General features: G+C 70.9%; 51 protein-coding genes and 1 pseudogene (1 of these 52 running past the window's edge). 29 read left to right on the top strand and 23 right to left on the bottom strand.

What is annotated here, in order from left to right:
- From ABZX12_RS28260 to ABZX12_RS28250, 3 genes are all read right to left on the bottom strand, one after another.
- Window positions 1–602, bottom strand: the 5' portion of a protein-coding gene (locus tag ABZX12_RS28260; RefSeq protein ID WP_355697959.1) for a 2Fe-2S iron-sulfur cluster binding domain-containing protein. Its footprint begins 436 nt before the window's first position; 602 of the gene's 1,038 nt are visible here — the first part of the coding sequence; the start codon lies at window positions 600–602; its stop codon lies off the left edge, out of view.
- 19 nt (window positions 603–621) lie between these two features.
- Window positions 622–2,274, bottom strand: coding sequence for a hypothetical protein (locus tag ABZX12_RS28255; RefSeq protein ID WP_355697957.1), 1,653 nt, complete (start codon window positions 2,272–2,274; stop codon window positions 622–624).
- A gap of 85 nt (window positions 2,275–2,359) precedes the next feature.
- On the bottom strand, window positions 2,360–2,605 hold the full coding sequence (locus tag ABZX12_RS28250; RefSeq protein ID WP_355697955.1) for a hypothetical protein: 246 nt from the start codon (window positions 2,603–2,605) through the stop codon (window positions 2,360–2,362).
- 161 nt (window positions 2,606–2,766) lie between these two features.
- Here ABZX12_RS28250 and ABZX12_RS28245 point away from each other — a divergent pair, with 161 nt between their 5' ends.
- A complete protein-coding gene (locus tag ABZX12_RS28245) occupies window positions 2,767–4,575 on the top strand; it encodes a GAF domain-containing protein (RefSeq protein WP_355697953.1) in 1,809 nt (602 codons plus the stop codon).
- Between the two features lie 11 nt (window positions 4,576–4,586).
- Here the strand turns inward: ABZX12_RS28245 and ABZX12_RS28240 are convergent, their stop codons facing one another.
- Window positions 4,587–5,084, bottom strand: coding sequence for a hypothetical protein (locus ABZX12_RS28240; protein ID WP_355697951.1), 498 nt, complete (start codon window positions 5,082–5,084; stop codon window positions 4,587–4,589).
- 138 nt (window positions 5,085–5,222) lie between these two features.
- On the opposite strand from ABZX12_RS28240, the gene ABZX12_RS28235 reads away from it, so the two are divergent.
- The 3 genes from ABZX12_RS28235 to ABZX12_RS28225 all read left to right on the top strand — a co-directional run bounded on the left by ABZX12_RS28235 (window position 5,223) and on the right by ABZX12_RS28225 (window position 9,364).
- Window positions 5,223–6,650, top strand: coding sequence for a PLP-dependent aminotransferase family protein (locus ABZX12_RS28235; RefSeq protein WP_355697950.1), 1,428 nt, complete (start codon window positions 5,223–5,225; stop codon window positions 6,648–6,650).
- Between the two features lie 147 nt (window positions 6,651–6,797).
- Window positions 6,798–8,468: a cytochrome bc complex cytochrome b subunit gene (locus ABZX12_RS28230; RefSeq protein ID WP_355697948.1), complete on the top strand. Its 1,671-nt coding sequence runs from the start codon at window positions 6,798–6,800 to the stop codon at window positions 8,466–8,468.
- Between the two features lie 26 nt (window positions 8,469–8,494).
- Window positions 8,495–9,364 carry a MerR family transcriptional regulator gene (locus ABZX12_RS28225; protein WP_355697946.1) on the top strand — a complete coding sequence of 290 codons (870 nt, stop codon included), beginning with the start codon at window positions 8,495–8,497 and terminating at the stop codon, window positions 9,362–9,364.
- Window positions 9,365–9,367: 3 nt separating this feature from the next.
- Here ABZX12_RS28225 and ABZX12_RS28220 read toward each other — a convergent pair whose 3' ends face one another.
- The 4 genes from ABZX12_RS28220 to ABZX12_RS28205 all read right to left on the bottom strand — a co-directional run bounded on the left by ABZX12_RS28220 (window position 9,368) and on the right by ABZX12_RS28205 (window position 12,356).
- Window positions 9,368–10,147 carry an anti-sigma factor gene (locus ABZX12_RS28220; RefSeq protein ID WP_355697945.1) on the bottom strand — a complete coding sequence of 260 codons (780 nt, stop codon included), beginning with the start codon at window positions 10,145–10,147 and terminating at the stop codon, window positions 9,368–9,370.
- A complete protein-coding gene (locus tag ABZX12_RS28215) occupies window positions 10,128–10,706 on the bottom strand; it encodes a sigma-70 family RNA polymerase sigma factor (protein ID WP_355697943.1) in 579 nt (192 codons plus the stop codon). The genes ABZX12_RS28220 and ABZX12_RS28215 overlap by 20 nt, the downstream gene beginning before the upstream one ends.
- Before the next feature lie 121 nt (window positions 10,707–10,827).
- Window positions 10,828–11,520, bottom strand: a complete 693-nt coding sequence (locus ABZX12_RS28210; protein ID WP_355697941.1) for a sortase — start codon at window positions 11,518–11,520, stop codon at window positions 10,828–10,830.
- On the bottom strand, window positions 11,517–12,356 hold the full coding sequence (locus ABZX12_RS28205; protein WP_355697939.1) for a DUF4397 domain-containing protein: 840 nt from the start codon (window positions 12,354–12,356) through the stop codon (window positions 11,517–11,519). Before ABZX12_RS28205 ends, ABZX12_RS28210 begins: the two co-directional genes overlap by 4 nt.
- Before the next feature lie 165 nt (window positions 12,357–12,521).
- Between ABZX12_RS28205 and ABZX12_RS28200 the strand changes: the two genes are divergently transcribed.
- Complete coding sequence (locus ABZX12_RS28200) at window positions 12,522–13,859, top strand: TIGR01777 family oxidoreductase (protein ID WP_355697937.1); 1,338 nt, start codon at window positions 12,522–12,524, stop codon at window positions 13,857–13,859.
- A 15-nt stretch (window positions 13,860–13,874) separates the two neighbouring features.
- On the opposite strand, the gene ABZX12_RS28195 is transcribed toward ABZX12_RS28200, so the two are convergent.
- From ABZX12_RS28195 to ABZX12_RS28185, 3 genes are all read right to left on the bottom strand, one after another.
- Window positions 13,875–15,095, bottom strand: coding sequence for an NAD(P)/FAD-dependent oxidoreductase (locus ABZX12_RS28195; protein WP_355697935.1), 1,221 nt, complete (start codon window positions 15,093–15,095; stop codon window positions 13,875–13,877).
- A gap of 25 nt (window positions 15,096–15,120) precedes the next feature.
- Window positions 15,121–16,632 carry a cryptochrome/photolyase family protein gene (locus ABZX12_RS28190; RefSeq protein ID WP_355697934.1) on the bottom strand — a complete coding sequence of 504 codons (1,512 nt, stop codon included), beginning with the start codon at window positions 16,630–16,632 and terminating at the stop codon, window positions 15,121–15,123.
- Between the two features lie 261 nt (window positions 16,633–16,893).
- Complete coding sequence (locus tag ABZX12_RS28185) at window positions 16,894–17,658, bottom strand: ANTAR domain-containing protein (RefSeq protein WP_355697933.1); 765 nt, start codon at window positions 17,656–17,658, stop codon at window positions 16,894–16,896.
- A gap of 70 nt (window positions 17,659–17,728) precedes the next feature.
- Here ABZX12_RS28185 and ABZX12_RS28180 point away from each other — a divergent pair, with 70 nt between their 5' ends.
- Window positions 17,729–18,361, top strand: coding sequence for a hypothetical protein (locus tag ABZX12_RS28180; protein WP_355697932.1), 633 nt, complete (start codon window positions 17,729–17,731; stop codon window positions 18,359–18,361).
- Window positions 18,358–18,849: an RDD family protein gene (locus ABZX12_RS28175; protein ID WP_355697930.1), complete on the top strand. Its 492-nt coding sequence runs from the start codon at window positions 18,358–18,360 to the stop codon at window positions 18,847–18,849. Before ABZX12_RS28180 ends, ABZX12_RS28175 begins: the two co-directional genes overlap by 4 nt.
- Here the strand turns inward: ABZX12_RS28175 and ABZX12_RS28170 are convergent.
- A complete protein-coding gene (locus tag ABZX12_RS28170; protein ID WP_355697928.1) occupies window positions 18,830–19,237 on the bottom strand; it encodes an SHOCT domain-containing protein in 408 nt (135 codons plus the stop codon). The genes ABZX12_RS28175 and ABZX12_RS28170 overlap by 20 nt on opposite strands.
- 193 nt (window positions 19,238–19,430) lie before the next feature.
- Between ABZX12_RS28170 and ABZX12_RS28165 the strand changes: the two genes are divergently transcribed.
- The gene (locus tag ABZX12_RS28165; RefSeq protein ID WP_355697926.1) at window positions 19,431–20,357 is read left to right on the top strand and encodes a YhjD/YihY/BrkB family envelope integrity protein; all 927 of its coding nucleotides are present in this window, start codon (window positions 19,431–19,433) and stop codon (window positions 20,355–20,357) included.
- On the opposite strand, the gene ABZX12_RS28160 is transcribed toward ABZX12_RS28165, so the two are convergent.
- Both ABZX12_RS28160 and ABZX12_RS28155 read right to left on the bottom strand, forming a co-directional pair.
- The gene (locus tag ABZX12_RS28160; protein WP_355697924.1) at window positions 20,286–20,693 is read right to left on the bottom strand and encodes a hypothetical protein; all 408 of its coding nucleotides are present in this window, start codon (window positions 20,691–20,693) and stop codon (window positions 20,286–20,288) included. The two genes, ABZX12_RS28165 and ABZX12_RS28160, sit on opposite strands and share 72 nt — an antisense overlap.
- An 84-nt stretch (window positions 20,694–20,777) precedes the next feature.
- Window positions 20,778–21,467: a neutral zinc metallopeptidase gene (locus tag ABZX12_RS28155; RefSeq protein WP_355697923.1), complete on the bottom strand. Its 690-nt coding sequence runs from the start codon at window positions 21,465–21,467 to the stop codon at window positions 20,778–20,780.
- Between the two features lie 162 nt (window positions 21,468–21,629).
- Between ABZX12_RS28155 and ABZX12_RS28150 the strand changes: the two genes are divergently transcribed.
- From ABZX12_RS28150 to ABZX12_RS28105, 10 genes are all read left to right on the top strand, one after another.
- Window positions 21,630–23,018 carry a serine hydrolase domain-containing protein gene (locus ABZX12_RS28150; protein WP_355697921.1) on the top strand — a complete coding sequence of 463 codons (1,389 nt, stop codon included), beginning with the start codon at window positions 21,630–21,632 and terminating at the stop codon, window positions 23,016–23,018.
- A gap of 26 nt (window positions 23,019–23,044) precedes the next feature.
- Window positions 23,045–24,583 (top strand): ABC transporter substrate-binding protein, encoded by a 1,539-nt coding sequence (locus ABZX12_RS28145; RefSeq protein ID WP_355697919.1) that lies wholly within the window; start codon window positions 23,045–23,047, stop codon window positions 24,581–24,583.
- A gap of 4 nt (window positions 24,584–24,587) precedes the next feature.
- On the top strand, window positions 24,588–25,586 hold the full coding sequence (locus ABZX12_RS28140; protein ID WP_355697915.1) for an ABC transporter permease: 999 nt from the start codon (window positions 24,588–24,590) through the stop codon (window positions 25,584–25,586).
- Entirely contained in the window at window positions 25,587–27,494 is a 1,908-nt protein-coding gene (locus tag ABZX12_RS28135) for a dipeptide/oligopeptide/nickel ABC transporter permease/ATP-binding protein (RefSeq protein ID WP_355697914.1), read from the top strand.
- Complete coding sequence (locus ABZX12_RS28130; RefSeq protein WP_355697912.1) at window positions 27,491–28,243, top strand: ATP-binding cassette domain-containing protein; 753 nt, start codon at window positions 27,491–27,493, stop codon at window positions 28,241–28,243. The genes ABZX12_RS28135 and ABZX12_RS28130 overlap by 4 nt, the downstream gene beginning before the upstream one ends.
- Complete coding sequence (locus ABZX12_RS28125) at window positions 28,240–31,515, top strand: serine hydrolase (RefSeq protein ID WP_355697910.1); 3,276 nt, start codon at window positions 28,240–28,242, stop codon at window positions 31,513–31,515. The genes ABZX12_RS28130 and ABZX12_RS28125 overlap by 4 nt, the downstream gene beginning before the upstream one ends.
- The gene (locus ABZX12_RS28120; RefSeq protein WP_355697909.1) at window positions 31,515–32,627 is read left to right on the top strand and encodes a M20 family metallopeptidase; all 1,113 of its coding nucleotides are present in this window, start codon (window positions 31,515–31,517) and stop codon (window positions 32,625–32,627) included. The genes ABZX12_RS28125 and ABZX12_RS28120 overlap by 1 nt, the downstream gene beginning before the upstream one ends.
- A complete protein-coding gene (locus tag ABZX12_RS28115) occupies window positions 32,624–33,499 on the top strand; it encodes a GNAT family N-acetyltransferase (protein WP_355697908.1) in 876 nt (291 codons plus the stop codon). The genes ABZX12_RS28120 and ABZX12_RS28115 overlap by 4 nt, the downstream gene beginning before the upstream one ends.
- Window positions 33,500–33,509: 10 nt before the next feature.
- Complete coding sequence (gene menC, locus ABZX12_RS28110) at window positions 33,510–34,616, top strand: o-succinylbenzoate synthase (RefSeq protein WP_355697906.1); 1,107 nt, start codon at window positions 33,510–33,512, stop codon at window positions 34,614–34,616.
- Window positions 34,617–34,710: 94 nt separating this feature from the next.
- Window positions 34,711–36,351 carry a helix-turn-helix domain-containing protein gene (locus tag ABZX12_RS28105; protein ID WP_355697904.1) on the top strand — a complete coding sequence of 547 codons (1,641 nt, stop codon included), beginning with the start codon at window positions 34,711–34,713 and terminating at the stop codon, window positions 36,349–36,351.
- Window positions 36,352–36,365: 14 nt separating this feature from the next.
- On the opposite strand, the gene ABZX12_RS28100 is transcribed toward ABZX12_RS28105, so the two are convergent.
- Entirely contained in the window at window positions 36,366–37,415 is a 1,050-nt protein-coding gene (locus ABZX12_RS28100; protein ID WP_355697902.1) for an aldo/keto reductase, read from the bottom strand.
- 79 nt (window positions 37,416–37,494) lie between these two features.
- Between ABZX12_RS28100 and ABZX12_RS28095 the strand changes: the two genes are divergently transcribed.
- The gene (locus ABZX12_RS28095) at window positions 37,495–38,028 is read left to right on the top strand and encodes a TetR/AcrR family transcriptional regulator (protein ID WP_355697900.1); all 534 of its coding nucleotides are present in this window, start codon (window positions 37,495–37,497) and stop codon (window positions 38,026–38,028) included.
- Window positions 38,029–38,067: 39 nt separating this feature from the next.
- Here the strand turns inward: ABZX12_RS28095 and ABZX12_RS28090 are convergent.
- Window positions 38,068–38,328, bottom strand: a pseudogene (locus tag ABZX12_RS28090) (DUF305 domain-containing protein); the annotation flags it as partial.
- A 41-nt stretch (window positions 38,329–38,369) separates the two neighbouring features.
- Here ABZX12_RS28090 and ABZX12_RS28085 point away from each other — a divergent pair.
- A complete protein-coding gene (locus ABZX12_RS28085) occupies window positions 38,370–38,891 on the top strand; it encodes a hypothetical protein (protein ID WP_355697898.1) in 522 nt (173 codons plus the stop codon).
- 150 nt (window positions 38,892–39,041) lie between these two features.
- Window positions 39,042–40,391 carry a serine/threonine-protein kinase gene (locus ABZX12_RS28080; protein ID WP_355697896.1) on the top strand — a complete coding sequence of 450 codons (1,350 nt, stop codon included), beginning with the start codon at window positions 39,042–39,044 and terminating at the stop codon, window positions 40,389–40,391.
- Window positions 40,392–40,394: 3 nt separating this feature from the next.
- Here the strand turns inward: ABZX12_RS28080 and ABZX12_RS28075 are convergent, their stop codons facing one another.
- Complete coding sequence (locus ABZX12_RS28075) at window positions 40,395–41,651, bottom strand: MFS transporter (RefSeq protein WP_355697894.1); 1,257 nt, start codon at window positions 41,649–41,651, stop codon at window positions 40,395–40,397.
- Between the two features lie 55 nt (window positions 41,652–41,706).
- On the opposite strand from ABZX12_RS28075, the gene ABZX12_RS28070 reads away from it, so the two are divergent.
- The 3 genes from ABZX12_RS28070 to ABZX12_RS28060 all read left to right on the top strand — a co-directional run bounded on the left by ABZX12_RS28070 (window position 41,707) and on the right by ABZX12_RS28060 (window position 46,501).
- Window positions 41,707–42,726, top strand: a complete 1,020-nt coding sequence (locus tag ABZX12_RS28070) for a DUF5937 family protein (protein WP_355697892.1) — start codon at window positions 41,707–41,709, stop codon at window positions 42,724–42,726.
- 9 nt (window positions 42,727–42,735) lie between these two features.
- Complete coding sequence (locus ABZX12_RS28065; protein ID WP_355697890.1) at window positions 42,736–44,085, top strand: beta-N-acetylglucosaminidase domain-containing protein; 1,350 nt, start codon at window positions 42,736–42,738, stop codon at window positions 44,083–44,085.
- A 106-nt stretch (window positions 44,086–44,191) separates the two neighbouring features.
- On the top strand, window positions 44,192–46,501 hold the full coding sequence (locus ABZX12_RS28060; protein WP_355697888.1) for a heavy metal translocating P-type ATPase: 2,310 nt from the start codon (window positions 44,192–44,194) through the stop codon (window positions 46,499–46,501).
- On the opposite strand, the gene ABZX12_RS28055 is transcribed toward ABZX12_RS28060, so the two are convergent.
- The gene (locus tag ABZX12_RS28055; protein ID WP_355697886.1) at window positions 46,492–48,225 is read right to left on the bottom strand and encodes a phosphatidylglycerol lysyltransferase domain-containing protein; all 1,734 of its coding nucleotides are present in this window, start codon (window positions 48,223–48,225) and stop codon (window positions 46,492–46,494) included. The two genes, ABZX12_RS28060 and ABZX12_RS28055, sit on opposite strands and share 10 nt — an antisense overlap.
- Before the next feature lie 10 nt (window positions 48,226–48,235).
- Window positions 48,236–48,736 carry a nitroreductase family deazaflavin-dependent oxidoreductase gene (locus ABZX12_RS28050; protein ID WP_355697884.1) on the bottom strand — a complete coding sequence of 167 codons (501 nt, stop codon included), beginning with the start codon at window positions 48,734–48,736 and terminating at the stop codon, window positions 48,236–48,238.
- Window positions 48,737–48,872: 136 nt separating this feature from the next.
- On the opposite strand from ABZX12_RS28050, the gene ABZX12_RS28045 reads away from it, so the two are divergent.
- Window positions 48,873–50,093: a low temperature requirement protein A gene (locus tag ABZX12_RS28045; RefSeq protein ID WP_355697882.1), complete on the top strand. Its 1,221-nt coding sequence runs from the start codon at window positions 48,873–48,875 to the stop codon at window positions 50,091–50,093.
- Between the two features lie 94 nt (window positions 50,094–50,187).
- Window positions 50,188–50,661 (top strand): GyrI-like domain-containing protein, encoded by a 474-nt coding sequence (locus ABZX12_RS28040; protein WP_355697880.1) that lies wholly within the window; start codon window positions 50,188–50,190, stop codon window positions 50,659–50,661.
- A gap of 13 nt (window positions 50,662–50,674) precedes the next feature.
- Here the strand turns inward: ABZX12_RS28040 and ABZX12_RS28035 are convergent, their stop codons facing one another.
- Window positions 50,675–51,187 (bottom strand): pyridoxamine 5'-phosphate oxidase family protein, encoded by a 513-nt coding sequence (locus ABZX12_RS28035; protein ID WP_355697878.1) that lies wholly within the window; start codon window positions 51,185–51,187, stop codon window positions 50,675–50,677.
- A 37-nt stretch (window positions 51,188–51,224) separates the two neighbouring features.
- Window positions 51,225–52,100 carry a universal stress protein gene (locus ABZX12_RS28030; protein WP_355697876.1) on the bottom strand — a complete coding sequence of 292 codons (876 nt, stop codon included), beginning with the start codon at window positions 52,098–52,100 and terminating at the stop codon, window positions 51,225–51,227.
- A gap of 228 nt (window positions 52,101–52,328) precedes the next feature.
- Here ABZX12_RS28030 and ABZX12_RS28025 point away from each other — a divergent pair, with 228 nt between their 5' ends.
- Window positions 52,329–52,949, top strand: coding sequence for a hypothetical protein (locus tag ABZX12_RS28025; RefSeq protein WP_355697874.1), 621 nt, complete (start codon window positions 52,329–52,331; stop codon window positions 52,947–52,949).
- A 19-nt stretch (window positions 52,950–52,968) separates the two neighbouring features.
- Here the strand turns inward: ABZX12_RS28025 and ABZX12_RS28020 are convergent, their stop codons facing one another.
- The gene (locus ABZX12_RS28020) at window positions 52,969–53,763 is read right to left on the bottom strand and encodes an inositol monophosphatase family protein (protein WP_355697873.1); all 795 of its coding nucleotides are present in this window, start codon (window positions 53,761–53,763) and stop codon (window positions 52,969–52,971) included.
- A 103-nt stretch (window positions 53,764–53,866) separates the two neighbouring features.
- Here ABZX12_RS28020 and ABZX12_RS28015 point away from each other — a divergent pair, with 103 nt between their 5' ends.
- Window positions 53,867–54,592 (top strand): hypothetical protein, encoded by a 726-nt coding sequence (locus ABZX12_RS28015; RefSeq protein ID WP_355697871.1) that lies wholly within the window; start codon window positions 53,867–53,869, stop codon window positions 54,590–54,592.
- Here the strand turns inward: ABZX12_RS28015 and ABZX12_RS28010 are convergent, their stop codons facing one another.
- Window positions 54,593–55,567, bottom strand: a complete 975-nt coding sequence (locus ABZX12_RS28010; protein WP_355697869.1) for an L-threonylcarbamoyladenylate synthase — start codon at window positions 55,565–55,567, stop codon at window positions 54,593–54,595. It lies immediately after the preceding gene.
- 130 nt (window positions 55,568–55,697) lie between these two features.
- Between ABZX12_RS28010 and aqpZ the strand changes: the two genes are divergently transcribed.
- The gene (gene aqpZ, locus ABZX12_RS28005) at window positions 55,698–56,462 is read left to right on the top strand and encodes an aquaporin Z (protein WP_355697867.1); all 765 of its coding nucleotides are present in this window, start codon (window positions 55,698–55,700) and stop codon (window positions 56,460–56,462) included.
- The last annotated feature ends 114 nt before the right edge of the window (window positions 56,463–56,576 follow it).

Here is a 56,576-nt window from a genome sequence, read left to right as displayed (position 1 = left end):
TCCCGGAGGGTGAACACCCCGAACGGCCCGGTCAGGTCCAGGCGGTCGCCGACCCGGAGACGCCGGTCGAGGAACTCCGAGAACAGACCGCCCGGGTACACCTTGATCACGAACTCGAGCAGGCCGCCCTCCCGGCTCGACGTGTTCGCCATCGAGAACGAGCGGCTCGCGCCGGTGCCGGGCACCGAGATGTCGACGTACTGCCCCGGGAAGAACTTCAGCTCGCCGGACACCCGCAGCACCAGGTGCCGCAGGTCGTGGGTCACCGGGGTGATCGACACGACCTCGGCGGTGCGCTCCTGGATCGGCAGCCCGGAACGGATCATCTCCTCGTCGTAGTTCAGCAGCTCGATCGTGAGGTCCTCGAAGGCGTGCGCGCGGCACAGCAGCGTGTAGCCCTCGTCCAGTTCGTACTCCGGCAGCGCGAAGGTGGAGTAGCGGTCCAGGTCGATGTCCTCACCGTCGAGGACGAACGACTTGCAGGACGCACACTGTCCCTCCTTGCAGCCGTGCATGAGCATCACGCCCTGCTCGGCCGCGGCGCGCAGGATCGTCTGCTCCTCGTCGACCTCGATCTCGATGCCGACCGGTTCGAACCTCACGACGTGCTTCATCAGGCCATCAGGCTTCGGCCGGGGCGGGACGGCCGGCGGGACCACCCTTCACGTAGCGGGCGGCGAACGCCGTACGCTCGTCGTCGCTCATCTCGTTGAGCAGCACGTTCGGGCTGGCCAGCGGCGGGCACTTGCGCAGGTGGTCCAGCGTCCACATCTTGTCCGGGTCCAGGTCGAGGTGCGGCTGCGCGACCATGGTCTTGCCGTCGTCGCGGACGAAGCCCATGTCCGACACCACGTCGGCCCAGTTCCAGCCGTGGTACAGCGTCTCCCACTCACGGTGACCGATCAGCTTGCCCATGTTCGGCGTCTGCCGACCCATGTACGTCGGGCGGAACGCGGTCTCGTCGGTCCACTTGCACATTTCGTGGCAGTACGTCCGCCACTGCCCGTCGACCTTCGCCATCACCATGTCCTCACGGACCAGGCACGGCACCATGCACGTCCAGCACCGGTGCGGGTACTCGTAGTCGACGTCCTCGAAGACGATCGGCTTGTGCCCGTTCGGCCGGGACAGCCGGTTGTAGTTCTCCCACCACTTGCCGTACTTGTCGTACCAGCCCGGGTACTTGTCCTCGAACCACTCGAAGTCCTTGTCCGTCATCGGGTCGATCCGCCAGTAGTTGGCGAGCCAGCCGGTGGCGAAGAACTGCGCGACCTCGTGCACGTAGCCCTTGTTCCAGATCTGGTTCCAGGCCTCCTCGATCAGGTCGTGCGGGATCTCCAGGCCGTACTTCTCCAGCGGCACCAGGTAGCTGCGGTAGTAGTCGTCGTAGATCCAGCGCCGCCACATCTCGGCGTACGACTCGCGGTCCTTGCGGCGGTCCTTGGTGCCGTACTCGATGAAGGTGCCGATCGCGGCGTCGACGACGCGGTGGTTGTTCCACCAGGCGTACCGCAGGTCGCGGGCGAGCAGTTGGTGGTTGTCCTCGTCGGCGAGCGCCATCAGCAGGGTCGCGTAGCCGTTGCTGATGTGCCGGGACTCGTCCGACTGCACAGAGTGGAACACGGTGGGCAGCAGGTAGTCGCCGTTGGCCGCGGCCTCGGCCGGCATCGCGACGAACAGCGTGTTGGTGAACGCGGTCTCGGCCACGATGGTCAGGTAGATGCTGGCCGCCGTGATCGCGTCACCGGTGATGAACCCCTCGGCGAACTGCCGGCCGATGGTGCCGCAGTAGTCGCTCTGGAAGTCCCGCAGGCTCGAGTTGAAGCCTGCCGGGTCGATGTAGTTGTTCATGTACAGGCGCTTGAGGTTCTGCTGGATCGTCGAGTGCCGGACCTCGTCGATCATCTGGATGGCCTGCCCGTTGTGCAGTTCGGGGTTGGGCACGTTCCGGAACAGCAGCGGCATCGCCCGGGCCGCCGAGATCTCCGGCAGCGGAATGATGCTGAGGAAAAGCTTCTGCCATTCCAGCCAGCGTTCCTGCACCTGGCGGAACATGTTTCCGCGGATCGCGCCGTCGGCGGCGCCGTACACCCGGTGGTCCTTCTCCTCCTGCATCGGGAAGTACGACCGCAGAACCTGCTTCAGCGGGTCCTTCTTCTGCGCCTTGCGGAACGTGTAGTCCGTCCCGTACTGGGAGACCGGCTCGTGGTACGCCGGCTCCCAGGACAACTCCTGGATCTTCTGGTGGGCCTTCGCCACACTCTGGCGACTCATGGCACTCCTCCCGCTCATGTGACCGGCTGTCTTTTGCAGTACAGCCCCGTCAGCGGCGGGACGAGGTCCTAAATTGAGACACCCGTCACGGTTCGTCCAGGTAGGCTGCGCGGAGCCTCGCCAGCTCCGCCTCCTTGCGTTCGGCGGTGCGATGGTCGCCCTGCGGATCGGGCCGGATACCGAAGCAGCGCAGGAGCTCGGCGGCCGGTTCGCCCGGGTGTCCGGTGCCACCGAGCACAGGGTGCAGACCGGCCGCGGCCAAGTGATCGAAGACCAGCCGGACCACAGTCCAAGGGTTGTACGACTCCTGCCGCGAGACATCGTTGTCCATCGGAACCTCCGTGGCCGCCTGTTGGCATCACAAGCCCGAGACGAGGCGATGGCTGTCTCATTCTGAGACGTCGCTGGTGGCCGACTGCACTATTCTCGGAAGGGGATGACCGGGCAGGGGCCGTGCGGATCGGCTGCAGCTGCCCGGCCTCGGGAGGTCCCGTGGACGAATTCGCGCCCTCGGAGGCGGACAACCGGCGAGCAGCTGCGGCCCGCCTGAACTTCCTGACTCTCGATCCGGTCAGTTCGCAGGACGTCCGGCCGCCGATCCTGGCCTCCTGGCAGCGGTCGCGGCGCTGGAACCTGTCGGCGGACCGGATCACCCTGCCGTACGTCGCGGATCCCGAGCTGGACCTCCCGCTGACGCGCAGCGCCCGGCCCGTGCTGGAGCGGCTGCACGAGAATCTCGACGGCCAGCCGATCAGCGTCATCCTCACCGACCGGACCGGCCTGGTCCTCCAGCGGCTGACCGCCGACACCAAGCTGGCGCAGCACCTCGACAGGGTCTTCCTGGCGCCGGGCTTCAGTTACGCCGAGCAGTTCGCGGGCACCAACGGTATCGGGACGGCGCTCGAGGGCGGCGGGCCGATGCACGTGTTCGGTCACGAGCACTACGCGGAGGATCTCGAGGAGCTCGCCTGTGCCGGCGTACCGATCAAGCATCCGGTGACCGGCAAGACGATCGGCGCGATCGACCTCACCTGCTGGCGCAAGGACGCCGGTTCGCTGCTGATGGCGCTCGCCAAGACGACCGCGGAGAGCATCCGGCGGGCGCTGCTCGACGACAGCTCCGCGCGGGAGCTGCGCCTGCTGCGCGCGTACCTGCAGAGTTCGCGCCGGCTCGGTGACATGGTGATCGCGGTCGACGACGATCTGTTGCTGATGAACGCCAAAGCCGGTCAGGCCCTCGACGCCGTCGACCAGCGTGCGGTGCTCGGGCACGCGGCCGAGATGATGACCCGCGGCGCCCCGGAGGCGATCGTGACCGAGTTGCCGACCGGTTCCCGGGTCCGGATCACCTGCCGGCCCGTCGTCCCCGGTGGTCGTGGCGGCGCGGGGATCGTCCAGGTCAGTCCGCACGCGTCCGCGACCGGCAGCGGCCCGGCGACCTCCGGTCATCGCCCGCCGCCGCGTCCCGCCCTCCCCGGACTCGTCGGCCACACCGCGCCGTGGCTCGGCAGCAGCCGCGACGTCGACAACGCGTGCCGGGCCGGGCAGTGGGTCGTGCTGACCGGGGAACGCGGTGTCGGCAAGGTCGCGCTGGCCCGGGCGGCGCACCGCCAGAACAGCCAGGCCGGCCGGTTCCACGTCGTCGACGCGGCCCGGCTCGGGGACGGCTACGCCGGTGAGCTGGAGGCCGAGCTCGAGGACGACGCGCTGCAGGCGCTGGTGATCCGGCACGCCGAGGCGCTCGACCAGGACCGGGCGCAGGCCACCGTCGAGGCGCTGTACGACGTCGTCGAACGCCGGCCGGCGGAGCCGCCGTGGATCGTGCTCACCCTGACGTGCGACGCGACCGACCCGCCCGATCTCGGCGAGCTGCTGACGATCTTCCCGCTGACCATCGAAGTACCGCCGCTGCGGCACCACATCGAGGACATCCGCGAGCTGGTGCCGCACTTCCTCGACCGCCTGAGCCACGGCGAACTGACCTGCGGGCCGGACACCATGCAGCAGCTGATGCGCTCGGCCTGGCCGGGCAACACCGCCGAGCTGGGCCAGATCCTGCGGCAGATCGTCGTCCGCCGCCGGCGCGCCGGTGTGATCACCCCCGCCGACCTCCCGGCCCGGCTGCAGGCGATCAGCCGTCGCAGCCTGAGCCAGTTGGAGGCACTCGAGCGCGACGCGATCATCCGCAGCCTGATCGCCAACGAGGGCCACAAGGGCCGCGCCGCCAAGTCACTCGGCATGTCCCGCGCCACCATCTACCGCAAGATCCACGACTACGGCATCCAGCCTCCACCGGTCTGACCCGCGGCACCTCACCCCGCGCGGCAGACCTCACCCCGGATTCGGGTGACGAAATGGTCGGTCTCGAAGTGCTGGGCGAGGTAGGCGAAGCCGGTCGCGCCTTCGTAGCGGTCGGTGCCGCCGGTGAACTGCTGGGTGCCGCCCGCGTGGCCCGTGCCGGTCTGGGTGTTGACGTTGCCGATGCTGGTCTCGAGTGCCGTCAGGGTCGAACCGTCCGCGAAGGTGTACGTGAGTGTGCCGCTGACCGGGCGCTGGTCCGGAGCCGTCGGCGGCGCTTCGCCACGCGACCCGAGCACGAACACAGTCGTCCCGTCGAAGTGATGCTTGCCGCTGACGGTTCCGGCCACGCAGACCGGAACGCCCGGCGGGCAGCCCTCGGTGACGACCTTGTCGGAGATCGTTGCGTCGACCACCTGGCAGCGGGGCTGCGCCACCGCCTGCGACGTACCGGCCAGGACGCCGGCCGCGGCGGTGACGGCGGCGATCGCGGTGATGCGGGACGATGTCATGAAGCCTCCTCGGGCTGGGTTCCCAGCAGGCTAGGCGGGGCGGTGGACCGGCGGTGGGGCCAATCCGGCGCGATCTGCACTGGTCCGGTGTCGACGAGATAACACCGCGGTCGCCCAGATAGGGCCTAGCATCGCCGAGTGGTGGACCTGCACCTGACCCTCGACGAGCAGAGCGGGCTCGCACGGCAGATCTACGACCAGATCCGCCGCGCGATCCTGACCGGCAGGCTCCCCGCCGGCACCAGGCTTCCGTCGAGCCGTGAGCTGGCCCAGTCGCTCGGGATCGCCCGCAACACGGTGACCGCGGCCCTCGATCACCTCGTCGCCGAGGGATACCTGCAGGCGCGAGCGGGAGTCGGGACGTTCGTCAGCCCGGACGCCGACCCGGCGGCGCGGTCCGCGCAGACATCACGGTCCTCGCCGCTGACGCCGGTGCCGCTGTGGCGAGGCGAGACGCCGCAGGTACCGGTGCTGGACGGCGAGCCACCGGCGTACGACTTCCGCACCGGGCTGCCGGACGACTCGCGATTCCCGTACCCGGCATGGCGCCGGCACGTGGACGTCGTGGTCCGCAGGAGCAGCCGGTACGCCGTGTATGCCGGCCCTGCCGGTCCGCCCGCGCTGCGCGCCGCCATCGCCCGGCACCTGGGCGTCTCACGCGGTCTGAGCGTGGGCCCGGACGACCTGCTCGTCACCGACGGCGTGCAGCAGGCCTTGTCCCTGCTCGCGCAGGTGCTGGTCGAGCCCGGTGATGTGGTCGCCGTCGAGGACCCCGGCTACCCACCGGCCCGCAGGGCCTTCGAGTTCGCGCGCGCCACCGTCGTGCCGGTGCCGGTGGACGAGCAGGGGATTGTCGTCGACCGACTTCCCGTCCGCGCGACCGCGGTCTACGTCACGCCCGCACACCAGTTCCCGTTAGGTGTCCGGATGAGCCTGGCCCGGCGTACCGCTCTGCTGGAGTGGGCCCGCGCCGCGGGCGCGGCGGTCATCGAGGACGACTACGACACCGACTTCCGGTACGGCGCCCGGCCGATCGACCCGTTGCACGTTCTCGACGACTCCGGCCGGGTGGTCTACGTCGGATCCTTCTCCAAGTCGATGCTGCCGGCTCTACGGGTGGGCTATTGCCTTGCTCCACCGGCTTTGCTCGACGCGCTGCTGCGCGCCCGGTTCGTCGCCGACTGGCACGGGTCGAGCCTGACCCAGCTGGCGTTGGCCGGGTTCATCGACGACGGGCACCTCGCGGCCCACGTGCGCCGGATGCGGCGCGAGTACGAGCAGCGGCGCGACCGGATCGCGATGCTGCTGGACGAGGGCTTCCGTCCCCACCTGCGACCGATTCCCACCGTGGCCGGGCTGCATCTGGCTGCCAGGTGCGAGGGTGCGGGGCACGACACGGTCGCCGCCTGGGTCGCGGCGTGCGCGAAGCAGGGGGTGGCCATCGGGTCGGTGGGCGACTACGCCCTCGGCGAGGTGGAGCCCGGCGTGGTGATCGGGTTCGGCGCTGTCCCGGTGGGGCGGATCGACGAAGGGCTCCGTCGGCTCCGGACGATCATCGAGTCCTGAGACTTCGGCTGGGCGAGGAGCACGCGGGTGTGACGTACCTGTGCTTGCGTGGCGGTGGCCGGCGTGCATCAATTGTGCATAAGTTTGGTGTGACGGGCCCCGGTACCGGCGACCCGGGACAACAACCGATACGGCGGGCGGCGGCTGATGGCAGACAAGCAGCTTCCGACGGCGGTCACCTGGGCTGACGACCGTCTCGGGATCGCGAAGATCGGCAAGAAGAACCTCCGGAAGATCTTTCCGGACCACTGGTCGTTCATGCTCGGCGAGATCGCGCTCTACAGTTTCCTGATCCTGGTGCTGACCGGTGTGTTCCTGACGCTGTGGTTCAAGCCGTCGATGGCCGAGGTCGAGTACCAGGGTTCGTACAGCATGCTCAAGGGCCTGCACATGTCGGAGGCGTACGAGTCGGCGCTGAACATCTCGTTCGACGTCCGCGGCGGCCTGCTGATGCGCCAGATCCACCACTGGGCAGCGGTGCTGTTCGTCGCCGCGATGAGCGTCCACCTGTTGCGGATCTTCTTCACCGGCGCGTTCCGCAAGCCGCGGGAGCTGAACTGGCTGATCGGCATCGTGATGCTGTTCCTGGGCGTCGTGGAAGGCTTCATCGGCTACGGCCTGCCCGACGATCTCCTGTCGGGCACCGGCCTGCGAATCACGCAGGGCCTGGTGCTGGCCGCTCCGGTGGTCGGCAGCTACCTGGCGTTCTTCATCTTCGGGGGAGAGTTCCCCGGTGACGACTTCGTGCCGCGGTTCTTCACCGTTCACGTGCTGCTGATCCCGGGGATCCTGCTGGCCTTGATCACGGTGCACCTGTTCCTGGTCGTGTATCACAAGCACACGCAGTACCGCGGACCCGGCCGGACCGAGAAGAATGTCGTCGGTTTCCCGCTGTTCCCGGTGTACGTCGCGAAGGCGGGCGGCTTCTTCTTCGTGGTCTTCGGCGTCACCGCGCTGATGGGCGCGCTGCTCCAGATCAACCCGATCTGGCTCTACGGGCCCTACAACCCGGCCGAGGTGACAGCGGGGTCGCAGCCCGACTGGTACATGGGATGGCTTGACGGCGCCGTCCGGCTGATGCCCGGTGCCGAGTCGCATTTCTGGGGAGTCACAGTCAGCTGGAACATCTTCCTGCCGGCGTTGCTGGTGCCGCCGCTGTTCATCGGGTTCGTTGCCCTCTACCCCTTCCTCGAGGCGTGGATCACCGGCGACCGGCGCGAACACCACCTGCTCGACCGGCCGCGCGACAACCCGACGCGGACCGGTGTCGGCGTCGCGATGATCACCTTCTACGGCGTCCTGTGGCTGAACAGCGGCAACGACCTGATCGCGACGCACTTCCACAGCTCGATCAACGCGATCACCTGGGCCTGCCGGGTGCTGATCGTCGTGGGGCCGGTCCTCGGGTTCTGGATCACCCGGCGCTGGGCGATCTCGCTCCAGCGGGCCGACCGGGAGCGGCTGCTGCACGGCCGGGAGAGCGGCGTCATCGTCCGCGCCCCCGACGGCGGGTACTCCGAACGGCACGAGGAGATCTCGGTGTACGAGGCGTACGCGCTGACCGCCCGCGACCGGGACACCGTGCTCGACGAGCCGCCGCCGGCCGACGAGAACGGCGTCGCGCGGCCGCACCGCCGCCGTGAGCGTCTCCGGTCCGTGCTGAGTCGCTTCTACTTCGCCGACGCCGTCCAGAAACCGACCGCCGCCGAGCTCGAAGCCGCCCAGGCCGACGAGGCCGACCACGCCGATCAAACGGACCGGACCGACGGCACTCGCGAGCTCGAGTCCGCCACGAGCCGGGAGCGCTCCAGGACCTAGCTCGCCAGCATGACTATCGTAGAAGGATGCCGAACCGTCCGAGTGCCGCCCGACCCGCCGTCCCGGAGGAGATGGTGTGGCCGGTGGGGCGGGTCGCGGAGATGCTGGGCGTCCCGACGGTGACGATCCGGAGCTGGGAGCGGCGCTACGGCATCGGCCCGTCGCAGCGCAGCACCGGGCAGCATCGGCGCTATTCGGCCGACGACGTGGCCAGGCTGCGCCGGATGATCGCCTTGATCGCGAAGGGCGCCGCGCCGGTGGACGCCGCGCGGCTGACCGCGGGGACCGGACAGGCCGTCACCGAACCCGATGCGCTGCTCGCGTCGGCGGAGTCGTACCGGGTCACCACGATGGCGGAGATCCTCGACAATCTGCTGCAGAAACGCGGCGTCGGGCCGGCCTGGAACGAGGTGATCGCGCCCGCGTTCCACGAGCTGGAGCGCCGGTTCAGCGACATCGGCGACTGCATCGATCTCACGTTCCTGCTGGCCAGGACGGTCGAGGACGCGATCGAGCGGTACGTCGCCGAGCGCGGCCTGCAGCGCACCGGGCGCCCGTGCCTGCTCGCCATCTGCCCCGGCGAGCGTCACACCTTGCCGATGACGGTCCTGCGTGGCTGTCTGCTCGAGCGGGGCATCCCGGCGATCGCCCTCGAGGCAGGTCTGAACGACGACGCCGTGGTCGCGGCGGCGGAGCGGACCGATCCCACGGTGGTGGTGCTGTGGACGACGCTGCGGCGCAGCGGCCAGACCGCCCTCAGCAGGCGCCTGCAGCGGCTGGGGCACCAGGTCCTGAAGGCAGGCCACGGCTGGCCCGGTCCCGATCGTGAGCTGGACGACCTGGACGGGGCCGTGACGCGGATCGTCGCAGCCTCCCGTCAGATGCAGCGCGCCTGACGGTCAGCTGGGCAGCGTGCCCCGGATGATGCTGTCGTGGGAGTGCTCCGGGTTCCCGTCGTCCGGTTCGAGGGAGACGTCGACGATGCGGTAGCCCTGGCCGGTCAGGTCGGACGGGATCTGGAAGGTGCCGCCCGTGCTCGGGTTCAGCACGCCGAGCGCGACCATCCGCTTGCCGTCCTCGTTGATCAGCCAGACCTCGTAGAAGCCCGGAGCTGCCGCCAGGCCCGTCGCGCTGACCTTCAACTCGATGCCGTTGGCTCCGCGGAGGAGGTCGGCGTTGCCGTCGCCGGACTTGCCGGCCAAGGGTTCCAGCTTGGCGACCGCCTCGGAGGTCGGCCCGCCCGCGTCGTCCGAGGTGACCAGGAGCGCGCCGATCGCGCCGACGCCGATGCCGACCACGGCAGCGATGCTCGCAGCGATCGCCACTGCGGTCCTGCCGACCTGGCGTCGCCGTGGCCTGAACTCGGCAACGGACGCGTCGGGCACGGACGACGGCACAGCCGACGGTCCTGACGGTGCCGACGGTGCTGACCGTACGGATGATCGCGCCTGCGTCGTGCCCGGCTCGAAGCCGAGCTCGGCGCCGATCCGGTCCCAGACGTCGGCAGGTGCCGTGTCCAGGCGCGGCAGCTCACCGAGGTGCCCCGCGACGACCCGCAGCTCCTGCAGGCTCTCGCGGCAGCGGCCGCACAGCCGCAGGTGATCGGCGGCGGCATCATCGGGCAACTCGCCGTCGATGACCCACTGGGCCAGCAGTTCCTCATCCAGATGTGTCGTCACCTTTCACCTCCTTCAGTCTGTCACGCAGGTGCAGCAGGCCGCGCCGGACATGGCTCTTCACGGTTCCGAGCGGCAGGTCGAGCTGCTCCGCGATCGCGGGGTACGTCTGGTCTTCGTAGAAGGCGAGGCGAAGGATGGTCCGGCGCGGGTCGTCGATCTTGGCCAGCTCGTCGGCCAGGACCACCTTGTCGACCGTGTCCTGGTCGACGCGGTCCGGCGACGCCTCCCGGTCCAGCAGGCCGCCGGCGGCCTCGGCGTTGCGGTGCTCCCGGGTCCGGGCGGCGAGCCGGTCCGCGATCCGGTGTCGGGTGATACCCGTCAGCCAGGCGCCGAGCTCGCCTTGCGACGGGTCGAAGTTCGCGCGCCCGCGCCAGGCGGACACGAAGACCTGCTGGGTCACGTCCTCGGCATCGGTCCGGTCGCCGAGAGCTCGCAATGCCAAGGTGAACACCAGGCCGGACCACTGCCGGTAGGCGTCCGCGAGGCTCTGCTCGCGGCCTTCCGCCAGACCTTTCGCAATGTCGGGCGGCGACGGTGCGCCGGCCTCGATGCTGGTCACAAACGGCACTGTAGCGAATCTCCCGTCGAGGAGCCGGTGTCGACGGCAGGCCCGAGCCGAAACGTCACCGCGCCCAGGCGTCCGGTCACGCTGTGCTGATCCCGGACTCGCCGGACGGCGCTCATGTGGGCGCTGCCGTGACGACGAGATTGTCCCGGTAGCCGCCGGCGTTGCGGTCGTACGGTCCGCCGCAGGTGATGATCCGCAGCAGTGGCGTGCCGTCGCGATCGAAGACCCGGTCGAGGGCCAGGCTGGACTTCGCGATGTCCTCGACGGTCCGGACCCGGTAGCTGGTCGTCGAGTTGTCGCTCAGCCGGACTGTCACGAGGTCCCCGGGCCGGAGTTTCCGGAGCCGGACGAGAGGGCCCACGCCGTACTGCTTGCTGTCGAGGTGGCCGCCGAGGACCACCGAGCCACGTTGGTCGGTCGTACTCGGCCCGAACCGGTACCAGCCGATGACGGCGGGATTGGGCGGCAGCTCCATCTGCCCGTCGGCCGCCACGCCCACGGCAACAACCGGAACGTCGACCCCGATGGCGTCGAGTCGCAAGCGGTTCGGCTGGACGACCTTGGGTGCGGTCGGCGGCTCGGCCGGCCGGACGCGAATCCCGTTGCCGGTCGTGGCCGGGGGAGCGGACGGAGCGGACGACCGTGCCGGTGAAGGAGCGGTGGGGGACACCGCTACGGTCTGCTCCGTCCGCTCGCTTCGGTCAGGGTCGGCCGGTGCTGCGCCGGAGGACGAGCAGCCGGCCGCCAGGCCGAAGACCGGGAGTGCGGCCGTCAGGACGACGGCCGCACCGCGGGTGATTCTCACGACCGGGCACGCTGCCGGATGGCCGCCGTGCCGAAGCCGATCATGCCGAGGGCAATCAGGCCGAGTACGCCGGTGAGCCACAGAAGGCCGGCGGACGTGTCCTGGGCCGCGGCCTGACCGCCGGTTCCGCCCGGGACGCCGGACGGGTTGCCGTGCAGGCCGTCGATCGTCTGGACGGCGAGCTTCAGGTTCTTGTCCGCGGCGCTGCCCCACGCGTACACGATCGTGTTGGTGCCTTCCTTCAGGGTGACGTCGGCCGGGCCGATCGCGACGGTCGACGTACCGGCGAGGACCACGTCGGCCTTGACCGTGCCGGCCGGCAGGTCGGCCTTGGCCTCGTTGGGGTTGGTCAGGCCCTTGAACACGGGCTTGCCGCCCGCGCGGACGTCGACGGCGGGCGCTGCCGCGTCGTGCCGCACGGTCAGACGCGCCTGACCGGCCGAGAGCTTCGAGACGTCGTTGACGTACGGCGTCAGGACCGGCTTGCCCGCCGCGGACAGGTGCGCGACGACGGTGATGTTCGCGCCGCCCGGGACCTTGACGTCGTTCGCCTGGATGACCGCCGCACCTCCGGCGCCCGCACCGGCCGCCGTGACCTTGAGGTCGTACGTGCCCTCCGGGAGCTTGACCGGGTCGGTCAGCGTTCCGGGCTTGAAGTTGGTCAGCAGTGCCTTGCCGTTGGCGTAGACATCGACCGTCGCACCGGGCACCGCGTGCAGCACGGACACGGACGAGGTAGCTGCCGGCTTCGCCTCGGCGCTGGCAGCCACGGCCACCGGCGTACCGGCAACGACGAGGCCGGTGGCGAGCAGTGCAGTGACTCGACGCACGGACATAGGAACCCTCCTAGGATCGGACTACTTACCCCCTCTTCCGACGAAGCCGTCGGCGCGGATGCGGTGATTCCAAAATTTATGCAGAAGTGAGGCAACGGCCCGCCGGTTCGTGAGATGCTGGCCGACGTGGGGAACCCAGTTGGTGCGATCCGGAGGTATCCGTTCATGGGACTCACCCGTTCGGCAGTCGTCGCCGCGCCGCGGTCGGAGGTCTTCGCCTGGCACGAGCGGCCGGGGGCGATCGTCCGGCTGACGCCGCCCTGGATGCCGGTCAGCATCGAGCAGGAGGCGACCGACCTGTCCGGCGGCACCGCGGTGCTCGGGTTCCCGCTGGGATTGCGCTGGATCGCGCGGCACAGCTCGGCGGAGGTGCCGAAGCGGTTCGTCGACGAGTTCGACACGCCGCTCGCGCGGCAGATCGTCCACTGGCGGCACACCCACGAGTTCGTGGCCGAGGACGACGATCACACCAGGGTCGTCGACGACATCCGCAGCAACGTCCCCGGATTCCTGCTGCGCTCGATGCTGGAGTACCGGCACCGGCAACTGGCCGACGACCTCGCCGCGCTGCAGCGGGCGCATGCCACGGGGATGCGCCCGCTGACGGTCGCGGTCACGGGGACGCACGGAACCGTCGGCCGCTCGCTCTGTGCGCTGCTGAGCACCTCCGGGCACACCGTCGTCAAGCTGGTGCGCGGCGAACCAGGAGGGCCCGACGAGCGTCGGTGGGACCCGGCGAGCCCGGATCGCTCACTGCTGGAGGGGATCGACGCCGTCGTCCATCTGGCCGGAGCCTCGATCGCCGGCCGCTTCACACCACAGCACAAGCAGCGGTTGCGGGATTCCCGCATCGGTCCGACCACAACCCTGGCAGAGCTCGCGGCTGCGACGGACGGAGGGCCGTCGGTGTTCGTTTCCGCCTCGGCGATCGGGTACTACGGCGCCGACCGCGGTGACGAGGAGCTGACGGAGGTCAGTGCCCGGGGCGAAGGTTTCCTTGCCGAGTTGGTGGGTGACTGGGAGCAGGCGACCGAGCCGGCCGCCGCGGGCGGCCTGCGGGTCGTGCAGGTGCGGACCGGCTTGGTGCAGACTCCGGCGGGCGGCACGCTGAAGGCCCTCTACCCGTTGTTCGCCGCCGGGCTCGGAGGCCGGCTCGGAAGCGGTGCGCAATGGCAGGCGTGGATCGGCATCGACGACCTGCTGGACATCTACCACCGGGCGCTGTACGACGATCAGCTCAGCGGCCCGGTGAACGCCGTCGCCCCGGCGCCGGTACGCAACCAGGACTACGCGGCCGTTCTGGCGCGGGTTCTGCATCGGCCCGCGCTGTTGCCGACTCCGTCGTTCGGCCCGCGGCTCCTCCTCGGAGCTGAGGGTGCCGGCGAGCTGGCGGAGGCCAGCCAGCGCGTAGTGCCGACCCGCCTCCTCGAGGCCGGGCACGTCTTCCGCTACCCGGAGCTCGAGCCAGCCCTGCGTCATCTCCTCGGTCGACCGCAGGGTTGATCGCTCGACCCGCAGTCACGGCCTGAGATCGCGGACGACGGCTTCCGCCACCCGTCGACCGGACACCAGCGCGCCCTGGATCGAGCTGGTGTCCCGGTGGTCACCGCTGACGTAGAGCTGCGGGCCGACCTTGGCAGGACTGGTGAAGACGTGGTTGGAGCTCATCCGGGGCAGAGCTCGCGGGATGCGGTACTCCGCGACGAGCTCCCATCCGCTGGTGGACGTACGGTAAAGCTCACCGAGCCGGGACCTGATCGCACTCTCCGCTGGGGTGTCGCCTGGGACCGACGCCGCGACCAGGGCCTTTCCAGCCGGTGCGTAGGTGTCCGCCACCTCGCTCATGACGACCGTGTTCATGAGCGAGCCTGAAACGCCGTCCAGCAGGAGCGTCGGCCGGCGGAGCGGCGGCTCGTCGACCGCGAAGTACCAGGTCGTGACGCCGCCCCACTCAGGAGCGCGGATCGCCGGTGCCAGCGCGGACGCCGCCGTACCGTCGGTCGCGATCACGACGGCCCGGGCTTTCAAGGGTGCACCTGCTCTGACCACACCGCCGTCGACCGAGTCGACGGTCGTCGACAGGCTGAGCGCATCGTCGGCCACGAGTTCGGCGAGGGCGCGCGGCAGCATCCGCATCCCGTCGGCGGGGACGGCGGCACCGCCCCGGACGAAGCATCTCCACAACAGGTGCAGCATCTTCGAGGTGGTGGTCAGCTCGGAATCCAGGAAGACACCGGCCAGGAACGGCCGGAAGACCTCCTCGATCGTGGGCCGCGAGATGCGCCACCTGGCCAGCTCGCGGCCGGTCTCGGTCGGTACCGCCGCGCGAAGGCGGGTCGCGTCGATCGTGGTGTCGCGGAGCGTGAGGGCGCCGACGGCCAGGGCGTCCAGCGGGCGCTTGGCCGCGAAGCGTGCCAACGAGACCAGGGTCTCCCGGCCGCGCGACGAGAAGTCGAGATCCCATCGCTCGTCGCGCCCCTCGGCGAGCACACCGCGGCTGAAGAACCTGAGGTCGAGGCTCTCCGGGGCGAGCAGTCGCCGGAGCTCCGGGTACGCCGGGAGCAGCACCTGGAAGCCTCGGTCCAGGAGGAAACCGTCAACCTCGTCCGTGCGAACCCGGCCACCGACCTCGTCAGCTTGTTCCAGCAGCTTCACCCGCAGGCCGGCGGCCTGCAGGTGGATCGTCGCGGCCAGACCGGCCAGCCCGGCTCCCACGACGATGACGTCGGCATCTTCCACGACCAGTTCCTTCCCGTCCGCTCGATCAGGGGGCCCGAGATCCCCGGTCGTCCTCCTGCAGGACGACCTCCTCGATGCCGTCGAGCGTCTCCAGTTGTTTCAGCGGGCGTGCCAGCCGATGGTTGTGGCGCAACCGCTCCTGGTTCCTGCTCAGGAACCACCAGTACCCGGCAGTGAACGGGCATGCGTCCGGGCCGACACGCACCTTCGGGTCGTAGACGCAGCTGCCGCAGTAGTCGCTCATCTTGTTGAGGTACGAACCGCCGGCCGCATACGGCTTGGTGGCGAGCAGACCTCCGTCGGCGTGCTGGGACATGCCGACGACGTTGGTCACCATGACCCAGTCGTAGCCGTCGACGAAGCTGCGGTGGAACCAGTCCGTCAGTTGGTCCGGCCGCCAGCCCCGTTGCAGGGCGTAGTTGCCCAGGACCATGAGGCGCTGGATGTGGTGCGCCCATCCGTTCTCCCGGACGCCCCGCAGCGTCTCGGACAGGCAGCGCGCCCGAACGTTGCCCTCAGCATCGAGATCCTGGAACCAGTTCGGTACGTCGCGGTGTGCGCGGAGCGCGTTGCGCTCGCGGTAGTCCCGGTCGAAGTGCCAGTACAGGTGCCAGGTCCAGTCGCGCCAGCCGATGATCTGGCGGACGAATCCCTCGACCGCGGCGATCGGTGCGTGCCCGGAGCGGTACGACGCCTCGGCCGCTTCGACGACCTCGAGCGGATCGAGCAGACCCAGGTTGAGCGGGACGGACAGCAGCGAATGCGCCATCCAGTCGTCGCCCGCGAGCATCGCGTCCTCGTGCGCCCCGAAGGCGGGCAGGCGGTGCTCGACGAAATGTTCCAGGGCGGACACGGCTTCGTCGCGGGTCACCGCGAACCGCCGGGGACCGTCCGATCCGACGGAGCGCAGCGAGCCGTCGCGCTCCCAGCGATCGAGGTCCTGCCGGACCTCGGCGTCGATCGCGTCCTCCTCCGGCCACCACGGAGCGGGCGCCCCGAGCCCGCTGCTGCCTCGCGGTGGCGGTTTGCGGTTGTCATGGTCGAAGTTCCAGCGTCCGCCGGCGGGCGTGCCCCCGTCCATCAGGATCTCCCGCCGGACGCGGACGTCGCGGTAGAAGTCCTCCAGCAGCAGCCGGCGGCGACCCCGGTTCGCGGCCCAGTGGGCGAAATCTTCGCGGCTGGTCACGAAACCTCTGGCCGGCAGGACGGTCACCGATTCCTGCCGCTGGACGAACCTCTCCGCGGCGTGCGTCGTCGGTCCGCAGATCGTCAACGGTTCGCCGACCTGGGCGAGCGCGGCGGCGTAGGTGTCCGCCTGGATGAACGTGGCCTGCCGATCAAGCTCCGCGGCGCGGTGGCGCAGCGCCGACAGCACCAGGTGCGCCTTCTGCCGGTGGAAGCGGCGCCGGGCGAACGCGTGGCGGGACTCGATCATCAGCACCGGTTGCTGCGGAGTGTCCAGGAAGTGCGGCCCGAGCTGGTCCGCGAACAGCCATCGGCGCCCGAGGTCGCCGGTCGCTCGGCTGCGCGGTCCCATCCGACTCCCTCGGCTTGCCGTTCCGTCTCGCGCCAAATCTATGCAAAGTCGATGCAGAGTGGGAACCCGCAACGCCGAGACCCGAGTGCGGCGAGCTGACAGTCGCCACGGGTGTGCGGCTCGTCACGTAGCGGAAGTACATGGCACCCAAGGCGTTGGGTACCGGTTGGTTGCGAAGTTGACCGGTCCGCCGTTCAGCAGAGAGCGCGGACCCGGCCCGCTGATTGCCTTCCCGGATCCGCGCCGGACCCGGGAAGGCAATCAGCCGCCTTCCGTCCGCAAGCCGTGCTTGCGCAGTGCCGCGTCGAGCCGGTTGTCGTGCTGTGCATCGACGAATTCCTTGGACAGCTCACGGAGCTTGACGTTGCCGTCCTGGGAGCAGCGTTTGAGGACGTCGAACGCCACGCTCGACGTGACCCCGTAGCGATGCATCAGCAGTCCTTGGGCCTGACCGATCAGGTTGCGCGTGGTGAGAGCCGTCCGGAGCTGCTCGATCAGTGTCCGGCTGTCGTCGAACAGCTGGACGTTGTCGAACGCGACGCCGGCGTTGAGCGCGAACAGCAGCGCGACGTCGTACGACATCCCTCCGAAGGCGTCCGGCTCGGCGGAGAACAGGCTGAAGGCCGCCGCCGCGTCGCCGTCGGCGGGCAGCGGGAGGAACAGACAGCTCCGATAGCCGGCGTTGATCGCCGCGGCGGCGAACTTCGGCCAGCGGTGATCCGCCGCCAGGTCGCCGATCCGGCGCGGCTCGCCGTACGTCAACGCGTCGTGCAACGGGCCGTCGGCGGCGATCAGCTGAGCGGTAAACGTGGGCTGGGCAGGCTCGGTGGTCGGGTCCGTGGCGTCCTGCCGGGCGATCAGCTCGGCCTCGCCGTCCGCGAGGATCGCGATCGCGGCCGCGTCGCAGTCCGGGACGGTTCGCACGATCCGGCTGACGAAGCGACCCAGCGTGCTGCTGACGTCGTCGTCCGCCACGAGCCGGCTGACCTCTGCCAGCTCCTGCGCCAGTCCCAAGATGTCGTCCATGCGGACATCATCCGTTGTCTCGCCCGCTGTGGATGAGGTGGGGGACACGATCGTGTGTCGATGATGAAGGATGGACACGGCAGAGGCGTCCGGGCCGGAGCCCGGTTCGGCAGCGCATCGAGGTCCGGTTTTCGCCCTCGATGTGGTCATCGGGGCGTCGACCCTGGTGGTCGCGCGAACCGTCGCGGCCGGTCGCGGCGCGAAGCAGGCGGTCGCCACGGCCCTGCAGGCTCCCGGCGCCGTTCCCGGCCAGGTCGCCGGCCATGTCCCCGGCCGCGATCGGGTGGACAGCTGGGTGTCGGAGCTGGCACGGCGTGGTGAGCGGGAGCAGGACGAGCTCAAGGACCGCGTGACGTCGTTCGCCGACGACCTGGTCCGGGCGGTGCTGCATCTGGTCCTCGACCGGATCGACCTGACCGAAACGGTCCGGCAGTACGTCGACGTGAACAGCATCGTCCAGGATGTCGATCTCGACGCGGTGATCGGCAAGATGGACGTGGCGGGACTGGCCGAGGGCGTGATCGCTGAGGTCGACATCGCCGAGATCATTCGCCAGTCGACCGGCTCGCTGACCTCCGAGACGGTGCAGAGCGTTCGGATGCAGGGCATCTCCGGCGACGAGGCCGTCGACAAGGCGACCGGCCGGATCCGGGTGCGGTTCAGCCGCAAGCACGCGCCGACGGCGGCGCGGCCGGAGCCGTGAGCCTGGGATCCGTCCCGGCGCAGGCGCGGCCGTTCCAGGGCAGACCGGCAGGGCTGGTGACCAGGACCGTCGCGGGAGTCGTCGACGTGATCGTCGTGCTCGCCCTACTGATGATCGGATACCTGGCGGTCAACGGCGCGGGGTTCGTCGCCGACCCGAGGCACTTCCACTTCGTGAGTGTGTCGGCGGTGGTGAGCCGGACGGTCGGTCTGTGCCTGCTGATCGGCTATCTGTCCGTGGGGTGGTGGCTGAACGGACGAACGTACGGTTGCCGCGTGATGGGCCTGCGGGTCATCGCCGCCAAGGGAGGCCGGGTGCGGCCCTTCGTCGCGCTGGTGCGGGCTCTTATCTGTGTCGTGTTCCCGATCGGGCTGCTGCTGTGTGTCTTCGGCCGGCGCCGCCGTTCGCTGCCGGACCTGCTGCTGCGAACGGCGGTCATCTACGACTGGCGAGCTCAGCTGCCGGTGGTCACGCTGCCAGCGCCTTAGCCTTGAGCGTGTCGAACTCGGTCTGCGAGATGGTGCCGTCGTCGAGCATCGCCTTGGCCCGCGCGATCTGATCGGTCGGCGTGGCCGTCGCGGCGACGTTCCGGATGTAGGTCTCCTGCTCGCGCTGCGCGTCCCGGACCCTGCTCGCCTGACGGTCCGCCATGGACTTGCCACGCACGATGACGTAGACGAGCGAAGTCAGCAGCGGCAGGAAGAACAGGCAGACCAGCCAGATGGCCTTGACAACACCGGACGTGTCCCGGTCACGGAAGATGTCCGTCAGAATCCAGAACAGCATCATCAGGTACGCGACGAACGCGAAGCTGATGATGATGAACCACACGACGTCCCAGAATGACATGTCAGTTCCCTTCTCGCTGTCGACCAAGCTCGACAGCGCTGACTCTGCTCCACCACCGGCCGCCGGGCATCATCCTTGCTGGGGGAGCGCGGGCTCCGGGCTGCCCTTCATCCCTCCTGGGTGAGTTCACCGGCTGCTCGCGCGCCTAGCGTCGAACTGCAGGCGCTGGACCGGGATCGACGGCGAATGCACCGGCCCGGCAACGGGTGAGGGGCGGCGAATGAAGCGGGAGTGGGCCGAGCATCCGCGCGTGCGGCGATTCGCCGGCTGGTTCCGGACGAGCCTGATCGGCCGGATCGTCGTGGCCGCCCTCGAGATCAGGGTGTACGACCGGGCGCTGACCCTGGCGGGCAAGGCGTTCATCGCGCTGGTTCCGCTGCTGATCGTGGTGGCGACCCTGCTCAGCGGCTCCGGAGCGCTGGCCCTGGCCGACTGGCTGATCGACAAGTTCGAGCTCACCGGGGGAGCCGCCGACGCGGTCCGGTCGCTGTTCGGCCGGCCGCCGTCGGCATCCGGCGGCCTGACGATCCTGAGCGTCCTCACGGTCCTGGTGTCGGCGAGCAGCTTCGCGCGGTCCGTCCAGCGAACCTACGAGGCGGCGTGGAAGCTTCCCGCGCGGGGGCTGCGCGGTACCGTCCACGGCATCCAGGGCGCGGGTCTCGTCCTCCTGGTGCTGTTCGTGCTCGCCTACCTGGCGAGCCTGACCGACGAGCTGCCGGGTGGCCGGATCGTCACCGTCCTGGCACAGACCGTCGTCGCGGTCCCCGGCTGGTGGCTCGCCAGCTGGCTGTTGCTGACCCGGCGGGTGGCGTGGCGCCTGCTGTTGCCGGGGGCGGTGGTCAGCGCGTTCGGGCAGGTGCTCGTGGGTGCGGTGGGCAGCCGGTACGTACCCCACCTGATCGAGCGGAACGCCGAGCGGTACGGCGTCATCGGCGTGGCGATCGCGCTGATCTCCTGGCTGGTGATCCTGGCGCTGCTGATCGTCGCGTCGGCGGTCGTCGGCGCCCAGGTGGGCGCCACGCTCGCCGGGCGCGGCCCCGCGCCCGATCCGGCGCGGGAACCCGGACGAACGGCGTCAGGTGCGGATCGCGCCCGGGCGGGTCAGGGCCCAGATCACCCAGATGTCGAGGCCGATCAGCAGGAGTGACCACCACGGGTAGTACGGAATGAAGAAGAAGTTGTCGACCGCGCTGAGCACCACGAGGAACAACGCCGACACACCGGCCCAGGTGGCCCGGCTGTACAGCCCGAAGGCGACCACGAGCAGCAGGATGCCGAGGATCAGGTGGATCCAGCCCCAGGCCGTGGTGTCCAGGTCGAACGTGTATCCGCGGACCCTGATGAAGAACTCGTCGTTGATGATCGCGGCCAGGCCCGTGATCATGTGGAAGATCCCGATGATCACCAGCATCGTCGCCGCGAAGGTGATTCCGCCGACTGCCCAACCCGACACCGGCTGCTGTGATCGCTCTGTGCGACTCATCTCGCCTCCTCTTGTCACCCTGACCAGACGGTAGGCCGCGTCGGCCGGCTGCTGACTCACCCCTGACGGGTGAGCCGGTGGCTGTCAGGTGGTGCAGGCGGTGACGCCGCCCTCGACGCCGGTGCTGAACGCGGAGGTCCGCTGCTCGGCGTTTCCGTGGTCGCTGACGTCGGTCCAGGGGTAGTCGTCCGCGACCGCCGCCAGCGTTCTCGCGATCTCCTCGCTGTCTCCGGGTTCGATCGTGATCAGGCCCTCGTCGGCCGCACCCTGGAGCGCGGCTCCGGCGAGGCAGTCCGCCTGGAGTTCCGCGGCGACCGAGACGCGGTCGTCGCGCAGCCTGGCCTGGATCGCGTGGCCCCACTCGTGCGCGATGATCAGGTACACCCAGGCGTCGCCGATCTGGCTGTAGCCGGCCGCCATCAGGTTGTCGTCCCAGGCCACGAAATCACCCGGCCGGCAGTACACGGCGTTGAACGGCACGGATTCCGGTTCGCCTCCGCACGGCGGCCCGTCGGTCCCGACGTACGACCCGGCGACGCGGGGACTTCGGTACGGCTGACCGAACAGCTCGGCGAAGTGCCGGCGCCAGAACGAGTCCACGGCGTTCACGGCGTCCTGCTCATCGGTCTTCATCGCTTCGCGATCGACCGCCGGCGTCACCGCCGCCGGCGGCGTGGCCGACTGGTCGTACGGGTCCGAGGATGTCGTGTTGCAGGCGGCGACGAAGGCGACCGCGATCACCGCCGCAGCCAGCCGCCAGGTCAGCGTGCGCACGAGTACAGCCTCGGGGGACGGCGAGGTGACCGCATCCTCCTCGCCGGGTGATCGGGGTGCCAGGACCTGCCCCGGCGGGGTTGTCCGGGGGGACGGACAAGTCGGGCAGATTCTGTCCGGTGGGACAGATACCTGGGCGTGGCGGCTGTCTAGCTTGACGGCATGGCAGCGTTGACGGAGATCGAGAAGTGGCTGGCAGAGACCGTGCCGGGAGCCATCGAGCGGTACGACGTACCCGGGGTGGCGTGGGCGGTTCTGGCCGACGGAGATGTGGTGGACGGCGCCGCCGGCGTCCTGAGCAGGTCGACGCTCGTCGATGCGACCGCGGACTCGGTGTTCCAGATCGGCTCGATCACGAAGCTGTGGACCGCCACGCTGGTGCTGCAGCTCGTGGACGAGGGCAAGATCGATCTGGACGTACCGATCCGGACCTATCTGCCGGAGTTCCGGATCGCGGACGAGCAGGCCGCGGCCCGCATCACCACGCGGCAGTTGCTGTCGCACACGGCCGGCTTCGAAGGGGACATCTTCACCGACACCGGTCGCGGCGACGACTGCGTGGAGAAGTACCTGCTGGAGTTGCACGGGGTCGCGCAGCTGTTCCCGCCCGGTGAGCAGTTCTCGTACAACAACGCCGGCTACTGCGTCCTGGGGCGGCTCGTCGAGGTACTGAGGAACTCGCCGTACGACGTGTGCCTGCGTGACCACCTGATCGCGCCGCTCGGGCTCACCCACACCGCGCCCGGCCCGTACGAGGCGATCCTGTTCCGCGCGGCCGTCGGTCACATCGAGACCGAGCCGGGCGCCGGGTACCAGCCGGCGCCCGTCTGGTCCCTGGTCCGGTCGAACGCGCCGGCCGGCTCCTCGCTCGCGATGCGGCCGCGGGACCTGCTGACCTTCGCCAAGCTGCACCTGGACGACGGCAAGGCTGCCGACGGCACGCAGGTGCTCGCCCCGGGGACCGCCGGCCGGATGCACCAGCAGCAGGTCGACCTTCCCGATCTCGGGTTGATGGGCACCTCCTGGGGCCTCGGCTTCGAGCGCTTCGAGACGCCTGACGGCCTGGTCATCGGTCACGACGGCGGAACCATCGGTCAGTCGGCGTTCCTGCGGATCGTCCCCGAGAGCGGCGTCGCCGTCGCCCTGCTGACCAACGGCGGCGACGCCGTCTCTCTCTACCGCGACGTCGTCGGGCACGTGCTGGAACAGCTCGGCGGCGTCCACCTGCCCGCACTGCCGCAGCCGCCCGCCGCAGCGGAGCGGATCGACGCCGGCCGGTACATCGGTACCTACGAGGCGGACGTGGTGGAGATGACCGTCAGCCAGGACGCGGGCGGCCGGATCTGGCTGGAGCAGAAGCCGAAGGGCGTCTTCGCGGAGCTCGGCGAACAGGTCGAGCGCAAGGAGCTCGTGCCGTACCGCGAGGGGAGCCTGATCCCGGTCGAGGCCGACCGCGGCATGCACCTGCCGCACGTCTTCGTCGGCGACGACGGCCACGGCCACGCCCTGTACCTGCACATCGGCCGGGCCGTCCGCCGGGCCGGCGCCTGAGATCCTTCGACGAAACGGATTCCGCCATGTTCCTCCGCGCTCCTGTCTGTGCCGCCGTCCTGGTCTCACTTGTTGCTTGTAGCAACCAGAGTGCCAAGGGCGGCGGTGATGCCCCGGTGGTGGACGGCGGCACGTTCACGATGGCGCTGCCGACCGATCCGGGCAACCTCGATCCGCAGTCGTCGGCCGCGGGCGCGCTGTTCACGGTGACCCAGCTGGCCTACGACCCGCTCCTGTCGGTCGACGCCGGCAACGGCGACATCCGGTCCGGTCTGGCGACCAAGTGGGCGGTGAACGGGAAGACCGTCACGCTGACCCTTGCCGACGGCATCAAGTGTTCCGACGGCACGCCGCTGACCGCGTCGAGCGTGGTCGCCAACCTGAAGTACGTCGGCGACCCGAAGAACAAGAGTCCGTTCCTCGGCACCTTCCTCCCGGTCGGCGCGACCGGGAAGGCCGACGACGCGACGAGGACCGTCACGATCACCCTCGCCACGCCGGCCCCGTTCGTCCTGAACGGCCTGGCCAGCCTGCCGATCGTGTGCTCGTCGGGTCTGACCGACCGCAAGTCGCTGGCGCACAAGACCTCGGGCACAGGACCGTACGAGCTGACCGAGGCCGCGCCCGGCGACCACTACACGTACCAGCGTCGCGACGGCTACACCTGGGGACCGAACGGCGCGACCACGGCGACGCCGGGCATGCCGAAGACGGTCGTGATGAAAGTCGTCCAGAACGAGACCACCGCCGCGAACCTGCTGCTGTCCGGTGGTCTCAACGCCGCCGTGATCATCGGGCCGGACGCCCTGCGGCTCGAGAAGGCGGGTCTGTTCGCCACCAAGACGACGGCGTTGGTGGGCGAGCAGTGGTACAACCACGCCAAGGGCCGGGCGACCAGTGACCCGGCCGTCCGGATGGCGCTCACCCAGGCTCTCGACCTGCCCGAGCTCCGCAAGGTGCTCACCTCCGGGAAGGGCACGCCGCCGACCACGCTCGCGACGATCGAGCCGGCCGCCTGCGTCGGCGACGCGCTCGCGCGGAGTTTGCCGGCACGCGACGTCGCGGCGGCGAAAACCGCCGTACAGAAGGCGAATGTGCGACCTCTGACGTTCTTGTACGACAACAGTCGGGGGAGCGGAGTCGCCGCCGCGGCCGAGCTCGCCGTCCAGCAGTGGCAGGCCATCGGGGTGAAGGTCACCGCGAAGGGCATGAACGGCACAGCGCTGAACGAGACGCTGTTCAGCTCCGGTGACTGGGACATCGTCTGGGTGCCGCTGGGCGTCAGCAGTCCGGACCAGGTGGTGCCGTTCCTGTCCGGCCCGGCCGCACCGAACGGAACCAACTTCGCCGCGATCCGGAACAAGACCTACGAGGCCACGGTCCAGAAGGCGGGTGCGATGTCCGGCAAGGCGAGTTGCCCGACCTGGCTGGAGGCGGAATCCGCGGTCGTGGCCGCCGCCGATCTGGTGCCGTTCGCGAACAGCGCGGTCCAGACGTTCGGCGCCAAGGCGCGGTTCGCGGCACCGGGGCTCGTCCCGACCAGCATCCGGATGCTGGCGAACTGATCACATGACGACCACGGATCCGGCGCCCGGGATCGCCGTACGGCAAGGGTTGTGGGCGCACGACTGGGTGCGCTTCGGGGTACGGCGGGCGGGCCGCCTGCTCGTCTCGTTGTGGGTGGTGGTGACGGCCTCGTTCCTGATGATCCACCTGATCCCGGGTGACCCGGTCCGGGCCGCGCTCGGACCGACCGCACCGGCCGAGCTGGTCGCGGCCAAGCGGGCGGCGCTCGGCCTCGACGACCCGCTGTGGCGGCAGTACGGCGCCTACCTCGAGCGGCTGTTCAGCGGCGATCTCGGCAGCTCGCTCGTGTCGCAGCTGCCGGTGTCCGACGTGATCGCGCAGCGGCTCCCGGCGACGCTGGCCCTGGCCGTTCTCGCGTTCGTCCTCGCGGTGACGATCGCGCTCCCGGTCGGTGTCGTGGTCGGCGTGCTGACCCGCGGCGGCCGGGGCCGGCGTACCGAGCTCGCGTTCACCGCCGGCAGCGTGATCCTCGGCATCGTCCCGGACTTCCTGATCGGGGTCGGCCTGGTCTTCGTCTTCGGTGTCAGCCTGAGCTGGCTGCCGGTCGCGGGCAACCAGTCGCCGGCCGCCTACGTCCTTCCGGTGCTCTGTCTCGCGCTCGGCCCGGCGGCGATCCTGGCGCGGATCCTGCGCGTCGAGCTGGTCAGCGTGCTCGACGCCGACTTCATCCGCACCGCCCGCGCGAAACGGCTGCCGGCCCGCGTGGTCTATCTGCGGCACGCCCTGCCCAACGCGGCGACGGCCGCGCTCACCCTCGGTGCGCTGATCCTCAGCTCGATGGTTGCCGGGACGGTGCTGATCGAGAACGTCTTCAGCTGGCCGGGCCTGGGGATGACGATCGTGCAGTCGATCCTCGACAAGGACTATCCCGTCGTCCAGGGCATCGTCCTCGTGTACGGCGTCGGCGTGCTGGCCGCGAACACCGTCGTCGACGTCGCCCTCGCCCTGCTCGACCCGCGCTCGATCATCCGGGAGGACTGAATGCAGCGGCGACGATGGATCGGCGTACTCCGGACCCCGCTCGGACTCACCGCGACGGCCCTGGTGGTCGCGGTGCTGCTCCTGGCCGTCCTCGGGCCGGTGATCTGGTCGGGCCCGGCGAACGCGGTCGACACCGGCAACATCCTGGCCGGACCGTCGGCCGAGCACTGGACCGGGACCGACAACCTCGGCCGGGACATCTTCTACCGCGTCCTGGTGGCCGGGCGGCTGTCCGTCGAGCTCGCACTCGCCGCCACCGCGATCGCGATCGCGGCCGGCCTGCTGCTCGGCACCGCGCCGTTCCTGCTGGGGCGCCGGCTCGGCCGGCTCGTGACCGGCGCCGTCAACGTCGCGGTCGCCTTCCCGGGACTGCTGCTCGCGCTGTTCTTCGCCGTGATCTTCGGTGTCGGCGCGACCGGAGCCGTGCTCGCGATCGGGCTGGCCGGGGCGCCGGCGTTCGCCAGGCTGACGCAGACGCTGGTCGCCGGACTCGCCGCACGCGACTTCATCGCGGCCGCACGGATCGCCGGGGTCGGCCGGATCCGGATCCTGTTCCGGCACGTGCTGCCGAACATCGCCGAGCCGCTGGTCGTGAACGCCACGCTCGGCGCGGGCGGCGCGCTGCTGGCCTTCGCGGGCTTGTCGTTCCTGGGCCTCGGCGTGCAGCCGCCGGCGTACGACTGGGGCCGGCTGCTGTACGACGGGATCGGCGCGATCTACGTGAACCCGGCGGCCGCGCTGGCGCCCGGTGCCGCCGTACTGCTCGCCGGGCTGGCGTTCAACCTGTTCGGCGAGACCGTCGCCAAGGGCCTCGGTGTGACCCGGCTCGGCGCCCTCCGCGGTGCGATCTCACGGCCCGTGACCGAGGACCGAGCTGCACAGGGCGAACCGGTGTCGGACGTCGTGCTGGACGTCCGCGACCTCTCGGTGAGTTTCCCCGGTCCGGCCGGCGAGATCCGCCCGGTACGTGGGGTGTCCTTCGCCGTACGACGAGGTGAGGCGCTCGGCGTGGTGGGGGAGTCGGGCTCCGGCAAGTCGCTCACCGCGCTGGCGGTCTCGCGGCTGATCGACGCTCCCGGGCAGGTCGACGCCGAGCGGGTCCAGTTCCTGGGGACCGACCTGCGCGGCCCCGACACCAAGGCGCGGCAGCGGCTGCTCGGGACCTCGCTGGCGATGGTGTTCCAGGACCCGATGACGTCGTTCAACCCGACCCAACGGATCGGCGGCCAACTGGCCGAGGTGGCCCGCCACCACCAGGGACTGGGCCGGCGCGCGGCGCTGGCCCGGGCGGCCGACCGGTTGCGGGCGGTGCGGATCCCCGCGGCCGAGCGACGGATCCGGCAGTATCCGCACGAGTTCTCCGGCGGGATGCGGCAGCGCGCGATGATCGGTCTGGGGCTGATGGGCACGCCCGCACTGATCGTCGCCGACGAGCCGACCACCGCGCTGGACGTCACCGTGCAGCGGCAGATCCTCGAGCTGCTCGACGCGATCCGGCAGGCCGACGACGTCGCGCTGGTCCTGATCAGTCACGACGTCACCGTCGTCCGCGAGGTGTGCGACCGCGTGCTGGTGATGTACGCCGGCCGGATCGTGGAGGACCTTCCCGCGCACGAACTGACGACCGGGGCGCGGCATCCGTACACGCGCGCTCTGGTGGCCGCCGTGCCCGATCTGGACACCGATCTCGATCAGCCGCTGGCCGTGATTCCCGGCCGGCCGGTCGCGCCCGCGGAGTTTCCGCAGGGCTGCGCGTTCGCTGCCCGCTGCCCGCTGGCCGACGAGCGTTGCCGGGCGGAGGATCCGCCGCTGACCGCCGACGGCGCGGGACGCCGGGTCGCCTGCTGGCATGCGGGCGAGCCGCTCGCGGTCGAATCGTCCGTCGACGAGCTGGTGGAGGCGCCGTGAGCGAGTTGCGCTTCGACGACGTGCGGGTCAGCTACGGCCGGACCACGGCCGTCGACGGTGTCAGCCTGACCGTTCCGGCCGGCCAGATCGTCGGTCTGGTCGGCGAGTCGGGATCGGGGAAGTCCACTTTGGCCCGGGCCGCGGTCGGACTCGCGCCGCTGGACGGCGGACAGATCCTGCTGGACGGCCGGCCGGTGCCGACGCGGGGCCGGCAGCGCCCGTTGCAGATGGTGTTCCAGGATCCGTACTCCTCGCTGGATCCGCGGATGCGGATCGGTGAGAGCGTCGCGGAGGTCGTCCCGCCCGGAGGATCGCGGGCCGACCGCCGGGCCGAGGTCGAGCGGCTGCTCGGGCTCGTCCATCTCGATCCCGTCCAGGCCGCGTCCTACCCGTCGCAGTTGTCCGGCGGTCAGCGCCAGCGGGTCGCGCTGGCGCGGGCCCTGGCCGGCCGGCCGCGGGTGGTGATCGCCGACGAGATCACGTCCGCACTGGACGTCTCGATCCAGGGCGCCGTCCTCAACCTGGTGCGTGAGCTCCAGCGCGAGCTCGGTCTGTCCATCCTCTTCATCTCGCACAACCTCGTGGTGGTCCGGTACGTGTCGACGCGGCTCGCGGTGATGTACCGCGGCCGGATCGTCGAGCAGGGACCGACCGACCGCGTCCTGGCCGAACCTCGCGACGACTACACCCGCGAGCTGCTCGCCGCCGTCCCCGGGCCTACGGCCCCGACCGACAGGAGTACCCCATGACCCGACGGATGCGTATCGACGACCTGACCGATCTCGTGGTCCCGTCCCAGCCGGTGCTGTCCCCGGACGGCACGCGGATCGCTTACGTGGTGAGGACTCTGGACGCCGACCTCGACCGCAACGTCGACCAGCTGTGGCTCACGGCGACCGACGGCGGTCCGGCCCGCCGCCTGACCGCGGGCCCGAAGGACGTCGCACCTGCCTGGTCACCGGACGGCACGCGCGTCGCGTTCGTACGGGACGGACAGCTCGCCGTCCTCACCGCCGACGGGGGCGAAGCGGAGACGCTGACCGACCTGTCCCTCGGCGCGGGTGCGCCGGTGTGGAGCCCGGATGGCCGGCGGCTGGCGTTCAGCGCGCCGGTCGACGACGGCACGAGCGGTCCGCTGGTCGCGGATCGCGTCGACTACCAGGCCGATGGCGCCGGCCGGTACGGCGCTGTGCGGAACCAGTTGCACGTCTTCGATCTCGAGACGCACGACGTACGTCGGCTGACGGACGACCCGGAGAGCGCGGGACAACCCGTGTGGTCGCCCGACGGTACGACGCTCGCCTTCACCCGGCGCGTCGGCGACGACAGCGATCTGCGGTACCGGACCGCCGTACACCTGCTCGCCGTCGACGACCCGAAGGCCGAGCCACGCGCAGTCGCGCTCACGGACGGTCTCGCGGCGACCGTCGACTACACCGCGGACGGCAACGCGTTGCTCGTCATCGGCTGGCCGGGGGAGCCGAAGGGCCACCTGCGGTTGCTGCTCGTTCCGCTGGACGGTGGGGAGACCGTCGAGCTGTCCGGATCGCTTGATCGCAACGTGATGCCGGGCGCGACCGCGTACCCGGGCGGGCGGCCGCAGGAGCACGACGGCCGGATCTACTTCTGCGTCCGCGACCGCGGCTGCACGAACTTGTGGTCCGTCGCCCGCGACGGCACTGACGCCCGTCCGGTCCTGGCCGGTGACGACCGTGTGGTCGGCGGCCTGTCCGTTGCCTCCGGCAACGCCGCGATCACCCTCGCCGGCAGCACGTCGTACGGCGAGATCGCGGTCGTCGACCTGTCCACCGGCGACTCGACAGTGTTGACCGAGCACGGATCGGCGCTGAACGACGTGCAGCTGTTCCCCCACGAGGAGCGGACGTTCACGATCTCGGACGGGACGCAGGTGCAAGCCTGGCTGGTGCGTGATCCGGATCGCTCCGGTCCCTCGCCGGTGCTGCTCGACATTCACGGTGGCCCGCACAACGCCTGGAACGGAGCCGCCGACGAGGTGCACCTGTACCACCAGGAGCTTGCGGCGCGCGGGTGGACCGTGCTGCTCGTCAACCCGCGCGGCAGCGACGGATACGGCGAGGCCTTCTTCGACGGGGCGGTGGGCGCCTGGGGTGTCGCCGACAGCAAGGACTTCCTCGAGCCGCTGGACCAACTCGTCGCGGAGGGGCTGGCCGACCCGGACTGGTTGGCGGTCGCGGGCTACAGCTACGGCGGTTTCATGACGTGCTGGCTGACCGCGCACGACGACCGGTTCGCCGCCGCGGTGGCCGGCGGGGTGGTCAGCGACCTGGTCAGCATGGCCGGGACCTCCGACGACGGGCATTTCCTCAGCGCCCACGAACTCGGCGGCCTGCCCTGGACGCAGCCCGAGCGGTACGCCGCGATGTCGCCGATCGCGAGCGTGGCGGCCGTCCGCACCCCGACGCTGATCCTGCACGGCGCGGAGGATCTCAGGTGCCCGGTCGGGCAGGCACAGCAGTGGCACACCGCGCTGCGTGAGCTCGGCGTGCCGACACGGCTGGTCCTGTACCCGGAGGCGTCACACGCGTTCATCCTGACCGGCCCGCCGTCGCAGCGGCTCGACTACAACCACCGGATCGTCGAGTGGGTCGAGCAGCACGCCGTCCGCTCGGGCCGTCCGCGCATCGACGTTGCGCACTGGCAGAAGCGGTTGGCCCGGCTGGCGGAACGGCACCACGTGCCGGGCGCGCAGCTGGGCATCCTTCGCGCGGACGAGCAGGTAGAGGCGTCGTACGGCGTACTCAACCTGAACACGGGCGCTCCGGTGACGGGGGAGTCGGTGTTCCAGATCGGGTCGATCACCAAGGTGTGGACCGCGACCGTCGCGATGCAACTGGTCGACGAGGGGCTGCTCGACCTCGACGCTCCGCTCGTGGAGGTGCTGCCGGAGCTGCGGCTGAAGGACCCGGACGTGACCAAGGCCGTCACGCTGCGGCACCTGCTCACCCACACCAGCGGGATCGACGGCGACATCTTCACCGACACCGGGCGCGGCGACGACTGCCTGGAGAGGTACGTCGACCTGCTGGCCGACGCGGCGCAGAACCATCCGCTCGGCGCGACCTGGTCGTACTGCAACTCGGGCTACTCGCTGCTCGGTCGTGTGATCGAGAAGGTCACCGGCAAGACCTGGGACCAGGCGATGCGCGAGCGTCTGTTCACACCGCTCGGTCTGACCCACACGACGACGCTGCCGGAGGAAGCGCTGGTGTTCGCCGCGGCGGTCGGTCATGAGGAGCGGGACGGGAAGCAGCAGCCCGTCCGGGTCTGGGGACTGCCGCGGTCGGTCGGACCCGCGGGACTCGTGACGTCGACGGTGTCCGACGTGCTGGCATTCGCTCGCTTGCATTTGGACGGCGGTACGACCGCCGACGGGCACCGGCTGCTCGTCGAAGCCAGCGCGACGGCGATGACCGAGCACCAGGCCGACCTGCCGGACAAGCACGTCCTCGGCGACTCGTGGGGACTCGGCTGGATCCGTTTCGGCTGGGACGGCCAACGGTTGTACGGCCACGACGGCAACACCCTCGGGCAGGCCGCGTTCCTGCGGGTCCTGCCGTCGCAAGGACTTGCCGTCACGTTGCTGACGAACGGCGGCAACACCCGCGATCTGTACGAGGACCTGTACCGCGAGATCTTCGCCGAGCTGGCCGGTGTGGCGATGCCGGCGCCGGTGGCTCCGCCCACGGAGCCGGTCGAGGTGGACGTCACGCCGTACGTCGGAGCCTACGAGCGCGCGTCGGTCCGGATGGAGGTCGAGGCGACGGCCGACGGGCCGCTGCTGCGGACGATCCTGACCGGTCCGCTCGCCGAGCTCGTGCCCGACCCGGTGGAGGAGTACCCGATGGTGCCGTTCGGGCCTAGGCAGTTCCTGGTCAAGCCGCCGGAGGCCGAGACCTGGGCGCCGGTGACCTTCTACGAGTTGCCGACCGGCGAACAGTACGTCCACTTCGGGGTGCGGGCGACTCCGCGGGTGAAGTGATGCCGACTGATCTCCTGGCGGACATCCAGGCGCTCGTGGAGTGCGAGTCGCCGTCGGCCGACCTGTCCGCGGTCGCCCGCTCCGCCGAGGTGGTGGCGCGGATCGGCACGGCTCGGCTCGGGGTCGGGCCCGAGCGGATCGTGCTCGACGGCCGCACCCATCTGCGCTGGCGGCTCGGCGCGCGGCCGCGGGTCCTCCTGCTCGGCCATCACGACACGGTGTGGCCGCTGGGGTCGCTGGCGACCCGCCCGTACTCGGTCGAGGGCGGCGTACTGCGCGGGCCGGGCTGCTTCGACATGAAGGCCGGGCTCGCGATGGCCTTCCACGCCGCCGCCGGACAGGACGGCGTCACCCTGCTCGTCACCGGCGACGAGGAGCTCGGCTCCCCGTCGTCGCGATCGCTGATCGAGGACGAGGCCCGGGTCGCGGAGGCCGCCTTGGTGCTCGAGGCCTCCGCCGACGGCGGCGCGCTCAAGACCGAGCGCAAGGGCGTGTCGCTGTACGACGTACGCATCACCGGCCGCGCTGCCCATGCGGGCCTCGAGCCGGAGCGCGGGATCAACGCGACCCTGGAGCTCGCCCACCAGGCACTCGCCGTGCATGCACTCGGCGCACCGGAACTCGGCACGTCGGTCACGCCGACAAGCTCCCGCGCCGGAACGACGACCAACACGGTCCCGGCGGCCGGATCGTTCGCGGTGGATGTACGAGCCCGGACGACCGCCGAGCAGGATCGCGTCGACGCAGCGATGCGTGAGTTGCGACCGGCGCTCCCGGGGGCCGCCATCGAAGTCGGCGGCGGGCCGAACAGGCCGCCGCTGGAGTCGTCCGCGGTACTTCTCGAACGGATCCGCGCCGTCGCGGCCCGGCTCGGGATGCCGGCGCCGACAACGGCCGCGGTCGGCGGTGCGTCGGACGGCAACTTCACGGCCGGCGCCGGGACACCGACGCTCGACGGACTCGGTGCGGTCGGCGGCGGTGCACACGCCGACGACGAGCATGTCCTGATCGAACCGCTCGCGGCACGGACCGAGCTCCTGCGCGCGCTCGTCGCGGACCTGCTGGCCGATCCGATCCGGCACCTGACGACGACTGGCACGGGGCGACGATGACAAGAGCTGAAGACCAGGGCGGGCTGCGGGTCCTGGCCGACCCGGTCCAGGACCGCGCGACGGCCGCAGCGGAGGCGGCGGCGCTGAGCGCGGGAGTGGTGGTCCGCGAGATCTGGGACCTGACCGAGCTGGAGGGCGTCGTGCGGCTGTACGGCGCGATCTGGGGCAACGGTACCAACCCCCAGGTCACCGTCGAGCTGTTGCGCGCGTTGACCAAGGCCGGCAACTATGTCGGCGGCGCGTTCGTCGGCGGCCGGCTGATCGGCGCCTGCGTCGGCTTCTTCCACGCCCCCGCCGAGGACGCCTTGCACAGCCACATCGCCGGGGTGTCCCGGGACGGCATCGGGCGTGGTGTGGGCTTCGCGCTCAAGCTGCACCAGCGGGCCTGGGCGCTGCGCCGCGGCGTCTCGGAGGTGGCCTGGACGTTCGACCCGCTGATCAGGCGCAACGCCTACTTCAACCTGGTGAAGCTCGGCGCCCGGGCCGACGAGTACCTACCCAACTTCTACGGCGCGATGACCGACGCGATCAACGGCGGCGACGACTCCGACCGGCTGCTGGTCCGTTGGCGGCTCGCCGATCCGGTCGCCGTGGCAGCCTGCGACGGCGCACCCGTCGCCGTCGACACCAGCTCGGCGGTCGTTGCCCTCGGCATCTCTGAGGCCGGCGCGCCGGTCGTACGTCCGACGGGTGCCGCCACCTACCTGGTCGCGGTGCCGTCGGACGTCGAGGCGCTGCGGGTGCGCGAGCCGGCGCTCGCCCGGCAGTGGCGGACCGCGGTGCGCGACACGCTCGGGGTACTGCTGGCGGACGGCGGGCGGATCACCGGCTTCGACCGAGCAGGTTGGTACGTCGTGAGGAGAGAGCAGTGAGGAGAGAGCAGTGAAGCTGACCGGTGTTGAACTGCGGCACGTCTCGATGCCGCTCGTCGCTCCGTTCCGTACGTCGTTCGGCACCCAGACCACGCGTGACGTCCTGCTGCTGCGGGTCGTCACCGACGAGTCCGAGGGCTGGGGCGAGTGCGTGGCGATGACCGATCCGTTGTACTCGTCGGAGTACGTCGACGGCGCTGCCGACGTGCTGCGGCGGTTCCTGGTGCCCGCGCTGGCGGCGGCCGGCCCGATCGATGCGCACGCGGTCGCGACGGTGCTGACGCCGTACCGGGGGCACCGGATGGCGAAGGCCGCGCTCGAGACCGCCGTCCTCGACGCCGAGCTGCGGGCCGAGGGGCGTTCGTTCGCCCGCGAGCTCGGCGCGGTGCACGACCGGGTGCCGTGCGGGGTGTCGGTCGGGATCATGGACAGCGTCCCGGCCCTGCTCGATGCGGTCGGCAACTACCTCGACGAGGGCTACCTGCGGATCAAGCTCAAGATCGAGCCGGGGTGGGACGTCGAGCCGGTCCGAGCGGTCCGCGAGCGGTACGGCGACGACGTCCTGCTGCAGGTCGACGCGAACACGGCGTACACGCCGGCCGATGCGCGGCACCTGGCCCGGCTGGACCCGTTCGGGCTGCTCCTGATCGAGCAGCCGCTGGACGAGGAGGACGTGCTCGGTCACGCCGAGCTGGCGCGGCTGATCGAGACGCCGGTGTGCCTGGACGAGTCGATCACGTCCGCGCGATCGGCCGCCGCGGCGATCCGGCTGGGCGCCTGCCAGGTCGTGAACATCAAGCCCGGCCGGGTCGGCGGCTACCTGGAGGCGCGCCGGATCCACGACGTGTGCGTCGCGCACGGCGTGCCGGTGTGGTGTGGCGGGATGCTGGAGACCGGCATCGGCCGGGCCGCGAACGTCGCGCTGGCCGCGCTTCCCGGGTTCGTCCTGCCGGGCGACACGTCGGCGTCCGGTCGCTACTACCGCACGGACATCACCGAGCCGTTCGTGCTGGTCGACGGACAGCTCGCCGTACCGACGGGGCCGGGATCGGGGGTGTCGCCCGTGCCCGAGTTGCTGGACGAGGTCACGACCGGGGTCGAGTGGCTGGCGGTGTAGTTGTCCGGCCGGACAGGTTTCGTGCTGGATCTTGTCCGCTCGGACGAAGTACTCTGAGTACGTCCGCGCCTACCTTCGGGAGGTGCTCTCCGCGATGAGCTCGAGCCGCCCACGGGCCAGTCTGTCCCGGATCGTCGACGATCTCGGGGCGACCCTGCTCGACCTGGTGCACGGCGACACCGAGCCGGCCGCCGGTATCGGCGGCATCGGCGGGGTGGTCATCCACGACCCGGTCGACGCTCCGCCGCTGCCGCCGCACGCCCTGATCCTCGGCGTCGGCCTGGACGATCCGGAGCGGATCGCCGAGCTCCTCGGGGGTCTTCGGCGTGGTGCGGCCGCGGCTCTCGTCCTGCGGGCGCCGGTGCCGTTGACGCCTGCTGTCAGGGCGGCCGCGGACGCGGCGAACGTCGCGCTGCTGGGCCTCAGCCGCGGTGTCCCGTGGGCGCACCTCGCCGCGATGCTGCGGTCGTTGCTGGCCGAGGGCGACGTCGGCGTCGCGCAGCCCGAGTCGCTCGGCGGGCTGCCGTCCGGCGACCTGTTCGCGGTCGCCAACGCCGTCGCCGCGTTGCTCGACGCACCGATCACGATCGAGGACCGCAACTCCCGCGTGCTGGCCTTCTCCGGCCGCCAGGACGAGGCCGACGCGTCCCGGGTGGAAACCATTCTCGGCCGGCAGGTTCCGGAACGGTTCTCCCGGATGCTGTCCGAGCGGGGCGTGTTCCGCGAGCTGCACCGCAGCGACCGGCCGGTGTACATCGAGCCGCTGCCCGACAGCCGGTCCGGCCTGACGATGCTCCGGGTGGCGATCGCGGTCCGCGCCGGGGACGAGTTCCTCGGCTCGATCTGGGCGGCGGTGCCCGAGCCGCTGAGCGAGGAGCGGACCGGGGCCCTGACGGAGGCCGTGAAGCTCGTTGCCCTGCACCTGTTGCGGGTGCGCGCGGGGGCCGACGTACAGCGTCGTCTCCGGGCGGATCTGCTCAGCTCGGCGCTCGAAGGCGGTGCGGGTGCGCGCGACGCTCTCGAACGGCTGGGACTGGCCGGCCGGTCCCTGGTCGTGCTCGCGGTCGCGCTCCGCGAGTCCGCCGCCGACGGCGCGATCGTCGCGCAGGAACTCGAACGGGTCGGCGACGCGCTCGCCGTCCATCTGGGTGCGGTGCAGCCACGGTCCGCGGCTGCACTCGTCGGCGGCGTGATCTACGGCCTGGTCCCGGCGACCGAGGACAGCGTCGTCCGCATCGCGACCGACTTCCTGCACCGGGTCGGCGACCGGATGTGCCCGATCGTCGGGCTCGGGCCCGCCGCCCGCGACCTGGCCGGCATCGTCCAGGCGCGCGCGGCTGCGGACCGCGCCTTACGAGTGCTCCGGGAGCGGCGCGGCGCACCCCGGATCGCCCGGCTGGCCGACGTACAGGTCGAATCGCTCGTGCTCGACCTGCGCGATCTGGCCGCGGCTCGCGGTGACCGTCCGGGCGAGGCGCTGGAACGGCTGATCCGCTACGACGAGCGGCACCGGAGCAACCTCGTCGAGACCCTGCACGCCTGGCTGGACGCGTTCGGCGACGTCGCGATCGCCTCCGACGCACTGCAGGTGCCTGCGAACACCTTCCGCTACCGCCTACGCCGAGCCGTCGAGATCGGCGACCTCGACCTGGCCGACCCCACCACCCGCTTCGGCCTCCAACTCCAGCTCCGCGTCCTCGTCCCACGCCGGCCGCACCGAGCCCGTCCGGAATGAACGGGCGCCGCGGCTCAGGCCAGTGCCATGCCCGGAACCCGCCGGCGGATGGCTTCCATCTCGGCCTCGTCGGACACGCCCTGCCAGTCGTACCGCGGCGTGTAGGGAGCCTCCAGAGCTTGTACGTCGTCGTTGGTGAGCTCGACGTCCAGCGACGCCACGGCCTCGTCGATCTGCCGGATCGAGCCCGCTCCGACCAGCGGTGCGGTGACCACCGGCTGACGTCGAAGCCAGGCGAGAGCGACCTGTGCGCGGGTCACGCCGTGCGCTTGGGCGATCTGGCCGACTGCGTCGAGGATCGCGCGGTTCGACTCCTCCTCGGCGGGGGAGTACAGCAGGTCGGCGTACGAGCCGTCGGTCTCCGAGCGCGCCGTCGCCTTCGCGTCGTCCCACCCGCGGGCCAGCCGGCCACGGGCCAGCGGCGACCAGATGATCGTGCCGACGCCCTCGTCCAGACACAGCGGGATCATCTCGCGCTCCTCCTCACGCGCGAGCAGGTTGTAGTGGTCCTGCATCGACACGAACCGGGCCCAGCCGTTGCGCTGCTGCAGGTGCAGCGCCTTGGCGAACTCCCAGGCGTGCATCGACGAGGCGCCGAGGTAGCGCACCTTGCCGGCCTTCACCAGATCGCTGAGCGCCTCGAGGGTCTCCTCCCATGGTGTCGCGTGGTCGTTGCGGTGGATCTGGTACAGGTCGATGTAGTCGGTCCCGAGGCGGCGCAGCGAGTGCTCGACCTCGGTCATGATCGCCTTGCGCGACAGGCCGCGGCCGTTCGGGCCGAGGCGCATCGGGTGCCGGAGTTTGGTCGCGATCACCACGCTGTCGCGGTCGGTGAAGTCCTGCAGCGCGCGGCCGAGGATCTCCTCGCTGGAACCGTTCGAGTACATGTTCGCGGTGTCGAAGAAGTTGATCCCGGCCTCCAGCGCGTGCCGGATCAGCGGGCGGGCCTCATCCTCGCCCTTCGACCAGACGGGATGCCCGCGGTCGGGCTCGCCGTACGTCATCGCGCCGATCGCGATCGGGGACACGTCCAGGCCGGTCGTGCCGAGCTTGATGTACTGCATGATGCTCCTCTAGGCTATGTGGAGAGTTCTCCGGATACCGTAGTGGAGAGCTCTCCACTTATCAAGGCGAGGACTTCTGATGGTTCGTTCGGACGCGCGGGAGAACCGGGCCCGGATCGTCGCGGCCGCCCGCGAGGCGTTCCTCGACGACGACCGCACGTCGATGAACCAGGTCGCGCAGCGCGCGGGCGTCGGCGCCGGCACCCTGTACCGCAACTTCCCGACCCGGGAGGCGCTGGTGCTCGCCGTCTACCAGGACGAGGTCGAGCGGATCGTCGGAGCCGTGCCGGAGTTGCTGTCCCGGATGGCACCGATCGCGGCGCTCCAGGAGTGGACGCTCGGGCTCGTCGACGCGATGCGCCGCAAGCACGGTCTCGGCGACGCACTCAGCCCCACCGCGCACCAGACGATCAGCGAGCAGACGTACGGGCCGGTCGTTGCCGCGATCACCGACCTGCTCGACGCCGGCAAGCGGGACGGCAGCATCCGCCCCGACGCCGACCCGGGCGACTTCCTCCAACTCACCGGCGCACTCTGGCGCGCCGCGACCCACCCCGAGGACCGGGCCCCGCACATGCTCGCCCTCATCCTCGACGGCCTCCGGCCCCGCTGAGCGGACCGGATCTACGGGCCGGAGGTGCAGGGATGCCAGTTGGGTGGTTCGGGTCTGCTCGATCTTGGTGGCGAGGGACTTGACGGCCGGGGACCGGCCGGCGGTCTTCACGCTGCGGGTGATCAGGGCGGACTGGTTGAGGTGGTCCTGGATCTCGGTGGTGAAGGTCTTGTCGAAGGCGGGGCCCTGGAGGTTGCTAAGGGCAAGTAGTTCGTCGGCGCGCATCATGCCCGGCATGTCATGGCCCTCGTGCGGGTTGGTGGTCGGCAGGCCCGCCTCGGTGCGGAAGGCGGTCAGCTGCTGGAGCTCGGTTCGATGGCTCGGGGCGAGCCAGCCTGCAGGTGAACAGCAACGACGTGATCGGCGACCACCTGTGGTTGTGGCGTGGTGACCACGGCGACGGTGTCGGCTGGACCGTGAACACCGCCGCCAACGGTTTGGTGGTCAACGGCAACGACGTGACGATGTACGGGCTGTTCGTCGAGCACTACCAGCAGTACGAGGTGCTCTGGAACGGCAACGGCGGCCGCACGTACTTCTTCCAGAACGAGTTCCCGTACGACGTACCGGACCAGGCGTCGTGGTCGAGCGGCGGCGGGACACAGGGCTGGGCGGCGTACAAGGTGGCGAACACCGTGACGTCCCACGAGGCGTGGGGTGTCGGCAGCTACTGCTTCTTCAGCCCCAACAACTCGATCGTCGCCTCCCGCTCCTTCGAGGTCCCCGACACCGCCGGCGTGCGCTTCCACGACCTGGTCTCGGTCTCCCTCGGCGGCGTCGGCACCATCGCCAACGTCATCAACACCACCGGCGGCACCGCGAACACCGCCAACCAGCAGCGCTACCTGGTCAGCTATCCCTGACATCGCATGACCAGGAACTCCCCGACCGTGACGGCACGGCCGGGGAGTTCCTCGTCGTTCGCCCGATTGGGGCGCAGGTTGATCCGCGGGATAGCCTGACCAATTGGACGTGGGCGGTTGCTGGTGGAGTGGCATGGGTACGGGAGTCGGATGCTGATCGCGGAGCGGTACCGGTTGGGCGCGTCCTTGGGGCGGGGCGGCATGGGGGAGGTCTACCGGGCGACGGACGAGACGCTGGGGCGTGAGGTCGCGGTCAAGCTGATGCTCCGGTCGGTCCAGAACACCTCGGCGGTGGAGCGTTTCCAGCGGGAGGCGCGGGCCGCCGCGCGGCTGACCGATCCGCACATCGTGGCCGTCTACGACTTCGGTGAGCACGACGACACGTTCTACCTGGTGATGGAGCTCGTCGAGGGCCGGTCGGTCGCGGCCGAGCTGGCCGAGAGCGGCTCGCTGTCGTGGGAGCGCGCGATCACGATCGTCGAGCAGGCCGCGGTCGGTCTCGCGGCCGCGCACGCGCAGAACGTCGTGCATCGCGACATCAAGCCGAGCAACCTGCTGGTCGCGGCCGACGGGACCGTGAAGGTCGCGGACTTCGGGATCGCCCATCTGCCCGGGGCCGAGACCAAGGAGCTGACGATCACCGGCGAGATCCTCGGCAGCCCGCACTACCTCGCCCCCGAGCGGGCCAGAGGTCTCCAGGGCGGACCGGAGTCGGACGTGTACGCGCTGGGCTGCGTGTTGTACCAGCTGGTCACCGGCCGCCCGCCGTTCGTCGGCGACCACCCGACCGCGGTGCTGTACCAGCACGTCGACACGCCGCCGGTCCCGCCGGCCCAGCTGCGTCCGGAGCTCGCCGGCCCGTACGACGGCGTACTGCTGCGAATGCTGGCCAAGGCACCCGAGGACCGTCCGACGGCCGAGCAGCTCACCGTCATGTCACTCGCGGCCGAGTCGTTCCCCACCGTGCCGCTCGTCGCCGAGCCGCCCGCGGGACCACCTCCCGAACCTGTCGCCGCGCCGGTGGCCGCGCCGTTGGGCGAGTCTTCCGGCCGCCGGAAGCCCCTGCTCATCGCGGCCGCTGCCGTGCTCGTCCTCGCCGGCGCGATCGCGGCGGGCGTCGTCCTGCGCAACACCGGGAACGACCTGCCGCCGACCGTTGACGTCGGCCCGCGGCCGAGCCAGTCAACTGCCACCCCGACGACCTCGGCGACGACCAGCGACCCGACGACGACGAGTACCCGGCCTTCCGAGGCCGCAAGGACGACGCGGACCACTCCGACCGCGACGCCGTCGGATACCCCCAGTCCCACCCCGACTCCCACTGCCTCGAGCCCGACACCGTCCTCCTCGCCGAGCCCGACCCCTTCGTCGTCGCCGACCCCGACGAAGTCGTCGTCGTCGCCCACACCGTCGTCGACTCCCACCTCGACCCCGCCGAGCCCGTCGCCGACTCCGAAGTCCACGAGCACGCCGCCCCCATCGCCAACTCCTACTCCGTAGCGCTCACGAAACCCCAGTCGCCGAAGCGGGCTCGTCCACCAGCTGGGACCGATGCTTGGCGGCGTGGTTCGCGAGGACCGCGGTCGCGGTGCCGGTGAGGGCGAAGATCGCGCCGAGGGCCAGCCAGCCCGGTGTGCCATGGTCGACGGCGGTCGTGGTGACGACCGCTGGGCCGAGCATCAGTGCGAGTGCGAGCCCGGTCTGGCTGAGGCCCTGGTAGGCGCCGGCGCGGGCTGGATCGGCGAGTTCGAACGCCATACCCCAACTCCCGGCTTCGCCGCGGGTCTCGGCCGCCGAGGAAGCGAGGGCGGCCAGCAGCAGGACCCCGGTCGCGGCCGCGGCACCGAGATGACCCGCGACGGCGAACAGCACGCAGGCGGCGAGCAGGAGCAGCCCGGCCCGGCGGACCGATCGCCCGGCCGTGCGCAGGTCCTGCGTGCCCCGCGACGCGCGCACCTGGAACAGCGCGACGTAGGCGGTGTTGACCACCAGCAGCGCCGAGACGACGACGGTCGGGGCTTCGGTGTGATCCGCCACCCACAGCGGTATGCCGATGCTCGTCAGCCCGAAATGCATGGCGAGTACGGCGTTGAGCACCGTCGACGTCACGTACGTCCGATCGCGCAGCGGCGAAGGTCCCCGCGGCGCTTCCGGGCCGGCCGCGGAGTCCATCCGCTCGGCCAGCCCGGAAACCCTGCGGCGCAAGCCGATCAGCGGAAGCGTGCCGAGCATCGTGAGCGCGCCGACGAGCATCACGGTCAGGCGATAGGCCGTGGCCGTGTCGACCACCAGAGCCAGGCCCGCGAGCAGCGTCCCGATGCCGATACCCACATTCATCACCACGCGCAGCCGGGCGCGGACAGCGACCCGCTCCGGGCCGACGTACCACCGGGCGAGCAACGTCATCTGAGCGGTGCTCTGCAGGCCGCGGGACGCGGAGACGCAGGCCGCCACCAGGACGAAGCTGACGACGTCGCGGGCCAAGGCGTAACCCAGCAGGGCGGCGCCGTTCGCAGCGAGAGCCCACTGCTGCAGCCGATCGGCGCCGATCCGGTCGCTCAGCCGGCCACCGGCGTACGACGCCAGGACGCCGACTCCGCCGGCGACAGTGAGCCCGATGCCGACCGTAGCCGGTGAGAGTCCGACACCACGAGTGAAGTAGAGGGCACTGACGGCGAAGAACATGCCGCGGGACAGCGAGAGGGCGGCGACGGCGCAGGCGAGCGCTCGTTCGACGGGATCGCGGAGGAGCTCAGGCACCCGTCAGTTGTCGCATCCGCCGCGCGGCGGCACCACCGATGTAGCGTAATGCTTCATGATCGAGTACGAGCTCGTCGGCAACGACCTCGGAGAGGTGCGCTTCGCAATCTCACCGCTGAACGAGTTGGTGCTGTCGCTGCGGACCCTGCGCGACCCGGGCCGGTTCCCGTTGCAGCTGCCCTGGCTGCGGGCCACCGAGCCGTCGCGGGCCGCACTGCGGCTGGACCTGCTGCGCGCGCTGACCAACGACGCGCTGTGGACGCCGGACTTCCTCACACCGCGGCCGTACACCCCGCTGGGCAGGATCGAGGACGAGTTCGCCGCCCTCACCGGGACACCCGGCACCGTCGTCCGCGCCGACCTGGCGGAGGTCCATCCGGCAGGGTTGCCGCCCGTGCTGCGAGGCCGGCCGGACCGCGTTCTCACCCGGGTGCTGTCGGCGCTGCGGGAGTACTGGGACGCCTGCTTCGAGCCGTACTGGCAACGGATGCGGACCGTGCTGGAGGCCGACGTCGTGTACCGCGGGCGAGTGACGGCGCAGTCCGGCCTCGCGGCGATGTTCGCCGACATCGACCCGCACGTCCGCCTCGAGGAGAGCGTGGTGACGGTACGGCTGCGCAGCGACCTGTCGTACCGCTGTTCGACCGCGGGGCGCGGGCTCACCCTGGTCCCCTCGCTGTTCAGCAGGCGGGCGTCGGCGCCGATCTCCGCCGACGAGCCGCCGCACATCATGTACCCGGCACGGGGTCTCGGGACCCTGTGGCAGACCGAGACGACCACGCCGCCGAACGCCTTGGTCGGCCTGATCGGCCGGGTTCGCGCGCGGCTGATGAGCCTGCTCGAGACGCCGACCTCGTCGACCGAGCTCGCCGTCCGGCTGGGCGTCACGCCGACCGCGGTCAACCAGCACCTGCGGGCGCTGCGCGCGGCCGGTCTGCTGCTGTCCGCCCGCCACGGCCGCTCGGTGCTGTACCGGCGCTCGGACCTCGGTGACCGTCTGGTCCGCGGCGCCGGACGGCAAGGTGCCGTAAACTCGTCTAGTCCAATATTGACAACCACGGCGCCGCGCCCGTAGACACGAGCCGTGCCGATCACCGACCGGGCCGTCCTGGAGTGTTTCTACGGCCCTCTGTGGAGTCCTGCCGACCGCGCCGAGGTCGTCCGCCGCGCACACCGGCACGGCGCCACGGCGTACGTCTACGGTCCTTCTGCCGACGACCGCACCGGGCCGGACTGGCGGCAGCCGTACGGTGCGGACGGCAACCACCTGGACGAACTGGTTGCCCTCACCAACGACCTCGGGATGACGGCCACCTGGCGGGTCTCGCCCGGGGCGCCGTTGCGCCGCGAACACGCCATGCGGCTCGCCGCCGCGGACGAGCTCGCCGTGCTGATCGACCGGTTGACCGAGATGGTGCGGAGGGGATTCGGCCGGATCATCATCGCCTTCGACGACCTCGACGCGGAGCTGGATCCGGCCACCCGGTCGGCGTACGCCAATGATCCGCATCCGATGGCGGCTGCCCAGGCCGGCGTGGTCAATGCCGTGCACGATCGGCTCGCCGGCTTGGGGGCCGAGCTGCTGGTGTGCCCGACGCACTACTGGGGTGTCGAGTCGTCGCCCTACCGGCAGCGGCTCGGCGAGTTGCTGCACAGTGATCTGGTCGCGTGCTGGACCGGTTCCGCGGTGATCTCTCCGACGGTCACGGCCGCGCAGGTTCGCGCGGTGGCGGAGCAACTCCAGCGCCCGATCTGGCTCTGGGACAACTACCCGGTCAACGACTGGGACTCTGTCGACGGCGTGTTCGCGAACACCATGACGCCCCGGCGCCTCCCGCTGGCCCCGTTGCAGGGCCGGGATCCCGGGCTGGCCGACGTCCTCGCCGGGTACGGCGCGAACGCTGCGCTGCAGCCGCTCGCCGGACTGCCTGCACTGTGTACTGCGCTGGACTGGGCGCGCGATCCGCACGGGTACGAGGCGGACGCATCGTTCGCGCGGGCGCTGGACGAGACTGGCCAGGGCAAGTCCCTCAGGGTGCTGGCCGAGCTCGCCGGGCCGAGCATCCTCGCCGAACGGCCCGGCCGGGTGGCCGAGGAGTGCCGGCGGGTGCTGGCGGGTCCGGACCCGGCGGCCTTGTCGGCGCTCGACGAGACGGTTGCCCAGGCGGCGATCGCGGCCGCGGCGCTCGACGGGCCGATCGCCGCCGAGCTCCGGCCGTGGCTCGACGCGCTGCGTACGGTGCTGCCGATCTCGGCCGCCGCCGTCCGCGCGATCGCCGCGGCCCGCGCCGGTGAACCGGTGCAGAACGAGGACATCGCCGCACTGCGCGCCGGCCTCCAGGACTGGCCCCGGATGTCCATCGCCGCCGGAGCGCCGTACGCGCTCGCCGACCACGCCCTCGCCCTGTCCGGCGGCGGCACACCGACCTTTTGATCGGCGCGGCCGCTTCTTGACACCCGGTCCGTACTGGGCCGGAAGGACCTACGGGCAGAGCCATGGTGCCCTGGCGGTCCAGCTTCGCGGGAGGAATCGTCGGGGCATGGCTACGGTCAGCGTCGGACGGGTGAGGGTGTCAGGAGAGACTGTCCTGCTCGTGCTGGTCACCGCGCTGCTGGCCGCCGGTGGAGCCGCGCGGTTCGGCGGACCGGTCCGCGCCGACAGCTTGTGGGCCGCCGCGGATCTGGTGGCGTTGCTACCCGCGGTCGTGTGGGTCGTCGCGGACCTGCGGGCCGGCCGGTACGGCGCGGATCTGCTGGCGCTGCTCGCACTGGGCGGCACGCTCGCGGTCGGGGAGTATCTTGCGGGCGCGATCATCGCGGTGATGGTCGCGACCGGACGGGTACTGGAGAAGGCCGCGCAGCGCCGGGCCGGTCGTGATCTGTCCGCGCTGCTGCAACGGGCTCCGAGCCAGGCACACGTACGCCAAGGCGACGACGTCGTCACGGTCGTGATCGGCCAGGTGCGGCAGGGGGACCAGGTCGTGGTGCTGCCCGGCGAGGTGGTGCCTGTCGACGGCGCGTTGCTCGGGGACGGGACGTTCGACGAGTCGGCGCTGACCGGCGAGGCCGTTCCGGTGACCCGGCCGGCGTCGGACCAGGTGCGCAGCGGGGTGGTCAACGCCGGCGCCGTGGTCGAGCTCCGGGCGACGGCCAGTGCGGCGGACAGTACCTATGCAGGCGTGGTCGAACTGGCCCAGGAGGCCGCGGCGAGCAGCGCGCCGGTCGCGCGGCTGGCCGACCGGATCGCCGTCTTCTTCCTGCCGGCCGCGTTGCTGATCGCGGCGCTCGCGTGGACGATCAGCGGCGACCCCGGACGGGCGGTCGCCGTACTGGTCACCGCCACTCCGTGCCCGCTGCTGCTCGCGGTGCCGATCGCCGTCACCGGTGGGATGTCTCGCGCTTCCAGGGCAGGCGTCGTGGTCAAGGGCGGTGCGGCGCTCGAACTGCTCGGCCGGGTGAACACGCTCGTCATGGACAAGACCGGTACGGTGACCGCCGGCCGCCCCGAGGTCGTCGACGTGGTCTGGGCGCCCGGGACGACCCGCGCAGAGGCATTGGCGTCCGCGGCCGGGATCGAGCAGTACTCACCGCACGTGCTCGCCGGTGCGGTCCTGCGGGCCGCCGAGCGCGCCGGTGTGACACCACTGCGCGCCGAATCGGTGACCGAAGAGCCCGGTCGCGGCGCTGTCGGAATCATCGACGGCCAGCAGGTTCAGGTGGGGAAGCTGCCTCCCGGACTCGTGCTGCCGAGTTGGGCACGGGGCGCCGCCCGGCGCGGCCGGCTCGACCTGGCGAGCGTCATCTGGGTCTGCCGGGACGCCGAGCCGCTCGCGGCGATCTTCGTCCGCGACCGGATCCGGACCGACGCCGCACGCACCATGCGCCGGCTGCGCGCAGCGGGAATCCGGCGCGTCATGCTGCTCACCGGCGATCACGTCGACAACGCCGTCGAAGTCGCCGGCATGCTGGGCGTCGACGAGGTGCACGCCGACGTGACCCCGGCCGGCAAGATCGAGCAGGTACGGGCGACCCGGGCGCGCGGAATCACCGCGATGGTCGGTGACGGCATCAACGACGCGCCGGCGCTCGCCGCTGCCGACGTCGGCATCGCCCTCGGCTCCCGAGGCTCCACCGCCGCGGCGCAGGCCGCCGACGCGGTCATCCTCGACGACCGCATCGACCGGCTCGCCGACGCCGTCGAGGTCGCACGCCGTACCCGGCGACTCGCCGTGCAGAGCGCCGCGGCCGGGACCGCGCTCTCCCTGCTCGCGATGCTCGCCGCGGCCGGTGGCCGGCTGGGACCTGTGGCGGGCGCGGTCGTCCAGGAGGGGATCGATCTGGTCGTCATCCTGAACGCGCTGCGAGCGCTCGGCGGCCGGACGCGGAAACCTCACACCGAGGCCGACGCGTTGCTGCACCGCTTCGCCAAGGAGCACGAGGATCTGATCCAGGTTCGCGCCGCGGTCAGAGAAGCGGCCGACGCCGTCGCGGGTGGCACCGGTCCACGCACCGACACGATCGTCGCCCGCACCTACGCACTCCTCGTCGACCGGTTGCTGCCCCACGAGTACGCCGAGGAACACACCCTCTACCCGGCGCTGGCCGACGTCCTGGGCGGCCCGGAAGGCACCTTCACGATGAGCCGCGAGCACGCGGAGATCGAACGACTGGTTCGTCGCATCGGTCGTCATCTCGCCGAGTCGCGCCGGATCCAACCCGACCAGCTCGACGATCTCCGCGCCACCCTGTACGGACTCGACGCCGTCCTCACGCTGCACTTCGCGCAGGAGGAAGAGGCCTACTTCACCCTCGGCACCACGACCGCATCGGGCGACGCCCGTCACCCGTGACCCGCCGCGGCCCGGCCGGCGACCGCAAGGTGGGGCCTGCGACGGTGCGGCCAGCGGACGAACGACTCCGCCTGCAGAGTGGCCGACGCGATCCGGGGAAGGTCGCGGGTGCGCGGGTAGCAGACGAAGCGCGGATTCCAGGCCGGCCGGTACTTGGCGTTGGCCCGGTACAGCGACTCGATCTGCCAGAACCGGCTCAGCCCGAGCAGGACGCGATACCGAACCCGCGCCGCGACGCCGGCTCCGGTCAGGCCGCCGCGCTCGAACACCTCGCGGAAGACCGCGAAGTTGAGGGAGATCCGCGTGACTCCCAGGTCCGGACCGGCTCGGACGAGTTCGTTGACCATGAACTCGATCACCCCGTTGCCGGCGTTCGGCGAGCGGACCATCAGATCGAGCGAGAGCCCGTCGTCGTTCCAGGGCACCAGACTCAGTATCGCGACCAGCTCCGCGTCGGCGTCGCGGCAGCTGACCACCACCGCGTCGCTGTCCCGGGGATCCCCGAACCGCCCGAGCGCCATCGAGAACCCGCGCTCCGCCTGACCTGCACGCCAGCCGGCCACCTGCCGGGACAGCTCGTCGAGTTCGTGGCCGTCGATCTGGCGCAACCGGCGGACCTGTGCCACGTGCCCCCGTCGTTCGGCCCGCCGTACCGCCTGCCGGACGGACCGCATCGGCCGGGACGCCAGGCTGAAGGTCGCCGTGTCGAGGACTGCCTCGTCGCCGAGCTGGACAGCCGCCAGCCCATGATCGCGGTAGCTCGACACACCACTCTCGCTGGCCCCCACGACCCCTGGCGTCCAGGCATACCGGCGAGCTTCGGTCAGCCAGGCGTCGATCGCTTCCGGCCACCCAGCCCGGTCGCCGATCGGATCGCCGCCGGCCAGCGAGACACCCGCGACGACGCGGTACGCCACCGCTGCCCTTCCGGAGGGCGAGAAGATCAGGGACTTGTCGTCGCGGAGCGCGAAATAGCTCAGGGAGTCGTTACGGCTTCCGGCCAGCAAGGCCCGCAGGTGCGCGGCTTCGACATCGATCTGGTGCCGCGGCGCGCGAGCGGTCCGCAGCGCCACGAGCACTGTCGTCAGTGCCACGACGACCCCCAGCAGGAGCAGGGTGGTCTCGAGTCGCTGCCGAGATTGCGCCGATTCGAACTGAGCCGGTCCGCTGACACCGACGAAACCGAGCCAGACCTCGCTCATCAGCTTCCGCAGCGGGAGACGATCCGTCAGAGCGTCCGGGTCGGCCACGAGCGCGCCCGCGCCCACGAGCGTCGCCAGCAGGAGCGACCCCAGGAACGTGAGCGCGACGGTACGCCGGCTGCCCGGGTCCGGCCGACCGGTGAACGCCGAGCGGGTGACCACCAGCAGCACGATGACCACCACGGCCGCGATCGACTCCCCGATCGATCGGGCCAGTCCGTTGAGGACCAGCAGGCCGGTCGTCGCCGCCAACGCCCCCACCCAGGCACGCCGCTTGCGCCGTGCGAGACCTCGCGACAACAGCACCAGGACCACACCGAGCGGCACGGCCGCGCCCGCCGCTTGTGGTACCAGGACCGGTAGTACGTCGGTCAACGCCTCCAACCGTGGCCGCAGCGGCGGGCTGATGGCGTCGAGCACGCTCACGACACCGAGCAGGCCCACCAGGGCGGCGATCCACGGCGCCCACCGCGCCTGATCACGCGGTGTGTCCGCGGTCCGCCGGTCTCGCCGCCTGTGCATGTCAGTCAGTTCACGCCGGGGCGGGCGTGATGCGGAAGACGGGGTAATCCGCGGCGATGCGCTCGAATTCGGCGAGCGGAGCGGTGCGGTCCACCGGCAGGTGCGCCCGCGCGCCGGGAGCCAGCTCAAGGTACTTCTGCAGGATCGCTGCCCGGGCGGCCGGTTCCACCTCCACGAGCCGAACAGCCTCGCGGTGACCGGAGCGTAGGACCGCCCGTCCGTCGGCGGCGCGGACGTTCCGCACCCAGTTGGTGTGCTCGCCCAGCATCGAGACCAGGTACCGCTGACCGTCGTACGGCGTGAGCACCAGCGGGAACGAGATCGCCTTGCCCGTACGCCGCCCGACCACCTCCAGCGTGACCGCCTGCCTGGGCGCGGCGATCCGGTGCGCGTACTGGACCGCCCCGATCCGGTTCAGCACCCGCGCGACCCGGTTCGGCCGGCCGCCCCGGTACATCCACCGATCGAGCCGGTGCAGCATCCCCGCGGATGTGGTGTCAGCGTGCTTCATGAGTCCTCCGCCGATGTCCGTACTTCGATCGTGTGCCGGGCGGTGCGTCGTACGAACGGGCGAAGGTCCTGAGCGGCGTCGGCAGACGGCCCGGACCTGGCCGGGCGAGACGCCGGTGCATGGCAGGATGCGGCGTATGGCGACGTTCAGGCATCCGCTTCGGGTCACAGAGGCGGCCCGCGATCAGCCGGTCACCACGTTGGAGTTGTTCTTCGACCTGGTGTTCGTGTTCGCGCTGACGCAGATCACCGCGCTGATGGCGCACGAGTTGACGTGGCACGGTGTCGTCCGCGGACTGCTGCTCGTCGGGCTGCTCTGGTGGAGCTGGATCGGGTACGCCTGGCTGTGCAACATCGTGAAGGCGGACGTGGGGGCGTTCCGCGGCGTCCTGCTGCTCGCGATGGCGGCGATGTTCGTGATCGCGCTGGCGATCCCGGAGGCGTTTCACGACCTGCCTGGCGGGCTGCCCGGACCGGTGGTCATCGCCTGGGCGTACTTCGCCTTCCGGGCACTGCACCTGGTGTTGTTCTGGATGATCGCCGGCGGGGATCGTGCCCTGCGCCGTACGCTGGCGCGGTTCACGCCGTCGATGCTCGGCGGCACCGCGCTGCTGCTGGTCGCGTCGCAGTTCCACGGCTGGACCCAGACCGCGCTGTGGGCGGGCGCGCTCGCGGCCGACTACGGCGGGACGTACCTGATCGACGCGCGCGGCTGGCGGTTCCGGTCCGCCTCGCACTTCGCCGAGCGGCACGGACTGATCGTGATCATCGCGCTCGGCGAGTCGATCGTGGCGATCGGGGTCGGCGTCACCGATCTGCCGATCTCCTGGCCGGTCCTGATCGCGTCGCTGCTCGGCCTGGGGGTGTCGGCCGCGCTGTGGTGGATCTACTTCGACGCGACCGTGCACTACGGCGAGCACGCGCTGGCGGCGGAGCCCGAGGAGACCCGGTCGGTGATGGCCCGCGACGCCTACACCTTCTGGCATTTCCCGATGGTGACCGGCATCGTGCTGCTCGCGCTCGGCCTGAAGAAGGTCCGGGAGTACGTCGCCGACGCCGAGCACCACGACCTGTCGGACCCCTTGAAGGGCCCCGGTCTGTACGCGCTGTACTTCGGCGTCGTGGTCTACCTGCTCGGTCACGTCGGCTTCAAGTGGCGCACGGTGCACGTCGTCGGCATGACCCGGCTGGCCGCGGCGGTGACGCTGATCGTCGCGGCGCTGCTCGTCGGCAAGGTGCCCGCCCTGGGGCAACTCGGCGTCCTGGCCGCGGTGCTGGCGGCGCTGGTCGTCGTCGAGTCCGTCTACTACGCCCGGGACCGCGCCCAGCTGCACCACACCGGCGACCAGGCGTCATAGCGGAGAAAAGTGCCCGAGTCCGGGACCAAGGGCCCTGACACCTGCGCGGTGCAGGGGCCATGGTGGAGGGGACGAACAAACCTGGGGAGGGACCATGCAGGCCGAGTTCCGGACAGTTCGTGAGCAGCCGACCGCCGTACTGCGGGCGACTCTGGGGCGTCGTGATGTCGTCGGCTGGTTCGACGCCGCCTTCTCCACGGTCGCCGACTACCTCTACCGGCACGGCGTCGCGGCGTGCGGGTTCCCGTTCTCCCGCGACCACCTCCTCCCCGACGGCAGCTACCTGCTCGAAGCCGGGTTCCCGGTCGGTACGAGGATCAAGGGCGACGGGCAGGTCCAGCCGTCCTGCCTGCCCGGTGGGAAGGTCGTGGTGGCCCGGCACATCGGGTCGTACGCGGACGTGGCGGACGCCTATCAGGCGATCGACGAGTGGCTGAAGGCAGAGCACGCGATCCGCACCGGCGACGCGTGGGAGGTGTACCGCGGAGCGGGCGGCGACCGGGCCGGACAGACCACCGAGGTCGTCCAGCCCTTCCGCCTCGCACCGGTCGGCAGCCTCACGCACTGACCGTTACAAGGCCTCAGCCGACGCGCACGTGGGCGCGCGCCGCGGCGGGGTTGCGCATCTTCAGCAGCGGGGTGCCGATGCCGTAGGTGAGGAAGAAGCCTTCCGGGAAGATCTCGACGATCCGGGTGTCGGCCAGCCGCTCGGCCGGTACGAGCGTGGCCAGTTGCGACGACAGTGAGTCGATGTCCAGCGATCCCCGCGGATGGACGACCGCTCTGGCATGAAAACTGATGGTGGCCGGCGGGATCGGCCAGATCAGCGAGAGCAGACCACCGCGCCGCACCGGCACGGTCACCGCCACCTGGCCGGTGACCGGGATGTGCCTCGCCTTCCAGCTGTCAGGTGCGACGGCCGCGTACAGCCGGCCGGGCGCGGCGACGTACACGACGCCGCTCGACCGCGGCTCGCCGGTCGGCGTGACGTAGCTGAGCACGGCGAACGACCGCTTCTCGAGCTGCTTCCAGACCTCCGCGCCGGTCGGTCCGGGCGTCCGGGGCGTCTTCACTCGGTTGTCTGTCTCGACCATCGGCCTGCCTTTCGAGCTGTTGAAGGGTCGCGCCCGCTCAGCGGATGACGGCGACGGGACAGGGGGCGTGGTGGAGGACGTGCTGGCTGACGGAGCCGACCAGGAGTCCGGCGAAGCCTCCGCGGCCGCGGGATCCGACGACGATGAGATCGGCGGAGTCGCCCGCGCGAAGGATGGCACGGGCCGCCTGGCCGTTGATCAGCCGCGTCTGCCACGGCACGTCCGGATAGTCCAGGACGGCCCCGGCGACCGACTCGGCGACGAGCAGCCGGCTGGACTCCTTGACGTCCTCCTCGTCGAACTGCAGCATCGACTCGCCGTCGACGTAGGTGAGATACGGGCTGGTCCAGGCATGGACGGCGACCACCCGGGCGCCGAGCGCGTCGGCGTGCTCGAAGGCGAAGCCGATCGCCCGGGCCGAGGTCTGCGATCCGTCGACGCCGACGACGACGGTCGGCTGGTCGGCGACCCGCGGCCGTTGATCGGGAGGCACGACGACGACCGGGCAGGGCGCGTGCATCGTCACCTGCATCGCCACCGAGCCGAGCATCAGGCCGGTCCAGCCGCCGAGGCCGCGGGAGCCGAGAACCATCAGCCGGGCCTCTGCGGCCTCCTCGACGAGTCGTTTCGCGGCCACGCCGTCCAGGAGTACTGCCTCGACCTGCAGAGCGGGATGCCGGAGCCGGATCCCCTCGGCGATGGCGTTGAGACCTCGCTCCCGCAGCGCCCGCAGCGTCGCGAGCGGGACGGTCTTGCCCAGCGCGGGGCGGGTCGCGATGACCAGCTGGAAGACCTCCGCGATCCGCAGCGGAGCGTGCAGCCGGACCGCTTCGGTGGTCGCCCAGTCGAGCGCGGCCAGGCCCGCGGGCGAACCGTCGTACCCGGTGACGACCGGAGCAGGTCGTGTGGTCATGTGCCCCCCTCGCAGGCACGCGCTGAGCCGCGTGGCCAGTCCAGTCGACCGCGCCGCGCGGTCCGCGCCCAAGGGCCGATCGGCCTCATCGGTCCTGCCGTTGGGCCCTGCTGCCGCTGCCGTACGCGAAATCGGGACTTCGGACCCTAGCCGGGCGAGGCCTCGCGGCTGATCGTGGAGCTATGACGTAGTCGGCCGCCCTGGCGTCCGACGGGGGGAGGCTCCGCCATGGGGTCTGGTTGGTGCTCCGATTCCGAGGGGACGGCCGGCGCGCAACTGGCGCTCTACCGGGCCGTCTGGTGGGGGTTCTGCGGGGCGTTCATCGTGATCTGCGGTGCCGCGGCGGCGCTGTTGCTGCCGGCGGACATCCTGTTGCTCGCGCTGGCGCTCGTTCCGGTGTCCGGTGCGACGGCCGCGGCGATGTACGGCGGCGACATCGAGTGGCTCTCCCGCTGGACGAGATGGCAGGTTGCCGTCGCGGTGGCAGTCATCGCGGGCGCGAGCACGTTGATCCTCGGCCTCACCGATGTTCTCGGATACAGCGTGCTCTGGCTGGTCCTGCTCCTCGGAGCGAGCTCACCGCCCGCGGTGCGCTGGTACCGCGGGGGACCGCGGATCGGCCGCGTCGGACTACCGGAACGCAGTACCGCGGAGCTGTGCCGGCAGTGGCGCGACAGTTACGACGCGCTGCGGCGGGCGACGAGCGACGCGCACCGGCTGCGGATCGTCCTGGAGCGCCAGCACTGCCTGGACGAACTCGGCCGCCGGGATCCCGAGGGCCTGCAAGCCTGGCTCGCTTCCGCCGCCAGCGCGGCCGGCGACCCCGAACGGTTCCTCAAGAGCCAATAGAGCCGACAGAGCCGACAGTTCAGCGGAGGCGTTCGAGATGGGGTGCGAGGAAGCCGAGGATCTCTGTGTGGACTTCGGCGGAGGCGCTGATCACGGCGCCGTCTTCGGTGCCGAGCGGGGCGCCGCGCAGGTCGGTGATGATGCAGCCGGCGGCTTCGGCGAGGGCGAGGCCGGCGGCGAAGTGCAGGTCGTCGCGGAGTTCGCCGTCGGTGACGTACGCCGCGCGCCGACCCGCGGCGACCCAGGCGACTCCGAGGGTCGACGACAGCACCCGCGGCGAGAACCGCGCCCGGAACGCGACATCGGCGACGAGCTGGCCGCTGACGGAGGCGGCGCCGGTGGGCCGGTCGGCGTTGATCTCGACCAGTCCGGTCGCCACGGAAGGCACCAGCGGCTGGTCGGTGCCCGCGCGCCGGACCTGCGCCGACATGCCGTCGGTCCAGAACGTCTCCTGCGCGACCGGGTCGGCAGCCGCGGCGGCGATCGTGCGCTCGCCGTCGAGCAAGGCCACGTTCACGACCATCAGCGGTGTCGTCGCCGCGAAGTTCAGCGTCCCGCACAGCGGGTCGATGAGCCAGCGACGGGCGGTAGCCGCCGGTCCGGAGCGACCGAACTCTTCGCCTTCGCGCGCGTCATCGGGCCGCCGGGCCGAGAGCACCGCGGTGATGGCCCGCTCCGCGTCGAGGTCGGTCTGGGTCGCGAAGTCGGTCGCCGACTTCGCGAACCTCAGGTGTTCACGACCGTACGAGCCCGCGACGACCGCCGCGCCCGCATCGGCTGCCTCGATCGCCACATCCGCATCACTCATCGCCATCCGCCGACCCTAGCCGCCGGCCGGAGGCCGGTGCGGTGGTACGTCGGGGTACCGGGGTAGTGAGCACGCCGTCGCGGACGGATGTGCTGGTCAGGGAGTCGCCATGGTCCGTCGGCGGGACAAACAGTCCGACCGGGTGGTCGAGGTCGGGCTGGACGAACTGCTCTGGCCCGGCGCCAGCACGGAGGACGAGCCAGACGAGCCGACCGAAGAACCGGCCGATGAACGAGGGGCCGATGAACGAGGGGCCGATGAACGAGGGGCCGGTGAACGAGGGGCCGGTGAACGAGGGGCCGGTGAACGAGGGGCCGGTGAACGAGGGGCCGGTGAACGAGAGGCCGGTGAACCGGCGGCCGGGCCGGTGCAGCCGGGTGCGTCGTTCGGTGTCGCGTTCTTCGGCTGGCTCGTCGCCAGTGGCACCTCGGTCCTGCTGATGGCCCTGGTCGGTGCCGTCGGCACGGTGATCGGCTGGAGCAAACTCGCCGACTGGTCGAGAGACTGGCTGTTCGTCGGCCTGTGGGCACTTCTCGTGCTGTCGTTGGCCATCGGCGCGTTCTCCGGCGGGTACGCCGCCGCGCGCATGGTGCCGTCCCAAGGCGCGTGGCAGGGCCTCGAAGTCTGGCTCTTCAGCTGGTGCGCAGCCGCCGTCCTGGGCGGGCTGGGCTATTTCGCCAACCGGGAGTACGAGCTCGTGGCTCGCGTCGACTGGCCGTCCGTGCCCGTCGCCGAGCCCGATCGGGGGCTGGCCGCTGTGATCGCGACGGCGGCGGTCCTGCTCGTCACGCTGGTGGGCTCGATACTCGGTGGTGCCTCGGGCAACAGAAAGTAGTCAGGCCCCGCGAGGGCCGGCGGCGCGGCGGAGACGGTTGGCAATCGCCACGCCCAGCTCCTTCTCCTCCGGGAGCGAGGCGATGATCAGATCGCAGCCGCGCTGGTCGAGCTCCCGGAGGAAGCCGTATAGCTCGCGCGCGTACACCGCCGGCGACTCCGGGACCGCGACGACCGCGTGCGCCTTCACCGGAGTGCCCGCCAGGGACGGCGGCAGGAAGACACCGACCCGGTGGCTGCGGTCCTGCGCCGACTCGGCCTCGGCGACGACGTCCGCGGGCTCGACGAGGACGACCTTCGCGTTCGGCGCGTAGTGCGAGGGGTGCTGACCCGGCACCCGGATGTGGCTCGTCGCGGGCACCGCGAGCTGGATGCCCAGCACGGCTTCCAGGTCCTCCCGGGTGACTCCGCCGGGACGCAGGACGTTGGGCGTGTCGCCGGTGACGTCGACGATCGTCGACTCGAGGCCGACCTGACAGGGGCCGCCGTCGAGCACGAAGTCGACGGCGTCGCCGAGCTCGGCGCGCACGTGGTCCGCCGTGGTCGGGCTGACCGAGCCGAACCGGTTGGCCGACGGGGCCGCGATGCCGCCGCCGAAGGCCGCGAGCAGCGCGAGCGCCACGGGATGCGCCGGGACGCGCAGCGCGACGGTCTCCAGACCGCCGGTCGCCTCGAGCGGAACCCGGCGGCCGCGGCGCAGGACGAGCGTCAGCGGCCCGGGCCAGAAGTGTTCGGCCAGCCGGCGCGCGGTCTCCGGCACCTCGTCGACCCAGTCGCCGAGCTGCTCCGCGCCGCCGATGTGGACGATCAGCGGATGCGACGGCGGGCGGCCCTTGGCCTGGAAGATCCGGGCGAGCGCCGCCGGGTCCTCCGCGTTCGCGCCCAGCCCGTACACGGTCTCGGTGGGGACCGCGACCAGACCCCCGGCGCGCAGCACCTCGGCCGCCTTCTCGATCTCAGCACTTCCTGCGAACACGCCCGCAATCCTCCCACTGCCGGCCACTCCGGACTCAATCGACGCCGATTTCACCCGATGTCACGATCCGATGGCTTACCGTGACAAGGAGAGTGCTCCAATCCATGGGGGGTCCAACAAGGAGGCTGTCGTGGAATCACCCAGTCCTGCGGCTCGGATCGGTGCGGAATTCCTGGGGACGTTCTGGCTGGTGTTCGGCGGCTGTGGCGCCGCCGTGCTGGCCGGCGTCGTGCTCAGCCCGGACAAGGTGCCGGTCGGCATCGGCTACCTCGGCGTGGCGCTGGCCTTCGGCCTGACCGTGCTGACCATGGCGTTCGCCGTCGGCCACGTGTCCGGCGGTCACTTCAACCCGGCGGTCACGATCGGCCTCGCGGTCGCGCGGCGGATCGAGTGGAAATGGGTCCCGACGTACATCGTGACCCAGGTCGTGGCCGCCAGTGCGGCCGGCGCCGTCCTGCTGGCGGTTGCCAGCGGCAAGGACGGCTTCAGCGCCGCCGAGAGCGGCTTCGCGAGCAACGGCTACGGTGACCGGTCGCCGGGCGGCTACTCCCTGCTGGCCTGCCTGATCGTGGAGGTCGTGCTGACCGCCTTCTTCCTGTACGTGATCCTCGGCGCCACCGACGACCGGGCGCCGAAAGGGTTCGCCCCGCTCGCGATCGGTCTCGCCCTGACGCTCATCCACCTCGTCGGCATCCCGGTCACGAACACCTCGGTGAATCCGGCGCGGTCGCTCGGTGTCGCCTGGTTCGCCGGGGGCGACGCGCTCGGCCAGGTCTGGCTCTTCGTCCTGGCCCCGATCGCCGGCGCCGCGATCGCCGGGATCAGCTACCCCGCCATCACCGGGGCCCGCGGGGCAGCGGCCGAGGTCGACGCGGGGGTCGCCAACAACCCGTGAGGAGCGCGGCGTGCGGGCGCCGGGGGCTACGCCGGCCCCCCCCCCACCCCCGGGGGGGAGACCCCAGAAAACCGGGCCGGGGCGAGATTGGCCGGGGGGGGGCGGAAGGCCCGC

Source organism: Kribbella sp. NPDC003505, from assembly GCF_040610875.1.
In the GTDB taxonomy this organism is placed as follows: Bacteria; Actinomycetota; Actinomycetes; order Propionibacteriales; family Kribbellaceae; genus Kribbella.
This window is presented reverse-complemented; position numbering and strand designations above follow the sequence as displayed.

Coding starts and splice junctions, on each gene's coding strand:
- ABZX12_RS28250 (WP_355697955.1), bottom strand. CDS start 2,605: ATGGACAACGATGTCTCGCGGCAGGAGTCGTACAACCCTTGGACTGTG.
- ABZX12_RS28020 (WP_355697873.1), bottom strand. CDS start 53,763: ATGGCGATGAGTGATGCGGATGTGGCGATCGAGGCAGCCGATGCGGGC.
- ABZX12_RS28200 (WP_355697937.1), top strand. CDS start 12,522: ATGGGACTCACCCGTTCGGCAGTCGTCGCCGCGCCGCGGTCGGAGGTC.
- ABZX12_RS28240 (WP_355697951.1), bottom strand. CDS start 5,084: ATGACATCGTCCCGCATCACCGCGATCGCCGCCGTCACCGCCGCGGCC.
- ABZX12_RS28120 (WP_355697909.1), top strand. CDS start 31,515: ATGCCGACTGATCTCCTGGCGGACATCCAGGCGCTCGTGGAGTGCGAG.
- ABZX12_RS28225 (WP_355697946.1), top strand. CDS start 8,495: ATGCCGAACCGTCCGAGTGCCGCCCGACCCGCCGTCCCGGAGGAGATG.
- ABZX12_RS28040 (WP_355697880.1), top strand. CDS start 50,188: ATGCAGGCCGAGTTCCGGACAGTTCGTGAGCAGCCGACCGCCGTACTG.
- ABZX12_RS28100 (WP_355697902.1), bottom strand. CDS start 37,415: ATGCAGTACATCAAGCTCGGCACGACCGGCCTGGACGTGTCCCCGATC.
- ABZX12_RS28070 (WP_355697892.1), top strand. CDS start 41,707: ATGATCGAGTACGAGCTCGTCGGCAACGACCTCGGAGAGGTGCGCTTC.
- ABZX12_RS28185 (WP_355697933.1), bottom strand. CDS start 17,658: ATGGACGACATCTTGGGACTGGCGCAGGAGCTGGCAGAGGTCAGCCGG.
- ABZX12_RS28230 (WP_355697948.1), top strand. CDS start 6,798: ATGGCAGACAAGCAGCTTCCGACGGCGGTCACCTGGGCTGACGACCGT.
- ABZX12_RS28105 (WP_355697904.1), top strand. CDS start 34,711: ATGAGCTCGAGCCGCCCACGGGCCAGTCTGTCCCGGATCGTCGACGAT.
- ABZX12_RS28055 (WP_355697886.1), bottom strand. CDS start 48,225: ATGCACAGGCGGCGAGACCGGCGGACCGCGGACACACCGCGTGATCAG.
- ABZX12_RS28030 (WP_355697876.1), bottom strand. CDS start 52,100: ATGACCACACGACCTGCTCCGGTCGTCACCGGGTACGACGGTTCGCCC.
- ABZX12_RS28125 (WP_355697910.1), top strand. CDS start 28,240: ATGACCCGACGGATGCGTATCGACGACCTGACCGATCTCGTGGTCCCG.
- ABZX12_RS28255 (WP_355697957.1), bottom strand. CDS start 2,274: ATGAGTCGCCAGAGTGTGGCGAAGGCCCACCAGAAGATCCAGGAGTTG.
- ABZX12_RS28015 (WP_355697871.1), top strand. CDS start 53,867: ATGGTCCGTCGGCGGGACAAACAGTCCGACCGGGTGGTCGAGGTCGGG.
- ABZX12_RS28135 (WP_355697914.1), top strand. CDS start 25,587: ATGCAGCGGCGACGATGGATCGGCGTACTCCGGACCCCGCTCGGACTC.
- ABZX12_RS28080 (WP_355697896.1), top strand. CDS start 39,042: ATGCTGATCGCGGAGCGGTACCGGTTGGGCGCGTCCTTGGGGCGGGGC.
- ABZX12_RS28205 (WP_355697939.1), bottom strand. CDS start 12,356: ATGTCCGTGCGTCGAGTCACTGCACTGCTCGCCACCGGCCTCGTCGTT.
- ABZX12_RS28160 (WP_355697924.1), bottom strand. CDS start 20,693: ATGAGTCGCACAGAGCGATCACAGCAGCCGGTGTCGGGTTGGGCAGTC.
- ABZX12_RS28145 (WP_355697919.1), top strand. CDS start 23,045: ATGTTCCTCCGCGCTCCTGTCTGTGCCGCCGTCCTGGTCTCACTTGTT.
- ABZX12_RS28180 (WP_355697932.1), top strand. CDS start 17,729: ATGGACACGGCAGAGGCGTCCGGGCCGGAGCCCGGTTCGGCAGCGCAT.
- ABZX12_RS28095 (WP_355697900.1), top strand. CDS start 37,495: ATGGTTCGTTCGGACGCGCGGGAGAACCGGGCCCGGATCGTCGCGGCC.
- ABZX12_RS28035 (WP_355697878.1), bottom strand. CDS start 51,187: ATGGTCGAGACAGACAACCGAGTGAAGACGCCCCGGACGCCCGGACCG.
- ABZX12_RS28050 (WP_355697884.1), bottom strand. CDS start 48,736: ATGAAGCACGCTGACACCACATCCGCGGGGATGCTGCACCGGCTCGAT.
- ABZX12_RS28140 (WP_355697915.1), top strand. CDS start 24,588: ATGACGACCACGGATCCGGCGCCCGGGATCGCCGTACGGCAAGGGTTG.
- ABZX12_RS28115 (WP_355697908.1), top strand. CDS start 32,624: ATGACAAGAGCTGAAGACCAGGGCGGGCTGCGGGTCCTGGCCGACCCG.
- ABZX12_RS28060 (WP_355697888.1), top strand. CDS start 44,192: ATGGCTACGGTCAGCGTCGGACGGGTGAGGGTGTCAGGAGAGACTGTC.
- ABZX12_RS28025 (WP_355697874.1), top strand. CDS start 52,329: ATGGGGTCTGGTTGGTGCTCCGATTCCGAGGGGACGGCCGGCGCGCAA.
- ABZX12_RS28045 (WP_355697882.1), top strand. CDS start 48,873: ATGGCGACGTTCAGGCATCCGCTTCGGGTCACAGAGGCGGCCCGCGAT.
- ABZX12_RS28150 (WP_355697921.1), top strand. CDS start 21,630: ATGGCAGCGTTGACGGAGATCGAGAAGTGGCTGGCAGAGACCGTGCCG.
- ABZX12_RS28190 (WP_355697934.1), bottom strand. CDS start 16,632: ATGGGACCGCGCAGCCGAGCGACCGGCGACCTCGGGCGCCGATGGCTG.
- ABZX12_RS28165 (WP_355697926.1), top strand. CDS start 19,431: ATGAAGCGGGAGTGGGCCGAGCATCCGCGCGTGCGGCGATTCGCCGGC.